Origin of the sequence: Vibrio sp. 10N.286.48.B8 (assembly GCF_003050085.1) — a bacterium.
Taxonomy (GTDB): domain Bacteria; phylum Pseudomonadota; class Gammaproteobacteria; order Enterobacterales; family Vibrionaceae; genus Vibrio; species Vibrio crassostreae.
In genome coordinates this window covers 1-57,671 of record NZ_PIGD01000011.1, presented here as the reverse complement: position 1 = coordinate 57,671, position 57,671 = coordinate 1, and the positions used below count along the sequence as shown (strand labels likewise).

At 43.8% G+C, this 57,671-nt stretch carries 50 protein-coding genes, 1 tRNA gene and 1 riboswitch (1 of these 52 running past the window's edge); of the genes, 22 read left to right on the top strand and 29 right to left on the bottom strand.

Going from position 1 to position 57,671, the window contains the following annotated elements; translation table 11 throughout:
- Positions 1–1,228, top strand: the 3' portion of a protein-coding gene (locus CWO08_RS13915) for a SulP family inorganic anion transporter (RefSeq protein WP_060982310.1). It extends 320 nt beyond the left edge of the window; 1,228 of the gene's 1,548 nt are visible here — the last part of the coding sequence; its start codon lies beyond the left edge, outside the window; the stop codon is at positions 1,226–1,228.
- Positions 1,229–1,342: 114 nt separating this feature from the next.
- Here the strand turns inward: CWO08_RS13915 and CWO08_RS13910 are convergent, their stop codons facing one another.
- Positions 1,343–1,792: a low molecular weight protein-tyrosine-phosphatase gene (locus CWO08_RS13910; protein WP_102432558.1), complete on the bottom strand. Its 450-nt coding sequence runs from the start codon at positions 1,790–1,792 to the stop codon at positions 1,343–1,345.
- 84 nt (positions 1,793–1,876) lie between these two features.
- Between CWO08_RS13910 and cobO the strand changes: the two genes are divergently transcribed.
- Positions 1,877–2,482, top strand: coding sequence for a cob(I)yrinic acid a,c-diamide adenosyltransferase (cobO, locus tag CWO08_RS13905; protein WP_048659722.1), 606 nt, complete (start codon positions 1,877–1,879; stop codon positions 2,480–2,482).
- A 221-nt stretch (positions 2,483–2,703) separates the two neighbouring features.
- Here the strand turns inward: cobO and CWO08_RS13900 are convergent, their stop codons facing one another.
- The 3 genes from CWO08_RS13900 to apbC form a co-directional block, all read right to left on the bottom strand.
- The gene (locus CWO08_RS13900) at positions 2,704–4,830 is read right to left on the bottom strand and encodes an AsmA family protein (protein WP_102479579.1); all 2,127 of its coding nucleotides are present in this window, start codon (positions 4,828–4,830) and stop codon (positions 2,704–2,706) included.
- Positions 4,831–4,936: 106 nt separating this feature from the next.
- Positions 4,937–5,578 (bottom strand): uridine kinase, encoded by a 642-nt coding sequence (udk, locus tag CWO08_RS13895; RefSeq protein ID WP_004734002.1) that lies wholly within the window; start codon positions 5,576–5,578, stop codon positions 4,937–4,939.
- Positions 5,579–5,835: 257 nt separating this feature from the next.
- Positions 5,836–6,912 (bottom strand): iron-sulfur cluster carrier protein ApbC, encoded by a 1,077-nt coding sequence (apbC, locus tag CWO08_RS13890; RefSeq protein ID WP_048659724.1) that lies wholly within the window; start codon positions 6,910–6,912, stop codon positions 5,836–5,838.
- A 158-nt stretch (positions 6,913–7,070) separates the two neighbouring features.
- On the opposite strand from apbC, the gene metG reads away from it, so the two are divergent.
- Complete coding sequence (metG, locus tag CWO08_RS13885; RefSeq protein ID WP_060982307.1) at positions 7,071–9,131, top strand: methionine--tRNA ligase; 2,061 nt, start codon at positions 7,071–7,073, stop codon at positions 9,129–9,131.
- Positions 9,132–9,351: 220 nt separating this feature from the next.
- Positions 9,352–9,831 carry a DUF1456 family protein gene (locus tag CWO08_RS13880; protein ID WP_010437231.1) on the top strand — a complete coding sequence of 160 codons (480 nt, stop codon included), beginning with the start codon at positions 9,352–9,354 and terminating at the stop codon, positions 9,829–9,831.
- A 187-nt stretch (positions 9,832–10,018) separates the two neighbouring features.
- On the opposite strand, the gene fadR is transcribed toward CWO08_RS13880, so the two are convergent.
- The gene (gene fadR, locus CWO08_RS13875) at positions 10,019–10,858 is read right to left on the bottom strand and encodes a fatty acid metabolism transcriptional regulator FadR (protein WP_017062161.1); all 840 of its coding nucleotides are present in this window, start codon (positions 10,856–10,858) and stop codon (positions 10,019–10,021) included.
- A 640-nt stretch (positions 10,859–11,498) separates the two neighbouring features.
- On the opposite strand from fadR, the gene nhaB reads away from it, so the two are divergent.
- A complete protein-coding gene (gene nhaB, locus CWO08_RS13870; protein WP_108020645.1) occupies positions 11,499–13,091 on the top strand; it encodes a Na(+)/H(+) antiporter NhaB in 1,593 nt (530 codons plus the stop codon).
- Positions 13,092–13,223: 132 nt separating this feature from the next.
- Positions 13,224–13,748 carry a disulfide bond formation protein DsbB gene (gene dsbB, locus CWO08_RS13865; RefSeq protein WP_230682264.1) on the top strand — a complete coding sequence of 175 codons (525 nt, stop codon included), beginning with the start codon at positions 13,224–13,226 and terminating at the stop codon, positions 13,746–13,748.
- 107 nt (positions 13,749–13,855) lie between these two features.
- Here the strand turns inward: dsbB and CWO08_RS13860 are convergent, their stop codons facing one another.
- The gene (locus tag CWO08_RS13860) at positions 13,856–14,476 is read right to left on the bottom strand and encodes a YecA family protein (protein WP_108020644.1); all 621 of its coding nucleotides are present in this window, start codon (positions 14,474–14,476) and stop codon (positions 13,856–13,858) included.
- Between the two features lie 177 nt (positions 14,477–14,653).
- Here CWO08_RS13860 and dusC point away from each other — a divergent pair, with 177 nt between their 5' ends.
- Positions 14,654–15,610, top strand: coding sequence for a tRNA dihydrouridine(16) synthase DusC (gene dusC, locus CWO08_RS13855; RefSeq protein ID WP_048659728.1), 957 nt, complete (start codon positions 14,654–14,656; stop codon positions 15,608–15,610).
- 30 nt (positions 15,611–15,640) lie between these two features.
- Here dusC and CWO08_RS13850 read toward each other — a convergent pair whose 3' ends face one another.
- The 3 genes from CWO08_RS13850 to yfbV form a co-directional block, all read right to left on the bottom strand.
- Complete coding sequence (locus CWO08_RS13850; RefSeq protein ID WP_108020643.1) at positions 15,641–17,107, bottom strand: sensor domain-containing diguanylate cyclase; 1,467 nt, start codon at positions 17,105–17,107, stop codon at positions 15,641–15,643.
- A 253-nt stretch (positions 17,108–17,360) separates the two neighbouring features.
- Positions 17,361–18,326, bottom strand: a complete 966-nt coding sequence (locus CWO08_RS13845) for an ABC transporter substrate binding protein (protein ID WP_048659730.1) — start codon at positions 18,324–18,326, stop codon at positions 17,361–17,363.
- Between the two features lie 317 nt (positions 18,327–18,643).
- The gene (gene yfbV, locus CWO08_RS13840) at positions 18,644–19,096 is read right to left on the bottom strand and encodes a terminus macrodomain insulation protein YfbV (RefSeq protein WP_048662069.1); all 453 of its coding nucleotides are present in this window, start codon (positions 19,094–19,096) and stop codon (positions 18,644–18,646) included.
- Positions 19,097–19,439: 343 nt separating this feature from the next.
- Between yfbV and CWO08_RS13835 the strand changes: the two genes are divergently transcribed.
- Entirely contained in the window at positions 19,440–20,636 is a 1,197-nt protein-coding gene (locus tag CWO08_RS13835; protein ID WP_017107306.1) for an acetate kinase, read from the top strand.
- A 147-nt stretch (positions 20,637–20,783) separates the two neighbouring features.
- Positions 20,784–22,949, top strand: coding sequence for a phosphate acetyltransferase (gene pta / locus CWO08_RS13830; RefSeq protein ID WP_048659731.1), 2,166 nt, complete (start codon positions 20,784–20,786; stop codon positions 22,947–22,949).
- Positions 22,950–23,052: 103 nt separating this feature from the next.
- On the opposite strand, the gene CWO08_RS13825 is transcribed toward pta, so the two are convergent.
- The 11 genes from CWO08_RS13825 to moaA all read right to left on the bottom strand — a co-directional run bounded on the left by CWO08_RS13825 (position 23,053) and on the right by moaA (position 33,494).
- Complete coding sequence (locus CWO08_RS13825) at positions 23,053–24,000, bottom strand: glutathione S-transferase family protein (protein ID WP_108020642.1); 948 nt, start codon at positions 23,998–24,000, stop codon at positions 23,053–23,055.
- 205 nt (positions 24,001–24,205) lie between these two features.
- Positions 24,206–25,198: a murein tripeptide/oligopeptide ABC transporter ATP binding protein OppF gene (gene oppF, locus CWO08_RS13820; RefSeq protein WP_017632507.1), complete on the bottom strand. Its 993-nt coding sequence runs from the start codon at positions 25,196–25,198 to the stop codon at positions 24,206–24,208.
- A complete protein-coding gene (locus tag CWO08_RS13815) occupies positions 25,195–26,166 on the bottom strand; it encodes an ABC transporter ATP-binding protein (protein ID WP_048659733.1) in 972 nt (323 codons plus the stop codon). The genes oppF and CWO08_RS13815 overlap by 4 nt, the downstream gene beginning before the upstream one ends.
- 42 nt (positions 26,167–26,208) lie before the next feature.
- Positions 26,209–27,111, bottom strand: coding sequence for an oligopeptide ABC transporter permease OppC (gene oppC / locus CWO08_RS13810; RefSeq protein WP_108020641.1), 903 nt, complete (start codon positions 27,109–27,111; stop codon positions 26,209–26,211).
- A gap of 13 nt (positions 27,112–27,124) precedes the next feature.
- Positions 27,125–28,045 (bottom strand): oligopeptide ABC transporter permease OppB, encoded by a 921-nt coding sequence (oppB, locus tag CWO08_RS13805; RefSeq protein WP_108020640.1) that lies wholly within the window; start codon positions 28,043–28,045, stop codon positions 27,125–27,127.
- Positions 28,046–28,161: 116 nt separating this feature from the next.
- The gene (locus tag CWO08_RS13800) at positions 28,162–29,793 is read right to left on the bottom strand and encodes an ABC transporter substrate-binding protein (RefSeq protein ID WP_108020639.1); all 1,632 of its coding nucleotides are present in this window, start codon (positions 29,791–29,793) and stop codon (positions 28,162–28,164) included.
- Positions 29,794–30,449: 656 nt separating this feature from the next.
- Positions 30,450–30,899, bottom strand: a complete 450-nt coding sequence (gene moaE / locus CWO08_RS13795; protein ID WP_108020638.1) for a molybdopterin synthase catalytic subunit MoaE — start codon at positions 30,897–30,899, stop codon at positions 30,450–30,452.
- Positions 30,900–30,901: 2 nt separating this feature from the next.
- Positions 30,902–31,147: a molybdopterin synthase sulfur carrier subunit gene (moaD, locus tag CWO08_RS13790; RefSeq protein ID WP_108020637.1), complete on the bottom strand. Its 246-nt coding sequence runs from the start codon at positions 31,145–31,147 to the stop codon at positions 30,902–30,904.
- Positions 31,144–31,623, bottom strand: coding sequence for a cyclic pyranopterin monophosphate synthase MoaC (gene moaC / locus CWO08_RS13785; protein WP_108020636.1), 480 nt, complete (start codon positions 31,621–31,623; stop codon positions 31,144–31,146). Before moaC ends, moaD begins: the two co-directional genes overlap by 4 nt.
- Before the next feature lie 12 nt (positions 31,624–31,635).
- A complete protein-coding gene (gene moaB, locus CWO08_RS13780) occupies positions 31,636–32,148 on the bottom strand; it encodes a molybdenum cofactor biosynthesis protein B (protein WP_004734027.1) in 513 nt (170 codons plus the stop codon).
- A 356-nt stretch (positions 32,149–32,504) separates the two neighbouring features.
- Entirely contained in the window at positions 32,505–33,494 is a 990-nt protein-coding gene (gene moaA, locus CWO08_RS13770) for a GTP 3',8-cyclase MoaA (RefSeq protein ID WP_017632500.1), read from the bottom strand.
- Positions 33,483–33,635: riboswitch (molybdenum cofactor riboswitch) on the bottom strand. (Overlaps the previous gene by 12 nt.)
- A gap of 194 nt (positions 33,636–33,829) precedes the next feature.
- On the opposite strand from moaA, the gene CWO08_RS13765 reads away from it, so the two are divergent.
- Positions 33,830–34,717, top strand: coding sequence for a YvcK family protein (locus CWO08_RS13765; protein WP_102433498.1), 888 nt, complete (start codon positions 33,830–33,832; stop codon positions 34,715–34,717).
- Between the two features lie 118 nt (positions 34,718–34,835).
- Here CWO08_RS13765 and luxU read toward each other — a convergent pair whose 3' ends face one another.
- The 3 genes from luxU to uvrB form a co-directional block, all read right to left on the bottom strand.
- Positions 34,836–35,180 (bottom strand): quorum-sensing phosphorelay protein LuxU, encoded by a 345-nt coding sequence (gene luxU, locus CWO08_RS13760; RefSeq protein WP_048659738.1) that lies wholly within the window; start codon positions 35,178–35,180, stop codon positions 34,836–34,838.
- Between the two features lie 24 nt (positions 35,181–35,204).
- Complete coding sequence (gene luxO / locus CWO08_RS13755) at positions 35,205–36,593, bottom strand: quorum-sensing sigma-54 dependent transcriptional regulator LuxO (protein ID WP_108020635.1); 1,389 nt, start codon at positions 36,591–36,593, stop codon at positions 35,205–35,207.
- A gap of 302 nt (positions 36,594–36,895) precedes the next feature.
- Positions 36,896–38,926, bottom strand: coding sequence for an excinuclease ABC subunit UvrB (gene uvrB, locus CWO08_RS13750; protein WP_108020634.1), 2,031 nt, complete (start codon positions 38,924–38,926; stop codon positions 36,896–36,898).
- Between the two features lie 509 nt (positions 38,927–39,435).
- Between uvrB and CWO08_RS13745 the strand changes: the two genes are divergently transcribed.
- Positions 39,436–39,511, top strand: a tRNA-Asn gene (locus CWO08_RS13745).
- A gap of 205 nt (positions 39,512–39,716) precedes the next feature.
- Here CWO08_RS13745 and CWO08_RS13740 read toward each other — a convergent pair.
- From CWO08_RS13740 to CWO08_RS13715, 5 genes are all read right to left on the bottom strand, one after another.
- Complete coding sequence (locus tag CWO08_RS13740; RefSeq protein WP_102286074.1) at positions 39,717–40,157, bottom strand: hypothetical protein; 441 nt, start codon at positions 40,155–40,157, stop codon at positions 39,717–39,719.
- Positions 40,158–40,176: 19 nt separating this feature from the next.
- Positions 40,177–41,508: an excinuclease ABC subunit B gene (locus CWO08_RS13735; RefSeq protein WP_102530173.1), complete on the bottom strand. Its 1,332-nt coding sequence runs from the start codon at positions 41,506–41,508 to the stop codon at positions 40,177–40,179.
- A gap of 678 nt (positions 41,509–42,186) precedes the next feature.
- A complete protein-coding gene (sph, locus tag CWO08_RS13725; protein ID WP_258185352.1) occupies positions 42,187–43,674 on the bottom strand; it encodes a sphingomyelin phosphodiesterase in 1,488 nt (495 codons plus the stop codon).
- 102 nt (positions 43,675–43,776) lie between these two features.
- Complete coding sequence (locus tag CWO08_RS13720; protein WP_258185351.1) at positions 43,777–44,178, bottom strand: hypothetical protein; 402 nt, start codon at positions 44,176–44,178, stop codon at positions 43,777–43,779.
- A gap of 109 nt (positions 44,179–44,287) precedes the next feature.
- On the bottom strand, positions 44,288–45,055 hold the full coding sequence (locus tag CWO08_RS13715; RefSeq protein WP_240699189.1) for a winged helix-turn-helix domain-containing protein: 768 nt from the start codon (positions 45,053–45,055) through the stop codon (positions 44,288–44,290).
- Positions 45,056–45,929: 874 nt separating this feature from the next.
- Here CWO08_RS13715 and rsxA point away from each other — a divergent pair.
- The 9 genes from rsxA (at position 45,930) to CWO08_RS13670 (ending at position 54,246) form a co-directional block, all read left to right on the top strand.
- Positions 45,930–46,508, top strand: coding sequence for an electron transport complex subunit RsxA (gene rsxA / locus CWO08_RS13710; protein WP_004734039.1), 579 nt, complete (start codon positions 45,930–45,932; stop codon positions 46,506–46,508).
- Between the two features lie 2 nt (positions 46,509–46,510).
- Positions 46,511–47,104, top strand: coding sequence for an electron transport complex subunit RsxB (rsxB, locus tag CWO08_RS13705; protein WP_017103577.1), 594 nt, complete (start codon positions 46,511–46,513; stop codon positions 47,102–47,104).
- A gap of 7 nt (positions 47,105–47,111) precedes the next feature.
- Positions 47,112–49,886 carry an electron transport complex subunit RsxC gene (rsxC, locus tag CWO08_RS13700; RefSeq protein WP_102530170.1) on the top strand — a complete coding sequence of 925 codons (2,775 nt, stop codon included), beginning with the start codon at positions 47,112–47,114 and terminating at the stop codon, positions 49,884–49,886.
- Entirely contained in the window at positions 49,886–50,932 is a 1,047-nt protein-coding gene (gene rsxD / locus CWO08_RS13695; protein WP_102530169.1) for an electron transport complex subunit RsxD, read from the top strand. The genes rsxC and rsxD overlap by 1 nt, the downstream gene beginning before the upstream one ends.
- A gap of 12 nt (positions 50,933–50,944) precedes the next feature.
- The gene (rsxG, locus tag CWO08_RS13690) at positions 50,945–51,574 is read left to right on the top strand and encodes an electron transport complex subunit RsxG (RefSeq protein WP_048662060.1); all 630 of its coding nucleotides are present in this window, start codon (positions 50,945–50,947) and stop codon (positions 51,572–51,574) included.
- The gene (locus tag CWO08_RS13685; RefSeq protein ID WP_012603531.1) at positions 51,574–52,266 is read left to right on the top strand and encodes an electron transport complex subunit E; all 693 of its coding nucleotides are present in this window, start codon (positions 51,574–51,576) and stop codon (positions 52,264–52,266) included. The genes rsxG and CWO08_RS13685 overlap by 1 nt, the downstream gene beginning before the upstream one ends.
- A gap of 164 nt (positions 52,267–52,430) precedes the next feature.
- Positions 52,431–53,066: an endonuclease III gene (nth, locus tag CWO08_RS13680; protein ID WP_010437137.1), complete on the top strand. Its 636-nt coding sequence runs from the start codon at positions 52,431–52,433 to the stop codon at positions 53,064–53,066.
- 127 nt (positions 53,067–53,193) lie between these two features.
- Positions 53,194–53,610 (top strand): lactoylglutathione lyase, encoded by a 417-nt coding sequence (gene gloA, locus CWO08_RS13675; protein WP_004734046.1) that lies wholly within the window; start codon positions 53,194–53,196, stop codon positions 53,608–53,610.
- A 201-nt stretch (positions 53,611–53,811) separates the two neighbouring features.
- On the top strand, positions 53,812–54,246 hold the full coding sequence (locus CWO08_RS13670; protein WP_004734047.1) for a DUF2753 domain-containing protein: 435 nt from the start codon (positions 53,812–53,814) through the stop codon (positions 54,244–54,246).
- 95 nt (positions 54,247–54,341) lie between these two features.
- On the opposite strand, the gene CWO08_RS13665 is transcribed toward CWO08_RS13670, so the two are convergent.
- Positions 54,342–55,223, bottom strand: a complete 882-nt coding sequence (locus tag CWO08_RS13665; RefSeq protein WP_004734048.1) for an OmpA family protein — start codon at positions 55,221–55,223, stop codon at positions 54,342–54,344.
- Positions 55,224–55,411: 188 nt separating this feature from the next.
- On the opposite strand from CWO08_RS13665, the gene rnt reads away from it, so the two are divergent.
- Positions 55,412–56,056: a ribonuclease T gene (gene rnt, locus CWO08_RS13660; protein ID WP_017061178.1), complete on the top strand. Its 645-nt coding sequence runs from the start codon at positions 55,412–55,414 to the stop codon at positions 56,054–56,056.
- A gap of 65 nt (positions 56,057–56,121) precedes the next feature.
- A complete protein-coding gene (locus tag CWO08_RS13655) occupies positions 56,122–57,447 on the top strand; it encodes a Na+/H+ antiporter family protein (protein WP_048659751.1) in 1,326 nt (441 codons plus the stop codon).
- The last annotated feature ends 224 nt before the right edge of the window (positions 57,448–57,671 follow it).

The following is a 57,671-nucleotide window of genomic DNA, read 5'->3' as shown; positions in this document are numbered from 1 at the left end:
GGGTAAATTTATCCGTATCGTTCCACACCCAGTAATGATTGGTTTCGTGAACGGTTTGGCAATTGTTATCTTCCTAGCTCAGCTTGGTCAGTTTAAAGCGCCAGACGTAACAGGTGCATTAACTTGGCTACCAAGCGGTCAAATGACACTCATGCTGGGTTTAGTAGCCCTTACAATGGCTATCATCCACTTCCTACCTAAGCTAACAACAGCGGTACCATCTTCACTGGTTGCTATTGTTACAGTAACGGCTTTGGTTGTCGGTCTTGACCTTGAAACTCGAACTGTTGTCGACTTCCTACGTACAATGTCTGGTGACGAAGCTGCAACGCTAGCGGGTTCTCTACCAACGTTCTCTATTCCTGCTGTTCCGTTTTCTTTTGAGACACTACAGATCATCCTACCGTACGCAATTATCCTTGCGGCTATCGGCCTGATCGAGTCTCTACTGACACTGACAGTACTAGATGAAATGACAAACACTCGTGGTCAATCTAACCGTGAATGTGTTGGTCAAGGTATGGCTAACGTAACGTGTTCAGTATTTGGCGCGATGGGTGGTTGTGCGATGATCGGTCAATCGATGATCAACGTAAACTCAGGCGGTCGTGGTCGCCTTTCAGGTATTGTAGCGGCAGTTGCACTACTGATGTTCATCCTGTTCGGTTCTGCACTGATTGAAATGATTCCTCTAGCAGCACTTGTGGGCGTAATGTTCATGGTTGTTATCGGTACATTTGAGTGGGCAACCTTCAAGCTTGCACGTCGCGTTCCTAAGCAAGACTTCTTCGTTATCGTTCTTGTTACCGTAGTAACAGTACTGACTGACCTTGCTGTAGCAGTGGGCGTTGGTGTTGTAGCTTCAGCGCTGATGTTTGCGTGGCAACATGCTAAACACATCTACGCCGACACGTCTGTAAACGCTGAAGGCTCTAAAGAGTACAAAGTTAACGGTCCAATCTTCTTTGGTTCAACGGCTAACTTCCTAGAGTTGTTTGACGCATACAACGATCCACAAGATGTGGTCGTTGATTTCGCAAACTCACGCGTTACCGACCACTCTGCAATTGAAGCGATCGATACGATTGCTGAACGTTACGCGGCATTAGGTAAAACACTTCACCTTCGCCACCTAAGCCAAGACTGTGTTGCTATGCTGCACAAAGCAGGTAGCTTAGTTGAAGCGAACGTTGCAGAAGACCCAATCTACAAAGTAATGTCTAAGTAATCTTAGCTGTAGCTTTAAGTTAGATTTAGAAAGGCCGACATTCAATGTCGGCCTTTTTTATACCTGTCGCTCAGCCCTTAGACTTATAACCCAACGACGTACATTGTTTCCACACTACACTGAACGTAATATCGCTTCGCTAGACTCTTCGATTAAGTCCAACACCAATTCAAAACCATTTCCCTCACCATAATATGGATCGGGGATCTCTTGATATTGTGACTCTCCAAAGCTTAAAAATAACGCTAGCTTGTATTGGAGGTGGGCGGGGCACTGGCTCATTAAGTCGTCTAAATTGTCCCTATCTGCCGCAAGTATCAGGTCAAATTCTTCGAAGTCATGACCAACCACTTTACGAGAAGTAATCCCCTTAAAGCTGTAGCCTCGCTTCTCTCCTGCAGATTTCGAACGCGAGTCTGGCGGGTTGCCTTGATGAAAACCAATCGTCCCTGCAGAGTCAACCACAACGTCAATATCCAGCTGTTGCGCTTTCTTCCTTAGCACCGCTTCACCTGTTGGCGAACGGCAAATATTCCCCATACAAACTACGAGTATCTTTTTCATCCCTAATCACCTGTTCTTCCGATGGTTTTTGCTATCGTTAAGTTAGGCTATGATAGGCGCAATCACAACTTAAAAGGATTTGTTATGTCGACTGAAGACAACAAAGAACAACGCCACAAAGCAAGACAACAGAAAGTAAAAGAACAAGTCGATGCACGTGTGGCTGCTGCCCAAGAAGTCAAAGGCCTATTGTTGGTCATCACGGGTAACGGTAAAGGTAAATCAACATCCGGTTTTGGTACGATTACACGTGCAGTCGGTCATGGTAAAAAGTGTGCCGTCGCTCAGTTTGTTAAAGGCACTTGGGATAACGGCGAAAAGAACGTTCTCCAAAAGCTCGACGTAGAGTTCCAAGTGATGGGTACCGGCTTTACTTGGGAAACTCAAAACAAGGCTCAAGATATCGAAGCCGCACAGCGCGTGTGGAAAGAGTGTCAGCGCATGCTAGCCGATGAGTCGATTGATGTAATTCTGTTTGATGAGCTGACTTACATGGTGAGTTATGGCTACATTGAACTGGATGAAGTGGTACAAGCTCTAAACAACCGTCCGAAAATGCAATCAGTAATCATTACTGGCCGTGGAGCGCACCGCACTTTAACGGACATGGCCGATACCGTGTCTGAAGTTCGTAATGTGAAGCACGCATTCGAATCTGGTGTTAAAGCGCTTCAAGGCGTTGACTGGTAATCACATGCAACCAGAGATCCCCGACTCGGCCACTCTTCCCTCTCGAGGATGACGACCACTAGACTGGCACGCCCTTAAACAAAGGACGAGTACCTGTCGTCATTCCCTAGAACGAGGGCCGAGTGTCATAGGGAATCTCTCGAAAGTATTATAAGCATCCAAAAAAAAGCGCCATTCCTACAACAGGAATGGCGCTTCTTTTATATACGAGTTAGAAACGTTTAGTTAAAGAAACCTTTCAATAAACCATCGACTGCTTCTTTAGTTTTCTCGTCTTTGATCTTGTCCGTTAGCTTGTTCACACCACGGTCAATTTCTTTCTGTGCTTTCTGTTTCAACACATCATCAAAAACAAGTGCGAATTTCGGGTCAGCCCACTGGCCAGTTACCTTAATTGGGATGGTCACATCTTTCAGGTCGTCAATGCTCTTACCGCCCTGACCTTCAAGTGAACCCACAATTGATGTACGTACAAGGAAGTCGACCGTCTCATTGATGAAGTTTGCTTTACCTTGACCTGTCACGCGTAACAGTGGCGACTGTGCTGATAAGTCGTTTGTTGAAACCCAACCTTTGTTGACCTTCAGCGTCGCTTTCATTGCACTGAAGTCCGTTTTTTGAGCTTCATTTGTGCTTTCAACTTTTTCGCCTTTGATCTTCGCGTAATTCTCACGAATCAGTTGAGCTACGTTGATGCCGTTAACTGCACCATCTTCAAAGTTAATCGCGATAGTACCGACTAGGTTTTTCTTGATACCCGTCGGAGTCAGACTCTTACCTTTCACGTTGACATCGATATTACCGGTACCTTCCAGCATATCGTTATCTGCAACATCAACCAGTAACGGCTGAACTTTCACACCTTTGATTTTCTTCTTAGCTGTGTAAGTCGCTGGTGTTTTACGTGCGTCTAACTTAGCTGTCGCAGAAATAGAGCCTTGGTAAAGGTTCGATGTGAATGAGGTAAGCTCTGCGATACCACGGTTAACCGAGAATGCTGTTTTAACATTCTGCATTTTCGCATTGTTCGCCTTAAACTTATCAATCGTGATGTCACCTTTCACATCTAATGTTTTCAGTGCCGACAGATCAGGTTCTACTTCTTTCGCAGGTGCAGAGCTGCCTGAGTTTGACGTTGAACCACCAGCAGACTCAGAGGGAGCCGTGCTCGCCGTTTCTGTTGTATTACCTAAGCCTAAGAACTCATCAAGGTCGATGTTCGGACTATGAAGAGAGAAACGCACCTTTGGTATTTCAGATAGGGTTACGTCTGCTTTACCGTCTAATGCAATAGCGTTAGCTTGTAGCTTCTCTAACACAAAGCTCAGGTGGCTCTTGTTAAGATCAAAGCTTAAGTCAGACAGCATGTCGACTTTCATTGGAGACTGAGGAAGCGTGTCGCCTTTGAATGTTGAGTCTAACGTCAATTTGTTCAACGTTACTTTTGAGATCGCGCTATCAACCGTAAGTTCACCGCCACCTTTAAGATCAAGGTCAAGACCCGCTGCATTACCGATTACAGCGTAAGTCAGTTGGTTGACCTTATCGAACTCAAACGTATTCAAGCCAATTTTTGCTGACTCAATCGACGTCGCTGGATCATTGAACTTAGCGTTTAAATCAATGTTACGAAGTGCGTAACTTGCAAAGCCTTCAGCTAATTTGAATTCGGCACTGCCCTCCGCTAAGAACTTCTGTTGGTTGTTTTCACCAGAAGCCGCAAATGTCGCGGTTGTCCATGTATCAACGGCAAACTCAGAAAGGTTCAAAGACACATCGTATAGCTTAGTGAATGAACCCGCTTGCTTGTCGTCCATTTCAAACAATGCGTTTGAGACAGTTACACCTGCAAGGTTGATCGTCCAAGCAGATGCGTCTGTAGCACTTTGCTCTTGAGGTGCAGGTGTTGATTCAGAACTTGCGCCAGCGACAGGCTCAGACTCTTGAGGCGCTGACGCTTGCGTTAGCGCATCAATGTTCTTACGACCATCTTTAAGCGTTTCTAAGTAAAATTCTGCACCATCTAGAGTAATGTTGCCTATCTCTAGTTGGTTGCTAAATAGCGGAGTAACCGAAACATCAACGCCAACGGTATCAACCTTAAATAGGTTTGGTTGGGTGAACCCTTCAGGGTTACGTAATTCAGTTTGACCAAGTTCGAAGCCAATAGATGGGAAGAATTGCCAGCTGATATCCCCTTCAATCACAAGCTCTAGGCCTGTGTGTTTTTGAGCTTGTTCGACAATTAATGGCTTAAATTGATTGGGATTCACTAACAGCACTAGTGCCAGAATTGCTGCAACGACAACAAACACTGGTACAGCTATGAAAATGAGTAGTTTCTTCATCCGTATATTCCTTGCTTAGATTCCAAAAGAAAGTGGCACTATAAAAGTGCCACTGATTCGGTAAAAAATAAAGCTAAGTGAGTCACTTAGGCAAAATTTTATTCGATTAAGACTTCAACAACTTCGCAATGTGCGCTTTTAGTACATCAATCGCAATACGGTTTTTACCACCACGAGGAACGATGATGTCTGCATGTTGTTTTGAAGGCTCGATAAACTGCATGAACATTGGACGTACTGTTTCTTGGTATTGCTTAAGTACAGTGTCCATTGTACGACCACGCTCTTCTACATCACGCTTAACACGACGTAGTAGACAGATGTCTAATGGTGTATCCATAAACACACTTGCGTGCATTAGTTTACGAAGACGCGGGTCTGTTAGAAGCAGAATACCCTCTAAAATGATCACTTTCTTTGGAGTAAGTGTAGTCGTTTCAGAAGTACGTGTGTGCTCTGTGTAGCTGTATTCAGGAACTTCTACGGCGTTGCCACTCATTAGCTGCTGTAGATGTTCACATAAAAGATCATGATCTAGTGCATTTGGGTGATCGTAGTTAGTTTTAACACGCTCTTCCATACTCAAGTGGCTTTGGTCGCTGTAATAGCAATCTTCCGTGATAACACCAATTTGATGGTCGCCTACTTTTTCGCGCAATTCATTATAAATTGTACTAGCAATCAGACTTTTTCCTGAAGCTGAAGCGCCAGCGATACCTACGATGACACATTGATTATTATCAGACATTAATTTTGCACCCGATATGGTTTGGTGGTGGGAAGAGATAAACCGCCTGATTATAGGGGCTAAAGCACATAGATTCTAGTCGCGATTTTAGCTAATTGCAGTCAAATTGATGATCTCAATACATTTACTTAAAACAATCGTTTGCTTTCAAATAACTTGCCTACAACTATTTGCACAAGCCCAATGGCTATCTGCCCAATCCAACCGTTGTTTATCTAATCCAAACTGTATTTAAACGACCCAGTAATTAACTTGCGCTATTCAACCATAGAGAAGTTAATCGCTTCTGGCCTTGCTTTCCCTGTCCAGAACATTTTCGCAGCCACATTTTCTGCGAGCTCTAGGTAGTGACGTGTATGTTCACTATCAGGACGACGAATCACCGTCGGGCAACCAGCATCGATATCTTCTCGCACGTCAATATGAAGAGGGATTTGGGCCAAGATATCGAGGTAAAACTCTTCTGACATCGCTTCTGCACCACCAGCACCAAAGATATGCTCTTTCTCACCACAGTGACTACAAATATGATAGCTCATGTTTTCAACTAAGCCTGCGACTGGCACACTCACCTTATCAAACATCGCTACGCCTTTACGCGCATCCGCTAATGCCAAATCTTGAGGGGTGGTCACCACTACTGCGCCCGTCACTGGGATCTGTTGCGACAACGTCAGCTGAATATCACCGGTGCCCGGTGGCATGTCGATAACAAGGTAATCCAACTCTGGCCATACAGTTTCATTAACTAGCTGCCCCAAAGCCTTCGCTGCCATAGGGCCACGCCAGATTGCCGCATCGTCTTTCGACACAAGATAGCCAATAGAGTGAGTGAAAATGCCATGAGCCTCGATTGGCATCATCCATTTATTGTTCTGTACTTCTGGTTTTGCGTCTAATTGGCCGAGCATCATAGGCACTGATGGACCATAGATATCTGCATCCAATAAGCCCACTTTTGAACCAGACTTAGATAAAGCAAGCGCAAGGTTTACAGAGGTTGTGGATTTACCTACCCCACCCTTTGCCGACGTCACGGCGATAATGTTCTTAACGCCCTTCAAAGGTGTCGCGACGGTTGTTTCTAACGCAGATGGCTTCACCTTCACTTCAAATTGGAAAGCACTCACAAGCTTTTGCTCAATCTGGGCATTAATCCAATCTTCAAGATCAACAGCAAGCTGATTGGCAGCAAAAGGCAAGGTAATAACAAATGATCCACGCGGATCAACCGATACAATATTTTGGTGTAGCGCCCACTCTGGTATGAGGATTGGTGACTCGAACTCATTCAACCATGAACAGAAATCTTGCTTAGAAGTAAAGTTACGCATTGAGGCTCCTTTTTTTATTTATGCTATCACCCACGAGATGAAGACTGAACCCCTAAAAAACTAGGGGAATCCTTTGTCTGATACCTTGGCGTATCACACGTTATAAAGTAGTATTACCTCTCAAAATTTATACCTATCAAAAAAGCGAATTATTAAGTATGGCAACTGATCCAAGACAACTTTTGGTAACTTGTGCGCTTCCGTACGCTAACGGCTCTATTCACCTTGGCCATATGCTTGAGCATATCCAAGCTGATATCTGGGTTCGATACCAGCGTCTACGTGGCAACACTGTAAACTTCATCTGTGCTGACGATGCTCACGGCACGCCAATTATGCTTAAAGCTCAACAGATGGGTATCACACCAGAAGAGATGATCGCTGCTGTTAGTGAAGAGCACCAAAAAGACTTCGCTGGCTTTGATATCAGCTTTGATAACTACCACAGCACACACAGCGAAGAGAACCGTGAACTGGCTTCTCACATCTACCTAGAACTTAAAAAGAACGGCTTCATTTCTAGCCGTACTATTTCTCAGCTTTTCGACCCTGAGAAAGAGATGTTCCTACCAGACCGCTTCGTAAAAGGTACTTGCCCTAAGTGTAAGTCAGAAGACCAGTATGGTGATAACTGTGATAACTGTGGTGAGACATACAGCCCAACTGAACTGATTAACCCTAAATCGGCGGTTTCTGGCGCAACTCCAGTAATGAAAGACTCTGAGCACTTCTTCTTCGACCTACCTCAGTTCGAAAGCATGCTGAAAGAGTGGACTCGTTCTGGCTCTCTACAGAATGAAACTGCAAACAAAATGCAGGAATGGTTTGAGTCTGGCCTGCAACAGTGGGATATCTCACGTGATGCACCTTACTTTGGCTTTGAAATCCCAGGCGAAAAAGACAAGTTCTTCTACGTATGGCTAGACGCACCTGTTGGCTACATGGCTTCTTTCAAGAACCTATGTGACAAGCGTGACGATCTAAACTTCGACGAATACTGGAAGAAAGACAGCACAACTGAGCTTTACCACTTCATCGGTAAAGACATCGTTTACTTCCACAGCCTATTCTGGCCAGCAATGCTAGACGGCGCAGGTTTCCGCAAGCCAAACAACGTATTCGTACACGGTTACGTGACTGTAAACGGCGCGAAAATGTCTAAGTCAAAAGGTACATTCATCAAAGCAAGCACGTACCTAAACCACCTAGACCCAGAGTGTCTACGTTACTACTACGCAGCTAAGCTAAACAGCCGTATCGATGATTTAGACCTTAACCTTGAAGACTTCACTCAACGTGTAAACGCTGACGTAGTAAACAAGATTGTTAACCTAGCTTCGCGTAACGCTGGCTTCATCACTAAGCGTTTTGAAGGCAAGCTTTCTGCTGAATTTGCCGAACCAGAACTTTACAACGAATTCGTTGCTGCTGCTGAGCGTATCGGTGAGCTATACGAAACTCGAGAGTTCAGCCGCGCTATCCGTGAAATTACTGCACTAGCAGACAAAGCTAACCAGTACATCGATGAGAAAGCACCTTGGGTTCTTGCAAAAGAAGAAGGTAAAGAGAAAGAGCTTCAAGAAGTTTCTTCTGTTGGTATCAACCTATTCCGCGTACTAATGGCTTACCTGAAACCTGTGATGCCTGAGCTTGCGGCTCGCACTGAAGCTTTCCTAAACGAAGAGCTAACGTGGGAAGCGATTGCTACTCCGCTAACTGATCACGAGATCACTAAGTTCAAAGCGCTATTCAGCCGTATTGATCCTAAGAAAGTGGAAGCAATGGTTGAGTCTTCTAAAGAAGATGCAGCCGCTGAAGCAGCAGCGAAAGAAAAAGCAGAAGCTGAAAAAGAGCAAGCAAGCCAAACTGAGTTAGACAAAGAGCCAATCGCAGACGAGATTGAGTTCGATGCCTTTGCTGCAGTAGACATGCGTATTGCTCGTATCATCTCTTGTGAAGAAGTACCAAAAGCGAACAAACTACTGAAGTTCCAACTGGACATCGGTGGTGAGACTCGCCAAGTATTCTCTGGTATCAAATCAGCATACAAACCTGAAGAGCTAGAAGGTAAGCTAACTGTAATGGTAGCAAACCTAAAACCTCGTAAGATGAAGTTTGGTATGTCTGAAGGCATGATCCTAGCCGCGGGCCCTGGCGGCAGCGACCTATGGATCCTTGAGCCACACGAAGGTGCACAACCTGGTATGCGTGTAATGTAATTCTGATTTCAGTCAGATAACAAGCACTCATCGCTAAATCCCTAATGCACTTTTAACTTGAAAGAGTTAATAAGCATTGGGGATTTTTTATATCTACCGAAAATTTACGTTCTCTGTTAGAGTCGCCGTCAACTATGCTATGTAGAGTAGAAATTGGTTTGTCGACGATAATGGACTAACCAACACCTCTTTACTCTAAAACCCTTTTTAGGAATCCCCAGTGACTAACAACGAAATCTTGCGTCGTATTCAACACGCACTAAACCTTAAAAATGCACAAATCATCAAAGCTATCGAACAAGCTGATGTGACCGTTGCTCATGACCAAGTGATTAACTGGCTAAAAGACGACAACGACAAGTCATGCTCTAAGATGAAAGACAAAGAGTTAGCGGTATTCCTAAATGGTTTCATCAACCTTAAGCGTGGCAAAAAAGAGGGCGAGCAACCTAAACCTGAAGTTGCACTGACGAACAACATGATCTTCATGAAGCTTCGTATCGCATTAAACATGAAAGCAGAAGATGTTTTGGATGTACTAGAAGTGGTTGGCATTAGCTTGAGCAAGTACGAAATCGGCGCTTACTTCCGCAAGCCAGAAAACAAAAACTACAAAGTGTGCGAAGACCAACTACTTTGCGATTTTCTAAACGGTGTGCAATTTACCAACCGTCCAGACTCAGAAGAGTTTGCGGGTTAAGTCGCTACTCATAGATAAATTACTCGTCATAGGTAAGTAACTACTCGTAGGTAAATTAATGCCCCACGGGTAATTTTCTAGCAACGACAGATAAATAAAAAGCGGCGAGATAATTGAATTATCTCGCCGCTTTTTCGTTTTCTTTACGTCACTGACTAAACAGGAGCAACAATAGTAAACCTATAGCTTAGCTGTCGTCTTCAGTGAAGTTCGTTGGCAATGTCGTTTTCATTTCATTCCAAACTTGTGCACTTGCAATACCGTAGTTACGAATCACTAATGGCAAAGTTTCGCGCTCACCACTTTCACAGATAATGAACAACTCTTTATAAAAGTCCATCGCTAAACGTCGTGCTTCTGGGTTAGAGAAGTAGTAGCTACCGATACGGTCATACAGTTTACGCACACCGTTAAAGATTAGGCCGTAAATCTGGTTGCCTGAGTGGAATGCCAAACGTTGGAAAAGCATATAATCATAGAAGTTGAAAGTCTTCGCGATTAAGATCGTCTGACGTTTCGCTTCATCTTTTTCTGAATCTTCTTTTACCGCTTGCTTGATCTTGTCAGCGTATGGCGACGATTCTAAGAACTCATCCCAAGTCGGTGCCGCAAGTAGCGCTTCACAAGATTCAATCACGTTGCTGATAGTACGCTCTGAAGCTTCTTTGTTTGCTTTAAATGCATAACGCATAAAGATCGGGCTGATATTAGTACGGGCAGCAAGTAGGTCTTCTACCATTTTGCTTGCGTTATCAACGTCCAACGTCATTAGCGTATCAAGGATATGAAGACCTGAGGTTTCCATAAACTGGTTAACTTTAGTGGGTTTGCCGTGCTGGATTGTCAACCAACCATCACGAGCAAGACGTTGTAGTACTTCACGAAGCGTAGTACGTGTAACACCAATCAGCTCAGAAAGCTCACGCTCTGCGGGCAAGATAGAACCTGGAGGGAAACGGCCATTCCAAATACTTTCAATGATATACTTTTCTGCAAATCCTGCCGGGCTCTTCGCCTTAATGACCATCTACACTTCAATCCAATTTAATTATTCTGTTCTAATTTACTCATCATACCACTAGTTCACACCTAGCGGAAACACCCGCAAAAATTTCACTCCCCCAAAACACAGTAGAGCTAAAGCTCTAAAGTTAGACTCATGTTTCCGCCTAAGGTTTGCAAAGCAAGTCTACATAAATTAGCATTTCAACAAATAATTAACACAATAAATTTTATTTAAAATCAACGACATTAGTCATATTTTCAAAGTTATCAAATTACAAAATTAAGTTGTAATAATCATATATAAACCGTCATTATTCTGTAAATTTCAATCATTTCGCTGAAATATTGATTCTAGTCGGTTTTTATCACATTTTAAGTGGTATGCTTCCGCTACTTTGATCGCGTTTCTCACACAAAAAAGAGCTATTTTAGGTGCTACAGGGCTTTTCCTGTTGACTAAATGTTATCGAAGAGTAGAGTTGCGCTCAAAAATAAGCAGTGCTTGAGTTTCTAAGGGAGTGACTTGGCAAGACCACAGAACATTACATGGAATGTAGTTTTTCTAAGTCACTGTTAGTTATAGTTTTTAACAATTTCTATAGCTCGATTCTCAAAATGTTGTATTGCTTGTCTATTCATAATCAACATAAAAGAGTATTAACATGCCGATGTCTCTCGGAAACGCTTTTATCAAGAACTTCCTTGGTAAAGCTCCTGATTGGTATAAACTTGCCATCATTTCCTTTTTAATCATCAACCCGTTTGTTTTCTTCCTAGTTGACCCATTTGTTGCGGGCTGGCTATTGGTGGTTGAGTTTATTTTCACCCTAGCTATGGCTCTAAAATGCTACCCTCTTCAACCGGGTGGCTTATTGGCAATTCAAGCCGTCGCCATTGGCATGACCAAACCAGAAATGGTTTATCACGAGCTACAAGCAAACCTTCCAGTATTACTCTTACTTGTATTCATGGTTGCTGGTATCTACTTCATGAAAGAACTACTTCTGTTCATTTTCACGAAGATCCTGCTCGGCATCCAATCAAAAATCTTACTCTCTGTCGCTTTCTGTGTCGCTGCAGCGTTTTTGTCTGCCTTCCTAGATGCGCTGACAGTAATCGCTGTAGTTATTAGCGTTGCGGTAGGCTTCTACTCTATCTACCACAAGGTTGCATCGGGCAAAGGCACAACGTCTGCACACGATCATACTCATGATGAAGAGATCTCTGAACTAACTCGTGATGACCTAGAAAACTACCGTGCTTTCCTACGCTCACTGCTTATGCACGCCGGTGTTGGTACTGCACTAGGTGGCGTAATGACCATGGTAGGTGAACCACAAAACTTAGTAATTGCTAAGCAAGCGGGTTGGGAGTTCGGTGAATTTATCATCCGTATGCTGCCAGTAACACTGCCTGTTTTCTTCTGCGGCATTCTAACTTGTGCACTTGTAGAGAGATTCAAAGTGTTTGGTTACGGCGCAGAGCTACCAACGAATGTTCGCCAAATCTTGGTTGAATTTGACAACAAAGAACGTGCAAACCGTACAAAGCAAGACATAGCAAAGCTATGGGTTCAAAGTGCAATCGCAGTTTGGCTGATTGTTGGCCTTGCACTTCACGTTGCTGAAGTAGGTTTAATTGGTCTTTCTGTAATCATCTTAGCAACTGCATTTACAGGTGTTATTGAAGAGCACTCTATGGGTAAAGCCTTTGAAGAAGCTCTGCCATTTACTGCACTTCTTGCCGTTTTCTTCGCGGTTGTTGCTGTAATCATCGACCAAGCTTTATTTAAGCCAGTAATCGATGCAGTACTTCACGTTGAAGATAAAGGTGCACAACTCGCTCTCTTCTATGTTGCCAACGGTATTCTATCGATGGTTTCAGATAACGTATTCGTCGGTACGGTTTACATCAACGAAGTGAAAACTGCATTAGTAGAAGGCATCATCACTCGTGACCAGTTCGACCTACTTGCTGTTGCTATCAACACAGGTACTAACCTACCTTCTGTTGCTACGCCAAACGGCCAGGCTGCATTCCTATTCCTATTAACATCAGCACTTGCTCCGTTAATTCGACTGTCTTACGGCCGCATGGTTATCATGGCACTGCCATACACCATCGTATTAGCACTGGTTGGCCTTGCAGGTATCGTGTTCTTCGTAGAGCCAATGACAGCATGGTTCTACGACGCAGGTTGGATCATTCAACGCACTGGTGAAGTCGTTGCTCCAGTTATCTCTGGTGGTCACTAAGCTAAACACTGTGTCGCAAACCAAAATAACTATAACTAACTAATCAAAAATATTAGTTGATTAGGAAACTTATCCAAGATAAAAAGCTCTGAGTAATCAGGGCTTTTTTATTTTATAGACGGGATTAAATTCGTGAACTTTTTAGCAATGATCAAAGACTTCTCTAAGGGACGTTTATCTTGGCTTTTACTGCTGGCTTTTATTGTCTTTTTTGAGGCATGTGCTCTCTTCTTTCAACACGTGATGATGCTTGGCCCTTGCGTAATGTGCATCTATGAGCGTGTTGCGATGCTTGCTATCGGTGTTGCAGCCATGATTGGTGCTATTTCCCCGAATAACCCAATATCACGTTGGTTAGGCCTTGCTGGCTGGGGATTTGGCGCATACAAAGGTTTGACGTTGGCTTTAGAGCACGTTGACTACCAGTTTAATCCGTCTCCTTTTGCTACTTGTGACCTGTTCGTGACCTTCCCAAGTTGGGCACCTTTAAACCAATGGGCTCCGTGGATGTTTGAAGCTTACGGCGACTGTAGCAAGGTTGTGTGGCAGTTCTTAGAACTTTCGATGCCACAATGGCTTGTGATTATCTTCGCGGGTAACTTAGTTGCTTTCGGTTTTGTAGCGCTTTCTCAATTCGTTAAATCAAAAAATGACTAACAATTAGCTCATCATCTTCAGAAACAAAAAAGTCGACCCAAAGGTCGACTTTTTATTACTTAAACTTTTTATCACTTAAAGAAAGTCTGTTACTCAACAAGCCGTGATTAGCTGTTTTTACCACAGCATTGTTTAAACTTCTTGCCGCTTTCACAAGGACAAAGGTCGTTTCGACCAATATCTTTAAACGGGTTCACGCTCTGGGACTTATTGCCCAACATAGCTTCATCCGCTGCCATTGCCACTTCTGAGATCATCAGATCGACCTGGCCCACTAAATCAGCAAGCGATGGTGGGTTTTGAAGGCCAGCCGCAACCATTTGTTGTTGAGTTTGCTCTTCATCAATCGCGAGCATTAATGTAGTCAGCAGAGCTTGCAACATGCGCAGAGTGCCGTCCGCAACCGTAATGCTTTGCCACTGCTCTTCCACTGTCGGCCAAACCATCATAAAACCTTCCGAAAAATCTGCGAACTGCTCATTGAAGTCGCCTTCTGCAAACACATCAGTCAGTAAGTATTCACTACGCTGAATCAGATTGTGCTGGCGGTTAATCTGTTCCGTCACTAATGTTACAAGCTCTTTGCCCGCTTCAGGTGCTACGATAGCAATCCATTCTTCAGGATCGAGTGGCTTGGTCGCTAAGTTAGACGCAAGGATTGCACCTTCAATAAACTGCGGCGTAATGTCTGAAATAGATTCTGGTAGGCTTAATAATTGGTATGTCATGAAAGCTCTGGATATTTGTGCATTTTCGATATTATAACGCCATACACCCCAAGATGTCGCTATTAAGAGACGAAACCATCATTAGGGTAGGCATACCACACTCATAGTGACAATCCTGTAAGCAAACCGTACAATCACGCCTCGATTTTTCGGTTCACTCAGTTTAGGTAAAGCAACATGCGCGTAATACTTGGCCCTATGGAGGGCGTTCTAGACCACCTAATGCGTGAAATTCTCACAGAGATAAATGATTACGATCTCTGTGTGACAGAGTTTGTTCGCGTCGTGGATCAACTTCTTCCTCCGCATGTGTTCCACCGTATTTGCCCAGAGCTGCACCAAGGTTCTCAGACCATGGCTGGTGTGCCAATCCATCTTCAACTTCTAGGTCAACACCCAAATTGGATGGCCGAGAATGCTTTTCAAGCTGCTAGCTTAGGCGCTAAAGGCATCGATCTTAATTTTGGTTGCCCAGCAAAGGCGGTAAACAAAAGTAATGGTGGCGCTTCATTGCTAAAAGAACCAGAACTCATCTATCAAGTGGTGAAATCTTGTCGAGAAGCGGTACCTGCACACATTCCTGTATCCGCAAAGATCCGATTAGGTTGGGAGCATCCGGAAGAGTGCTTTGAAATTGTCGACGCCATCGAACAAGCTAAAGCTGACGAACTCACCGTGCACGCAAGAACCAAAGTTGGCGGCTATAAAGCCAGCGAAATTAAATGGGATTACATCAATCAAATAAGAGAGAAAACATCTCTACCATTGATTGCTAATGGGGAAATCTGGAACTATCAAGATGGTCAAGATTGCATAGAAGCAACAGGCGTCGATTCATTGATGGTCTGCCGTGGTGCTTTCAATATTCCAAACCTTGGTAACGTCGTTAAGCACAACCACCAGAAAATGCCGTGGGATAAAGTCATTGAACTTTTGCTGCGCTATTCAGAGTTTCAAATTAAAGGGGACAAAGGTATGTACTACCCCAATAGAGTGAAGCAGTGGTTTGTTTATTTAAGTAAAGGCTACCCTGAAGCGAACGAACTATTTAAAGAAATTCGCACTTTCAAGAAGGCGCCGCCGATTGTAGAACGTCTTCAACGTTATCAAGAAGAACGCCGTCAACCTGTTTAAGACGAAGCACTTAATGATTTAACAACGTGGCTAAAATTCGAGACGATCTTTACCCGTCGTCTTAGCCACGTACAGCTTTTCATCGGCGTACTTAAATATCTCATCGAAGTTAAGCTTACTTTGCTCAGTTTCAACAATGCAGACACCGCCAGATACCGTAAATCCATTTGGAATAATGTCGGCTGAAGTGGAACAAATCGCATTCTTCACCCGCTCTAAAGTTCTCATCAAAGTTTCACGATCTTCGCCTTTCATATAAACGACAAACTCTTCACCGCCAAATCGTGCTGCTACGTCACTGCTTCGTACACTGTTACCTATCTGACGTGACATATAACGAATCACATCATCACCCTTGTCGTGGCCGTAGGTGTCGTTAATTGACTTAAAATCATCGATATCAAATACAGTTAAGGCAAACAATTGATCGTGCTCTACGCTGCGCCAGAATGCTTCTAAGCCGCGACGATTCAATAAACCTGTCATTGGGTCTTTGGCCGCGAGATCTTTGAAGTAACCACGTTCAATATTGGAATTGACGTAGAAAAAGATAGTTACAGAGAACAGATAGACAATGATGGCAACAATAAGACTGTCTTTCTCATAAACGAAAAAGTGCTCAACCTCTTTCTCGATGTCTAACTCGTAATACATCGCATGGTGAGACGCGACACCATCTAGTTTGATCTCATGGTAGAAAGCTGCAGAATCTATCGGGGTAGCTAAAGTGGTGTCAATAATATCGATCCGACCTGCTAGATGTTGGTTCGAATTAGCAAGCAGCCTGCCAACATTAATATCCACCGACAGCATCCCTTGGTGAACGCCTTTATGGAATACAGGGATCGTCATACTAATTATACGGTCAAGGGAATCAAAACGATAACCAGGGCCTGAAAGGGTGAGTTGGTCAGGGTTGTTGGCTGTTTTCTGCCAGTAAGGACGACTCTTTATAGTCGAGAGCAGCTCTTTGCTCAGCCCTTTGGCAAAATCTTCTGGTGAAGAGATCACATAGCCGCTCGTATCAATAAAGTGCACGCCGTCATGGTATTCATCAAGCTGGGATAAAAATGAAAGAATAGGAGCTAACGCTATTTTTTCTGACGCGCTCTTATAACTATCACTGCTTTCAGAACAAAGAGACTCTTGACCGATTAGCATATAGTCGATATCGACAGAAGGAATGTCTGAAGTTTTACCATCTGCGAGGAGTAACACATCAATAGGCCAGATTTGGCAAAGCCCATCCACAACTTGTTTGTTGTGATCGAGAAAGAGAGGGTTTCCAGATTTGTAGTAGTTGGAGAAGCTGTAGTCTAGGGCAGTCACCACTTTTGTGGTTCTTTTGAACACATCTTCAATACGATGAAACTCACTACTGATATCTTTTTCTACCGCGTCAAAATGATTCTTTCCTATTAGGCCAAGTAACATCGCGGCGATCACTGCGGGAAACCCGAAGACAAAGGTAAGGCTAAAGTGCCTATTTACTTTCATATAGTGTGCTCTTAGCGTTCAGCTATTTTCATTTGCCCCATTAATATTATTACATTAATCGGCAATTCGCTCGACGTAAAATAATGTAAATTGATATTAACAACGCACCTGACGGTAAAATAACCGCTTACAAATGAATAAAATAGAGAAGCGCGAACATATAGAGCAGGTTAGTTCTTTTTATCTGAGCCCATTCCTATGCTGTTAATAATATGACTTATGACCTATTAGTTCACCTAACACCAAACTCAATTCACCGGCTAACGATTGCACGATCAATCACAGACTGAGGCACTGTCACGCCAAGCTCACGAGCAGCTTCTAAATTCACCACCAACTGAGAACTCTGCGCAGTTTTGACACTTAGCTTCCCGGGCTTCTGTCCGTTCAGAATGGCAGCCACATAGTCTGCGGTTTGTACACCAACGTCATAGTAATCTAAGCCTAAACCTGCAATCGCGCCCTTTCCGACATAAGATGTGGCACCTGCGACGACGGGTGTATCCGTTTGGTTAGCCGCGTTGATAAGACCTTCCATGCCGCTCGCAACAGTATTGTCCGTTAAGGCGTAGATAACATCCGATTTCTTTGCCACTGACTCTGCTTTTGATTCCACATCATCAATGGTGAGTGCTCTTTCTGTGTAAAGAGTAAAACCAAAGTCTCGCGTCGCTTTCTTTAACAGCCCAACCAAGGCAACTGCATTTGCCTCTGCAGGGTTGTACACCACACCAATTGAATTAGCTTCAGGAAGCAGTTCTTTGATTAATGACACATGTTGAGTGATCGGAGATAAATCAGAAAGTCCCGTAACATTGCGCCCCGGCTTTTCCAGTTGTTTGACTAGCCTAGCGCCGATAGGATCGGTAACCGCAGTAAACACGATAGGAATAGAGCGAGTCGCTGAAACTAGGGCTTGTGAAGTCGGTGTTGCAATACCAACCAATACATGAGGATTTTCACTGACAAGCTCTCTGGCAATTTTGGCGGCTTGCGCTGGATTTCCGTCCGCCATTTCATAAGAAAACTCTAAGTTCTTACCGGGTTCATAACCTTTAGCTCTTAATCCTTCAAGAAGCCCTAGACGTGTTGCATTCAAATCTGGATGGTCTACGACCTGTGACACCGATACCTTGGCAATATTTGCTACCGCACTACTAGCCCACAACAACAGACAACCACTCAACGCCGTCGTTAATACTTTTCTTACAAAACCCATCAATACTTCCTTCATCAAGCGCTCATTGTTATTGCTCGCTCTAGAGAGAAAACAACATTAAACTCACTATTGACATTATTACCAGTAAGCTTTGATGACTTGAAGTGATATTTAACAAAAACACAACAAAGCTCGAATTATGCGTCAAAAGGCTAGTTGGGTTGAATCCGCAGGTAAGAAACGAAGTGAATAACAAGAGGTAATTGAAACGATCAACAAAGAGTAAGATGAACCAACAGGATCAAGAGGAACTAATCTGAGAACATGCCATCACAATGTACAGCTGTTCTCAGAAGATAGGGAGAAGTGAGGTTTTCTTAGAACCAGCGTTCCATTGAAGATTTGTCTAACTGACGAAATGCACGATTCAGAATGATCGCCAATTCCTTATAACGAGGGCGTGGCTTCATTGGCTCTAACGCAAATCCCGTTTCAGTGATCTTCTCGTGCAGTTCGCGATACCAGGATACTAACGCTGGCGGAAGTTGTGTATTTGAGCGGTTACCTAACCACCACATGCCTTGAAGCGGCAAACTAATAGCAAACAAAGCCATAACCACAGCTTGTGGCATCGCTTGATAATTATTAAAGGCCATTTGCGTAAGAACGCTGATAGCAGCTATCGCGGGCATCACCTTAACACCAAAGCGCGTCGCTTTAATGATGCGTTGCTCAGGGAAAATAGCGTTTAACTCTTTTCGAACAGGCCAGAGATCCATGTACTTTTGGCCATCTTTTAAACTGCTCGCTAAACCAACTCTATTGCTCATATGAGTCTCCCATTAAAAAAAAGTTGAAACCATCAACTAAAAACACAAAAATTTGACGAAAAATAATATTCTTTCAAATTTTTTTGTTATATTTGCACAATATCGCTATTATTTGCAGACCTCAATCTCATTGTTGCCCTTATTTACAATTTAAGCAACTTTGAGAAGACTTCTGCAAGGAATGCACAAGCCTCTTTTTTTGAAAAAGTGCGCTTTCACTTTATACGGAAATTAACGTTTTTTTGACCAAGGTTAGTACGCAAGCTACCGTGCTTCGTCTATTCTTGAGATTAATTTTCATCCTTAACTGATTTCGATCAGAAAAATTAACAGGTAGTCATTAATGTCTAAGCTAGTTTTAGTTTTAAACTGTGGTAGTTCTTCTCTTAAATTCGCTGTGGTTGATGCAGAAACAGGTGCTGAGCACCTAACTGGTCTTGCTGAGTGTCTGGGTCTTCCAGAAGCTCGTATGAAGTGGAAACTTGATGGCAAGCATGAAGCACAACTAGGCGCGGGCGCAGCTCACGTAGAAGCACTATCTTTCATGGTAGAAACTATTCTTGCTTCTAAGCCTGAGCTTAAAGCTAACCTTGGCGCTATCGGTCACCGTATCGTACACGGCGGCGAGCAGTTCACTTCTTCTGCACTTATCACTGATGAAGTACTTAAGGGTATTCAAGACGCTGCGACTTTCGCACCTCTTCACAACCCAGCTCACCTTATCGGTATCGAAGCGGCTCAACAGAACTTCCCTGGTCTACAAAACGTTGCTGTATTTGACACTGCGTTCCACCAAACAATGCCTTCTGAGTCTTACCTATACGCTCTACCGTACAACCTGTACAAAGAGCACGGCATCCGTCGTTACGGCATGCACGGTACTTCTCACCTATTCATCACTCGTGAAGTTGCAGGTCTACTAAACAAGCCAGTTGAAGAAGTTAACATCATCAACTGTCACCTAGGTAACGGCGCTTCTGTATGTGCTATCAAGAACGGTCAATCTGTAGATACTTCTATGGGTCTTACTCCTCTTGAAGGTCTTGTAATGGGTACTCGTTGTGGTGACCTAGATCCTGCGATCATCTTCCACCTACACGACGCTCTTGGTTACTCTGTTGAAGAAATCAACAACATGCTAACTAAAGAGTCTGGTCTTGCTGGTCTAACTGAAGTGACTTCTGACTGTCGTTTCGTTGAAGACAACTACGGTGAGAAAGAAGAAGCAACTCGTGCAATGGACGTGTTCTGTCACCGTCTAGCTAAGTACGTTGCTGGTTACACTGCAACTCTAGAAGGTCGTCTAGACGCAATCACTTTCACTGGCGGCATCGGCGAGAACTCTGGCCCAATCCGTGAAATGGTTCTTAACCGCCTAGGCATCTTCGGCATCGAAGTTGACGGTGAAGCTAACCTTAAAGCTCGTTTCGGCGGCGAAGGTACTATCACTACAGCTAACAGCCGTATCCCTGCAATGGTTATCTCTACTAACGAAGAGCTAGTAATTGCTGAAGACACTGCGAAACTAGCAGGTCTTTAATTGATTTTCCTGACTAGCTTCACTCGAAGCTAGTCAGTTTTTCATATCAAGAAAATGGGGCTCAACTTCTATTCCTACCCCAATTTAAATATCGGTGGGAATAGCAGTTGAGCTTTTTTTATTTCCAATAGTCAAAGGTGTTCGTCAATGTCACGTACTATTATGCTTATCCCTACAAGCGCTGGTGTTGGTCTTACTAGTGTTAGCATGGGTGTTCTTCGCGCTATGGAGCGTAAGGGCGTAAGTGTTTCTTTCTACAAGCCAATCGCTCAGCCTCGCAGCGGTGGTAACCAGCCAGATCTAACGTCTACTATCATCAGCGCAAACAGCGACATTAAGATTGGTGAGCCAATCGCAATGACTAAAGCTGAAGCTTTGATCGGTAGCGAAAAAATGGACGAACTTCTTGAGTCTGTTGTTGAGCAATACAACAAGATCAACAAAGACGCAGAAGTAACGCTAATCGAAGGTCTAGTACCTACTCGTAAGCACCCATTTGCTAACCAAGTGAACGCGGAAATCGCGAAAACACTTGGCGCGGAGATCGTATTCGTTGCGACTCCTGGTACTGACAACCCTACGCAACTTAAAGAGCGTATCGAAGTAGCATGTTCTAACTTCGGCGGTACGAAGAACAAGAACATCAAAGGCGTAATCATCAACAAGCTTAACGCTCCTGTTGATGAAGCTGGCCGTACTCGCCCTGACCTATCTGAAATCTTTGATGATGCAGACAGCGCTCAGCAAGCGAACCTTGAAGTAATGCAAATCTTCAACTCTAGCCCTATCCGTGTTCTTGGCTGCGTGCCATGGAGCATCGACCTAATCGCAACTCGTGCGGTTGATATGGCTAAGCACCTTAACGCTGAAATCATCAACGAAGGTGAAATCGCGACTCGTCGTATTAAGAGCATCACTTTCTGTGCACGTTCTCTACCGCACATGATTGAGCACTTTAAGCCAGGTTCACTGCTAGTAACTTCTGCAGACCGTCCTGACGTTATCGTTGCTGCGGCTCTTGCTGCGAAAAACGGTGTTGAGATTGGCGCAATCCTACTTACTGGCGGTTACGACATTCCAGAAAGCATTGCTAACCTTTGTGCACCGGCATTCGCTTCAGGTCTACCAATCTTCAAAGCTCAAGGTAACACTTGGCAGACGTCTCTAAACCTACAGAGCTTCAACCTAGAAGTTCCTGCAGACGATAAAGAGCGTATCGAGTTCGTTAACGATCACGTTGCAAGCCACATCGATGGCCCTTGGATTGATTCTCTATCTGAAGGTACTCAAGGCATTCGTCGTCTAAGTCCACCAGCATTCCGTTACCAGCTAACTGAATTTGCTCGTAAAGCGGCTAAGCGTATCGTTCTTCCTGAAGGTGACGAGCCACGTACAGTTAAAGCTGCGGCTATCTGTGCTGAGCGCGGTATCGCGACTTGTGTACTTCTAGGTAACCCAGAAGAAATTCGTCGTGTTGCTGCACAGCAAGGTGTTGAGCTTGGCGCTGGCGTTGAAATCATCGATTCTGCATCAGTTCGCGAAAACTACGTAGCTCGTCTAGTAGAACTTCGTGGCGCTAAAGGTATGACTGAAGTTGTAGCTCGTGAGAAGCTAGAAGATTCAGTATTCCTAGGTACTATGATGCTTGAAGCTGGTGAGGTTGACGGCCTAGTTTCTGGTGCTGTTCACACAACGGCGAACACTATCGTTCCTCCGTTCCAGATCATCAAGACTGCTCCTGATGCTTCTATTGTATCTTCAATCTTCTTCATGCTTCTGCCTGACCAAGTTCTTGTATACGGTGACTGTGCGATCAACCCAGACCCAACAGCTGAACAGCTTGCTGAAATCGCTATCCAATCTGCAGATTCTGCTGCGGCATTCGGTATCGACCCACGTGTTGCTATGATCTCTTACTCTACTGGTGAATCTGGTAAGGGTGCAGACGTAGATAAAGTACGTGAAGCAACCAAACTTGCTCAAGAGAAACGTCCTGATCTAGTGATCGACGGTCCTCTACAGTACGATGCAGCAATCATGGAAAACGTAGCCGCTTCTAAAGCGCCTAACTCTCCAGTTGCAGGTAAAGCGACAGTATTCGTATTCCCAGACCTAAACACGGGTAACACGACTTACAAAGCGGTACAGCGTTCAGCAGATCTAGTATCTATCGGTCCAATGCTTCAAGGTATGCGCAAGCCAGTAAATGACTTGTCTCGTGGCGCTCTAGTAGACGATATCGTTTACACAGTAGCTCTAACAGCTATCCAAGCAGACCAAGCTGCACAAGCTGAAGAAAAAGTAATTAACTAATTTTTCTTTTGTAGAAAGCAAAAACCCTAGATTTTTATCTAGGGTTTTTTTATGTCTGACAGATATGTTTTTTTTGATTTACGGCGGTTTGGTCATCGGGAAATTAGTCCAATTTTTCTCGACCGTGCGCTGATTCAAGGTCTAACTCCGGTCCTTTGGGTACAACTTGAGTAGGATTAATACCTGTGTGGCTATAGTAATAGTGACGCTTGATATGGTAAAAATCGGTCGTCTCTTTAATACCTTCGATCTGATACAACTCTTTTAGGTAACCCTGGATATTTGCATAGTCCGCAATTCGCTGCTTGTTACACTTGAAGTGACCCACATACACAGCATCGAATCTAACCAAAGTCGTAAACAACCGCCAATCCGCTTCTGTAATCTCGTTACCCGCCAGATAACGGTGTTCACTAAGATGGGCATCCACTTTGTCTAACGCTTCAAATAACGCGTCATACGCTTCTTCGTAGGCCTCTTGTGTGGTCGCAAAGCCGGTACGATAAACGCCGTTATTGATGTTCGGATAGATGTAGTCGTTCCATTCATCAATCTTGCTCGCCAATTCCCATGGGTAGTAATCATCAGTGTTGCCCGTTAGCTCATTAAACTCTGAGTTGAACATGCGGATGATTTCAGACGACTCGTTACTCACAATGGTATTGGTTTTCTTATCCCATAAAACAGGAACCGTGACTCGACCTGAATAGTCCGGTTTGGCTTGGGTGTAGATTTGGTGCATTCGAGTGTGACCGAACAGAGGCTCAGGCAAGCCCATTTGCCAACCTTCACTCATCATGTCGGGGCAAACTACTGTCACATCAATATGATCGGTTAGGTCTTTCAGTTCACGGAAGATCAGCGTGCGATGCGCCCACGGACAAGCTAACGATACGTATAAGTGGTAACGACCACTTTCTGGCTCAAATTGCGCACCGGCTTTATTTTCAACCCAGCTGCGAAAGCCCGCATCTTCACGAACGAACTTGCCACCGCTTTCTTTGGTGTCGTACCACACATCGTGCCAAACACCTTCAACTAACTTACCCATAGCCAAACCTCTGTGATGCTAACTTTTCTCTAGTATAAAAAAAGCCAACTTTTTCAAAACTAGAAGAAGTTGGCTTAGTTGTTCGAATTATTTGATGAAGCTGTTGAGAAAAATATAGGAACTAGGTCTGCAGTACAAAAAAAGCGCGACTCTAAAAACTAGTCGCGCTTAAGCCTGTCACAGGCTGAACCGTTTTAAATAGGCTCTAGACTTGTACGTGCAAGCAAGATACTGCGTGAACGTCATCGCCTTGAATCGTTGGCTTAGTTTGCGCACACGCCTCTGTTGCTTGTGGGCAACGAGTGCGGAACACACAACCTGATGGCGGATTGATTGGTGACGGTAAATCACCTTCCAACATCTGAATAGTTTTGCTGCGCTCTAAGCGTGGGTCTGGGATCGGAACTGCAGACATCAACGCCTTTGTGTACGGGTGCTTAGGATCAGAGAACAAGGCATCTGATTCGCCAAGTTCTACCGCGTTGCCTAAGTACATCACCAACACGCGGTCAGAAATGTGTTTAACAACCGACAAATCGTGCGCGATGAATACCAAAGACAAACCTAACTCTTTTTGTAGCTCCTTCAGAAGGTTAACTACTTGAGCTTGGATAGATACATCCAATGCCGAAACAGGTTCGTCACAGATGATCATCTTAGGCTTTAAGATAAGTGCACGTGCGATACCGATACGCTGACACTGACCACCAGAGAACTCATGCGGGTAACGGTTGATGACGTTTGGTAGTAGACCAACCTTTGCCATCATCTCTTTAACTCGGTCCTTCACTTCCTGTTTAGAAAGTTCTGGGTAAAAAGTCTCTAGAGGCTCAGCAATGATGTCACCAACAGACATCCGCGGGTTAAGCGATGCTAGTGGGTCTTGGAAGATCATCTGAATCTCTTTACGAGTTTCACGACGCTGCACTTCCTGCATTTTAGTTAGGTCTTGACCTAACCACATAACTTCGCCGTCTGTCGCTTCAACCAAACCAATGATTGCGCGAGCAAATGTCGATTTACCACAACCAGACTCACCTACTACACCCAGCGTCTCCCCTTCGTAAAGGTGAATATCAACGCCATCAACAGCTTTCAGGTTTGACGGTTTTGCCCAAGGCCACGCTGATTTAGCTGCGATGCTAAAGTGAACTTTCAGGTCTTTAATATCTAATAATAACTGCTTATCTACACTCATTTTGTCCAAGTCTCCCAGTCAGAAAAACAAGCACGCTGACGGTCATTACCAAATGGCGTCAAAATAGGTGCTTCTTGCTTACAACGGTCCATTACACGGTGACAACGGTCTTGGTAAGGACAGCCTGTTGGCAGGCGAAGTAAGTTTGGTGGATTACCTGGAATCGTCGGTAGAATTTCACCTTCTGTATCCAAACGAGGAATCGCTTTCAGTAGGCCTTCTGCATATGGGTGGCTTGGCTCGTAAAAGATTTCATCAACCGTGCCGTACTCCATTGTACGACCAGCGTACATCACAAGTACCTTGTCACATGAACCTGCAACTACACCCAAATCGTGGGTGATCATGATGATTGCCGTGTTGAACTCATCTTTCAATTCGTTCAGCAATTCCATGATTTGCGCTTGAATAGTTACATCCAAAGCGGTTGTTGGTTCATCAGCGATAAGCAGTTTAGGACGACACAATAGTGCCATTGCGATCATCACACGCTGACGCATACCACCAGAAAACTCGTGTGGGTACATGGTGATACGCTTGCGTGCTTCAGGGATTTTCACCGCTTCCAGCATGCGTACTGATTCTTCAAACGCCTCTGCTTTACCCATGCCTTTGTGCAGCATAAGTACTTCCATCAACTGATCACTTACTTTCATGTAAGGGTTCAGTGATGTCATCGGATCTTGGAAGATCATCGCGATCTGTTCAGCACGAACTTTGTTCAGTTCTTTCTCTGGAAGGTTAAGAATCTCTTTACCTTCAAACTTTGCGCTACCCGAGATGATGCCGTTCTTAGCCAGCAGACCCATGATAGAGAATACAGTTTGTGATTTACCTGAACCTGACTCACCCACGATACCCAGCGTTTCGCCTTGGTTGAGTGAGAAGTTCAGATCGTTTACTGCGGTTACGATACCATCTTGCGTGGTAAATTCGACGCGCAGATCTTTGACATCTAATAAGCTCATTATTGCTTCCTTAATCTTTTATAGCTTTTAATTGCTATTTCTTTATCTGTCTTTTGGATCAAGCGCGTCGCGCAGACCATCACCTACGTAGTTAAAGCAGAACAGCGTAACTACCATGAATGCCGCTGGGAATGCCAGTTGCCAAATAGCAACTTCCATTGTTTGCGAACCTTCTTGAAGCAATGCGCCCCAGCTTGTCATAGGCTCTTGAACACCAAGACCAAGGAAAGATAAGAATGATTCTGTAAGGATCATGCTCGGGATAAGTAGCGTTGAGTAAACCGCAACAATACCCAATACGTTCGGTACGATATGACGTGTAATGATTTTCCATTTGCTAACACCACATACGTGCGCAGCTTCAATGAATTCTTTATTACGTAAACTCAACGTTTGGCCACGTACGATACGCGCCATATCGAGCCAAGCAATCGCACCGATAGCAACGAAGATTAGAATGATATTACGACCAAAGAAGGTCACCAGTACGATCACTAGGAACATGAATGGTACTGCGTACAAAATCTCTAGAATACGCATCATCACTCGGTCAGTACGGCCGCCAATGAAGCCTGAAGCTGCACCGTAAAGCGTACCAATCAGGACCGCTACAAATGCGCCCATCACACCAACCATCAATGAGATACGACCACCAATAAGAGTACGAACGTACAAATCACGGCCTAAGCTATCAGTACCAAACCAGTGATCCGCATTCGGACCTACGTGCATGGCGTACCAGTCAGTATCATCGTAAGCATGTTGCGCCAACATAGGTAAGAAGATTACCGAAAGCACCATGATAATTAGAATGAACAGACTGATCATTGCCGCTTTGTTGCGCATAAAACGAATACGCGCATCCTGCCACAAACTGCGACCTTCAATCTCTAAATTCTCAGAGAATTTTTCGATCGCTTCTAAATTTTCTTTTTTATTCAACATAACCAGTCCCTGTCTAGTAGCGAATTTTCGGGTCTATGACCGCTAACAAAATATCAACAATCGCGTTGAATAAAATGAATAGGAAACCAATCAAGATGGTGACTCCCATAACGAGCGAGTAGTCGCGGTTGAACGCAGCGTTAACAAACAACTTGCCGATACCGGGTAGGCCGAAAATGGTTTCAACAACAACGGAGCCTGTAATGATACCGACGAAAGCAGGCCCCATATAGGAAACAACCGGGAGTAATGCTGGTTTAAGCGCGTGTTTAATGACGATGTAACGGTAGCTTAACCCCTTCGCGCGAGCGGTACGGATAAAGTTACTGTTCAACGTTTCAATCATCGAACCACGCGTAATACGAGCAAAGGTTGCAACGTAGAGGAACGACATCGCAAGGACAGGCAACACAAGATATTTTGCCGAACCATCTAACCAGCCACCAGCCGGGAAAAGGTTGAAATGTAATGAAAATACGTAGATCAAAGCGGGGGCAAGTACAAACGAAGGCATAACAACCCCGAGCATGGCTGTCGACATGATGGTGTAATCAATCCAAGTATTGTGTTTTAACGCAGCGATGGTACCAACGGTGACCCCCATGATGACCGTAAAGATAAAGGCGATGAAACCGACTTTGGCCGATACTGGTAGCGCAGCAGAAATCAGTTCATTAACCGAGTAATCCAAATACTTAAACGAAGGGCCAAAATCACCTTGCAGGATATTCGTCAGGTACGTGGTGTACTGCTCAAAAACTGGTTTATCTAGGCCATATTTAGCTTCAATATTTGCCATAACTTCTGGCGGTAGAGCACGTTCGCTTGAGAAAGGGTTACCCGGTGCGAAACGCATGAGACAAAAAGAGATAGTGATCAGCACCAACATGGTTGGAATTGCTTCAAATATTCTTTTCATAATGAATTTAAGCATAAACTCACTCTTTTAGACTGTGACAATGAAAATGAAGGAAGCGCTACATGCGCAATCTGCGCATGTAGTGCCAATATCGTTATAGTTATGTTAACTTTTAAGGGTAGAAATGGTGATTATTGCGCCTTGATATACAGGTCTTTTGAATAAATCATTTCTTGTGCGTTATTCGCAGGGAAGCCACCGACATGCGGGTTCAGTAGACGAGTCTTCACATATTGATAGATAGGGACAATCGGCATTTCTTGGGCCATAAGCTTTTCAGCCTCTAAGTACAAAGCTTTACGCTCTTGCTCTGATGTAGAGTGAATGGCATTGTCGATTATAGTGTCGTATTGCTTGCTGCCCCAATGTTGACCGCCGCTGGTGTTTTCACTTGTCATGAGCGTGAGGAACGTCGATGCTTCATTGTAGTCACCACACCAGCCAGCTCGAGCCACTTCAAAGTTACCCGTATCTTTAGAAGACAGGTAAGTCTTCCACTCTTGGTTCTCAAGCGTAACTTTTAAACCCAGCGTTTTTTTCCACATAGAACCAAGCGCTACAGCTACTTTTTTATGGTTTTCATTCGTGTTGTAGAGAAGAGTAAACTCCAAAGGATTATCTTTGGTGTAACCCGCTTCTGCTAGCAAGCGTGCGGCCTCTGCGTTGCGCTCTTTTTGCGACATTTTCCCGTATTGTGGCAATTCAGGGTTGAAACCGGCTGTAATTTCAGGCGTTAAAAAGTACGCAGGTTTCTGACCTTGTCCCATAATGGCATTCGAGACGATATCGCGGTCAACCGCATAAGAAATAGCCTTACGCACACGAACATCATCAAAAGGCTTTACCTTGGTGTTAAAGTTGTAGTAATAGCTGCAAAGGTTGCCCACAACGGAGAGATCCTCAGGGTGTTCTTTCTGCATGCGCTTGAAATGCTCAATGGGCATATCATAAGAAATGTCAACTTCACCCGAGAGGAAACGATTCATTTCCGCTACTTGGTTTTCGATTGGTAGAAAAGTCACTTTATTTAGAACAGTCTTATCGTTATCCCAATACTGCTCATTACGTTTTAAGGTCATGCGCTCGTTAACGACCCACTTATCAAGATCGTAAGCGCCATTACCAACAAAATGTTCTGGCTTAGTCCATTGGTCACCGTACTTTTCTACTGTTGCCTTATGGACTGGCTTGGTCGAAGTGTGCCCCATCATCATCACAAAATAAGGCACTGGAGTTTCAAGCTCAACCACTAATGTGTGCGCATCTATTGCTTTTACGCCGAGTTCGCTTTTGTCTTTTTTACCCTCAATAATTTCTTTGGCATTCACCATCTTAGTAAATTCCATATACCAAGAATAAGGAGAGGCTGTCGCTGGGTCGACAAAGCGCTGCCAGCTGTAAACGAAATCTTGAGCGGTTACCGGATCGCCGTTAGACCATTTTGCGTCTTTGCGTAAATGAAAAGTAAAGGTTTGGTTGTCTGTCGTTTCCCAGCTTTCTGCTACACCAGGAATAGTATTACCATCACTGTCTTGGTTGACAAGGCCTTCTAGAAGATCGCGAATCACGTGAGACTCAGGTACACCTGATGACTTATGAGGGTCAATAGTCGCAACTTCAGTACCATTACCACGAACGATTTCTTGTTTTTCAGCTAGCTTGGTACCAGCAGGTACTTCAGCAGCGATAGAAAGAGTAGAAGTGGCAGCCACTGCCAAACCAGCACCTAGAAGAAGGGCCTGAGTGATTTTATTCTTGTACATTTAATAAACTCCAAGTTTTACGTATTGCATCCATGACTTCTTTGCTAAGTTCACTGAACGGCAGTGATTTAGATTTATTTAGCTCAAAATTTAAGCATAAAAATCTAAAACCTTACAAAGATTGAGGCACACACTATCAACCATTGAAGTAATTTGCCATAAACAAGTCGCAAAAAATCAGATAATTCTCCGATTTACTTAAGGTAACAGTGTAAATCTCTAATAAAAACCTAATGAATAGTTAATTACACATAGGGATTTATTAAAAAACAGCCTTTAGTGTTGATGTATCTAAATTGATACTTTTATTTAGCATCTTATGCTAGAACACTGCCGGCAAATTAACATTAATGCCACATGAAATCTAATTGCACATCACATATCCCCTAAATAGACTCCACTATTTGTGAGGATTATCACTTTATACAAAACAGCATAATGCACTGCACCAAAACCGATTTAGAAATGTACCAAGACAGACAAGATTACGCATCGAATTTATATGCAACTTGAATGAGTAATCATTTATTAATACACCGCTTATTTATAAATAGCTTTATAGCACGCACAAAAAAGCCGACCTTAATAGTCGGCTTTTTACTGTCTCAATCAACAGAACAAACTTTTGAAGCAACATCATATTGCGAGAATTATTTCTACCAACGCTCCGCAGCTTTGGTATCTGAATCGCGAGAATCAACCCAGCGAGTTGTTTCAGTGGTACGTTCTTTTTTCCAAAACGGCGCTTTGGTTTTCAGAAAGTCCATAACAAACTCACACGCTTCGAAGGCAGCGCCACGATGTGCACTTGATACACCAACGTAAACAATCTGGTCACCGATATCTAGGTCACCCACGCGATGAATCACTCGCATCTTCTGGATAGGCCAGCGCGCTTCAGCTTGATCACAGATCTCGCTCAGCGACTTCTCTGTCATACCCGGATAGTGCTCTAGAGACAAACCAATCACGTTGTCGCCAAGGTTCATGTCGCGAACTTTACCAACAAACGTCACTACCGCTCCTGCAGCTGTGCCTTGAGCTAGATAATCGTATTCGTCACCCACAGAAAAGTCTTCTGCAGTAACTACTACTCTTGAGTCCATGACTAGCCTCCAGTCACTGGTGGGAAGAAAGCCACTTCATCGCCGTCTTTCACTTCAGTCGTCAAAGGTACGATTGATTGGTTAAGCGCAGCCAAAAGCTTGCCCTCTTCCAATGCGATATCCCATTTGCCTTCTTGTGTTACAAGGTGGCTGCGAATCGCTGCAATCGTCTTGAACTGTGCATCAACTTCAACGCTGTCCACACTAACAAGTTCACGAGTTTGAGCAAAGAAAAGAACTGTAATCATGATTCCACCTTAAAGTGACCAGACTTACCACCCGTCTTCTCTAACAGACGTACATTCTCGATAACAATATCTTTCTGAACAGCTTTACACATATCGTAAATCGTTAACGCAGCAACAGAAGCAGCCGTTAGCGCTTCCATTTCTACGCCTGTCTTACCCGCAAGCTTACAAACAGATTCGATGCGAACCTTGTTTTCAGACTCGATAGCTTCAAGCTGCACTTCTACTTTGGTTAATAGCAGAGGGTGACACAGTGGAATCAGATCCCACGTCTTCTTAGCCGCTTGAATACCCGCAATGCGTGCCGTTGCGAAAACATCGCCTTTATGGTGGCTACCAGAAACAATCAGCTCTAGCGTTTCAGCAGACATTTTTACGAAAGCTTCCGCTCTCGCTTCACGTACTGTCTCAGCTTTTTCCGATACATCGACCATGTTTGCTTCGCCAGACGCGTTAATGTGTGTAAATTGGCTCATACTCAAACCGCCTTATACAGAAAGGTGTGGCATGAAGTTACAAGGGCGGTGACTAGCATCCATTTGTTGCTTGATGATCTTAGTCCAACCTGTGCGACAAGCACCTGTAGAACCTGGCATCGCAAAGATAACTGTGTGGTTAGCAAAGCCCGCAATCGCACGAGATTGAATTGTCGATGTACCGATCTCTTCATAAGATACTTGACGGAATAGCTCACCGAAGCCTTCTACTTCTTTGTCAAATAGTGGCTTAAGCGCTTCAGGCGTGCTGTCACGAGAAGTAAAACCAGTACCGCCAGTGATCATGATCGCTTGTACGCTTTCATCAGCGATCCACTTGGATACGATCGCACGGATCTTGTACATGTCATCGATAACAATTTGCTTATCAACCACGTTGTGGCCTGCTTCTTTAGCATGCTCAGCTAGGTAACCACCGGACGTGTCATTTTCTTCTGTACGAGTATCTGAAACGGTTAGTACTGCGATGTTTGCTGCTTGGAATTTGCTTTCTGCGTGACCCATTTGTTCACCTATATAAATTTTTCAATTATGAGGGCGTGTTGACCTTTCGTGATTAAATTTTGTTCGAGATAAAAGCGTTTTAATCGCGGCGAGGGGGAAGTAGCCTAGTCATTCTAAGCAAATCTCCCTCAACAAAGAGTAAAACGCTTTTAGCCGAACCCTTCGGGCAGCGTTTGCTGGTCATTTCTACTACGTTATCGGCTTCTCATGTAGGCTAGCTACACATCAAAGCCTCTGCCTTGTATAAATACCCAGCAACTCGCTGCAAAAATCAGCTCGAAAGAGCAACACGCCCTAGACTGATTCGCCCAGCCTAAAGAAGCTGAGCGATAAAATGCTTTAGAGTATATAGCGGGTTAACCGCCGATTGACGCCAAGTTTGGAGTCATGCCGCTGTTGCCATCATGTAAGAAGTGGCTAACAGACTTGGTTTGAAGCTGAGCCTGAATTCGATCAATGAGCTCTTGCTCTTGTTGATCTTCTTGAATCAGATCTCGCAGTTCAACACCGTGGTCGCCAAACAGACATAGGTGAAGTTTACCAGTCGCAGAAACACGCAGTCGGTTACAACTCTCACAGAAGTCTTTCTCGTAAGGCATGATCAAACCAATTTCACCCTTGTAGTCTGGGTGGACAAACACTTGTGCTGGACCATCGTTAACCGCTTTGACTTTTAACAGCCAACCGTTAGCAATAAGCTGATTGCGAATCGCAACGCCAGAGACATGGTGTTTATCGAACAACTCGTCCATCTCGCCGGTTTTCATCAGCTCGATAAAACGTAATTGAATAGGTTTGTCTTTGATCCAATTAAGGAAGGCTGGTAATTCCTGACTGTTGAGGTCTTTCATCAATACAACGTTGACTTTGACTTGTTCATAGCCAACCTCAAACGCTTTATCAATGCCTCGCATAACCTCAGTAAACTTATTCTCACCAGTGATCTGATGGAACATACGTGAATCTAAACTATCCACGCTAACGTTTATATGGGTTAAACCAGCATCGCGCCATTGCCCTACTTGTTTCTCCATGCGGTAGCCATTCGTTGTCGTGGCCACTTTTTCGATGCCTGGAGTAGAAGCAACGGTATGTATGATTTCAGGAAAGTCTTTACGCAGACTCGGCTCTCCGCCTGTAATGCGGATCTTTGAGGTACCACAATCTGCAAACGCTTTTACAACGCGTTTGATCTCGGGAACACTTAAAAAAGACGAGTTTTTTTGCCCTGACGGTTTGTAACCATCCGGCAAGCAGTAAGTACATTTAAAGTTACAGACGTCTGTAACCGACAAGCGCAAGTAATAAAACTTGCGATGGAATCTATCTTCGAATTGTTGCGCCACGGAACACCTTTCCAAACACGGGAGGCATAATCATTTCCAATTAAGCCCTTGTGACAACATGTCACTGGCTCTTGATGCGTATCGGTACAGCAAATACCACTGTGCGACTTAGCATGCGAGAGCTCGGAGTTATGGCAACCGCACGTCATATTCATACGTGCAGTAGCTGAGTAATAAAATACTTAATATTTGTACGTGAATCTAGCTCTGATGGTAAAAAACGGGTCACATCGGCAAAAAAAACGTGTCAAACGCTCAAAATAACTCTTGTTGAGTATATAGCGAGAAGCATTTAACCTAAATTATAGTTGGTAATAACCTAACAAGAACAAAAAATGAATATTTACGCTTCAAAGAAGGTCGTAGCAATCGGTGGAGGCCATGGCTTAGGTCGTATGCTTGCTGCACTAAAAGACTTTGGTAACAACGCAACTGGCATTGTTGCAACAACGGATAATGGCGGCTCAACCGGACGAATTAGAGACTGCCAAGGTGGTATCGCTTGGGGAGATACTCGTAACTGTATCAACCAATTGATCACTGAACCTTCAATCAGCTCGATGATGTTTGAATACCGCTTTCGCGGCCAAGGTGAACTCGACGGTCATAACTTGGGTAACCTGATGCTCACGGCATTAGACAACCTCTCGGTTCGCCCACTAGAAGCGATTAACCTAATTCGAAATATGCTCAAGGTCGACGTCAATATCGTGCCGATGACCGAGCACCCTTCTGACCTCACAGCCCTATCAATGGACGGACGTTGGGTAACCGGCGAAACCAACGTTGATGACATGACAGAAAAACTACGCATGATGGATCTGTCTCCAGAAGTGCCCGCAACCAAAGAAGCCGTTGCAGCCGTCGAACAAGCCGACTGTATCGTTCTTGGCCCTGGCAGCTTTCTGACCAGTGTTATGCCCCCACTTCTTCTGCCAGAAATTGGCAAAGCTATCGCTGAGAACACCAAGGCTAAGGTTATTTTCATCGAAAACCTTTCGCCAGAACACGGTCCTGCAGGAAAAATGACGCTTCAAGAACAGCTTGAATGGTGTGAACGTACCTGCAAAGCGAGAAAAATTGATGTTGTGCTGGGCAATGCGCCGCACCCTGAACTTGAAGGGCTTTGGAACTGCGTGACCACCGATCTTGCCTCTCCTAATCGAGATTGGCGACATGACCGTTTAAAACTTCAACAAGCGATTCGGGCTCAACTGGCTTAGTGGCTTAGTGGCTTAGTGGCTTAAGCTAAACACCAGAAGCCGGTAAAAACGAAAAAGGAGCATCATGCTCCTTTTTTAGTCTCTGTATCTCTACCTGTATATTTAGCGATTAACCGCTTTAGAGATCAGTCATCAACTGCTGATATTCAGTATAAGTCGATAGCAGAAGTTCCTGCATATCTTGAAAATCAATATCTGTCACAGGCAATGCTTGCTTCACTTTTGCGTCTAAGCTAATAGCAAAACTACACAAAGAATCGGCACCAAAACTCGCAGCACTGCTCTTCAACGCATGGCTGATATCGGCCAAATACTTAGACGTATCGGTATCTTTGTTTAGTTCTAGGTGCTCGTAGTAGCCTTTCAACTCACCTAAAAAGATTTCCAGTAAAACCGGGACATTCTCTTGCCCTATTTCACCGGCAAGCTCATCAACTTTTTGCTGATTTAATACTTTCGTCATTATTATTTTCTTATTGTTTGATGATTACTGCTTCGCATTCCACGTTTGCAACTTACGGTATATCGTCGATGGACTGACATCTAAGAAGCCAGCTGCTCGGGGGATGTTGCCATCACACGCTTTAATGGCCTGTTCGATTGCCGTTTTCTCAGTGATCCACAATGGGAAAATATCTTTTACCGTGATGTCTTCATTCTGCTTTTCTTTCAATCGCAGGCTGTTTTCAATCGGTTGGTTCAATGGTGGTGGAAGCATGCTGAGAGTAATCTCTTTGCCGTTATTCAAAACCACCACGTTTCGCAACACGTTTTGTAGCTGACGAACGTTACCCGGCCACTCATATTGATTAAAGCGATCAAGTACTTCTTGAGCAAAACGCACAAACGCCTTCCCCTCCTCGACCGACATATAGCCTAGTAACGAGTACGCAATCTCGATGACATCTTCATCACGCTCGCGCAGTGGCGGCAAGTGCAGCGGAATCACGTATAAACGATAGTATAAATCTTCTCTAAAGCGACCTTCTTGTACTTCTTTCCAAGGGTCACGGTTGGTCGCACACACAAAACGAACGTCCACACTCTTCATCTTCGAAGAGCCGACTTTTTGAAAAGTACCGGTTTGAATAAAACGCAGAAGCTTGGTTTGCAGTTCAAGGTCCATCTCACACAACTCATCGAGGAACAGTGTTCCACCGTCAGCCAATTCAGCAGCACCTTGGCGATCCGTTGCCGCGCCAGTAAAGGCACCTTTTACGTGGCCAAACAGCTCACTTTCAATCAAGTCTTTAGGAATTGCCGCACAGTTGATGGCGATGAAAGGCTTATCACCACGCTTACTCGCCGCGTGAATCGCTTCTGCACATACCTCTTTACCCGTACCACTTTCACCGGTAATGAAAATACTCGCTTTACTCGATGCGGCGGAATCGATAGTTCGGTAAACCTGCTGCATAGTTTGGCTACTGCCAATAAAACCTTGATAGTTCTGGTTTCCCGGATGTTCCGAACTGTTCTTAAGCTTGGTAGCCTTACGGATTGCGTTGTTCACCGTAATACGAAGTCGGTCGGCTTCACATGGCTTGATAAGGAAATCTTGAGAACCATGACGCATTGCTTCTACGGCGGTATCGATAGAGCCGTGCGCTGTCATGAAGATAACGGGCACTTCAGGGTACTTTTGTTTTACAGCAAAGAGCACATCCATACCCGTCATATCAGGCAGACGTAGATCTAATAAAATAAGGTCAGGGATTCGATGATTCAAACTCTCAATTGCATCGCGGCCAGTGCCGACAATGTTGATATCAATTTCGAGCGGTGTAAGATACGAGCGATATAACGCTGCGACTGAAGCCGTATCCTCCACCATCAACAAATACTTTGATTTGTTATCTAACGTTTTTGATTGCATATCCTAGCCATTTATAATTTGCATTTCTTATTATAGTCGCATTCCGCTTTGCATTATGCAAATTAGCCACAATATTTGTGATGTATTTTTTTACTTACTTCAAACAATCAATGTTTTATCTATCTGGCACGAACGATGCAGTAATATAAATGACCTTCGGGTCACCTAGCCAACTGACGTTGTTAGTGAACCGAGTGTTCACAAACGTAAGCCAGTAGAACAATTACTACTGGCTGTTTTTTTGTCTGAACCACTCTCAATTCTTATCTTGAGGGTATGAACTTCTTGAGTAAGAAGTGAGACTAGCTGTTGGTAATGAATTGCTTTCTCATCTGTTCAATCTCATCACGCTTTTGCGCCGCCAACTCAAACTCCAGATTCTGAGCATGCTGATACATCGCAGCTTCTAGCTTACTGATCTCTTTATCAAGCTGCTGTGGCGTAAGCACTGCATAACTTTCAGATGGCTCAGCCACCTTAGATAGTGGAACTTGCTTAGATTGACGCTGCTGTTTCGACTTGGTGATGTCACCCAGCTCCATAATATCTTTGATATTACGTTTCAGCGCTTGTGGTGTAATACCTTGCTCTTCGTTGTAGGCCTGTTGTTTCTCACGACGACGATCGGTTTCATCAATCGCTTTTCTCATCGACTTAGTAATCGAGTCACCATATAAGATCGCCTTACCTTCGAGGTTACGCGCGGCACGACCAATGGTTTGGATCAGAGAACGCTCAGAACGTAAGAAGCCCTCTTTGTCTGCATCAAGAATCGCCACCAACGATACTTCCGGCATATCCAAACCTTCACGAAGTAAGTTAATACCCACTAACACGTCAAACTCGCCCAAACGTAAGTCTCGGATGATCTCGACACGCTCAACGGTATCGATATCAGAGTGCAAGTAACGCACTTTAACGCCATGCTCACTTAAGTGTTCGGTTAAGTCTTCCGCCATTCTCTTAGTTAATGTTGTGACCAACACGCGCTCTTCTTTCACTGAACGGATTCTGATTTCAGACAACAAGTCATCCACCTGAGTCGCGACCGGACGTACCTCAATAATAGGATCAAGCAAGCCAGTCGGACGCACCACTTGATCAGCAATCTCGCCATCTGATTTTTCAATCTCGTAATTACCCGGCGTTGCTGAAACGAATATCGTCTGCGGAGCGATCGATTCAAACTCTTCAAACTTCATCGGACGGTTATCCAAAGCAGAAGGTAGTCTAAAGCCAAACTCAACCAAGGTTTCTTTACGCGAGCGGTCACCTTTATACATCGCCCCTATCTGGGGAACCGTCACGTGTGACTCATCGATAATCAACAGGCCGTCATTTGGCAGGTAATCAAATAAGGTTGGAGGTGCTTCACCTTCATTACGCCCACTCAAATAACGAGAGTAGTTTTCGATACCGGAACAAAAACCCAGCTCCGTCATCATCTCGATATCAAACTGAGTTCTTTGAGAGATACGCTGTTCTTCAAGAAGCTTGTTGTTGTCTTTTAAATATTGCGCCCTATCGCGCAACTCATCCTTAATCTTCTCAATCGCCTCGAGGATTTTTTCTCTTGGGGTTACATAGTGAGTTTTTGGATAAACGGTAAAGCGCGGTAAGTCTCTTTGCTTAATCGCACCAGTCAGTGGATCAAAGATACTAATGCAATCGACTTCGTCATCGAACATCTCAATTCGAACCGCATCTTGGTCAGATTCAGCCGGAAAGATATCGATCACTTCACCACGAACTCGAAACTGACCACGTTCAAAAGCGACGTCGTTTCTTGAATATTGCAGTTCAGCCAAGCGGCGCAAAATATCACGCTGATCCATCACCTCACCACGACTCAAGTGAAGCATCATCTTCAAATACGACTTAGGGTCACCAAGACCGTAGATCGCCGACACAGAAGCCACAATGATGGCGTCTTTTCGTTCTAGTAAGGCTTTGGTTGCCGAGAGCCTCATCTGTTCAATATGAGCGTTCACAGACGCATCTTTCTCGATGAACGTGTCCGTGGTTGGAACGTAGGCTTCAGGTTGGTAGTAATCATAGTAAGAAACGAAATACTCAACGGCATTGTTTGGAAAGAAAGATTTCATCTCACCGTAAAGTTGAGCCGCCAATGTCTTGTTAGGCGCTAATAGGATCGCAGGTCTTTGCGATTGGGAAATGACATTGGCAAGAGTAAAGGTTTTACCTGAGCCCGTTACCCCTAATAGAGTTTGATGTGCCAAACCAGAATCTAGTCCATCTAATAATTTGGTTATCGCCGTCGGCTGGTCACCGGACGGGCTGTAGTCCGATACCAAGTCAAAGAGTTTGCTCATAGGTCGCCATTTCCATACTGTTTTTTTAATCAGGTCATTGTCACTCTAGGTGGAGTGTCGTTGCAACTATTATCTAGAGAAATGCATCTTAAGATCAGATATCAGTTATAGCTTTTATTTTTAGAACTTGGTATTATCCGTGCCCCTGCAAGATCTCTTCAGCTAAATTACTCGATTTTTAATCCACTACTTTTCCCCAAAAAATCTAAAAATACCGCTTGTTTTACTGTTCGGTTTATAATCTACAAAAGTTATACAATCGCGATATTTTGATATAAATCTTTTAAATACATTGAGTTAGATAAGATTTTTACATTTTTCGATTTATCCCAATGATTGTTGTTAAAGTTTCACACACACACTTATCCACAATTTTGGTGGATAACTAAAGCAAAGCTAAATCCAATAAGGTGTTCAAGAAAGTAAAGTTTTTTATCTTACTTTTTTCTGATATTTTTTATTGACAGAAATTCGGACAATTATTAGAATTCGCGTCGCTAACAAGCAATTCCCCTTTAGTTCAGTTGGTAGAACGGCGGACTGTTAATCCGTATGTCGCAAGTTCAAGTCTTGCAAGGGGAGCCAAATTCAGGAAAAAGCCCAATCTTTCGATTGGGCTTTTTTCGTATGTAACTGCGACTAACTTGTTCCAAGTTAATGTCACAAACTTAGCCGCTCACGTTCATCGTTGATCAAAAAAGCCACGAACTAATCCGTGGCTCACTTAACTTTTGAGACTACAAACTACCCGAGAAGTAATGGGTATCTCGTAGAATCCATTTATATTGCATTATAGGTGACGAGCGATCGTGTCCGTCAAAACCGCAGCTACCTTATCATCGCCAGCTTGATCGCCTTTACTGTAGGTATTGATCTGACGCTTCGATGAATCGTGGATATTAGTGATGGCTACCACTTCTCTCTCAATACCAAATCCAACCAACTTAATCATCAATTCTTTATTTTTGAATGAGTCGCCAACGATCACGATAGAGTTAAAATCTTTCAGTAGCTCTTTAGTCAGATCTTCAACTTGAACATCATTACTATTAATAAAAAAGATATCCGCAGATTTCGCAGAGCTTCGCTCTCCAGCAGACTTCAGTTGGATTTGCTGCATCTCATTGAACACACCATTATCTTGCGTTCCAATGGTAGATAGGCTCGCAGCATTAGAAGCCAAAGACAATAGCAGTGTACTAGCAAAAACAGTACTTTTAACAAAATTCATTCTCTTTACCCTCTAATAACTAAAGAATTGTTTCTTTCATGATGCGGAACGTTTGACCTTTATCGTCAATATCGCAATCGGTATCGATCGTAATGCCGTAGTTAGAATCTCTTTGGTATAAAGTTGACTCATTCTCATTAATTGACCAACTACTGCCATACATATTGAGATAGGCGCGCGAAACCGTCACCGCATTGCCGAATACCAGTTTTTGGTCAACACAAGTATTCCAATCAGCAGTGTAGTTTTCTTGCCACGTCTCATAGCTCTTTAGGTCGTAAACTCGGTACAGGTCTTCACCCCAAATTTCAGCAGCGTTCTTTACATGCCAAAATTCTGCAGATGGAGCATCTCTGTAATACCCAGCTTCTCCCACAGCTTTTGTATTAATAGTCTGGACAACCGAGTGGCCGATATCATTGCCTTCATCAACCGAGGTGTAATTCAACATATTGTGTGTCTGACTCGATTCTTTAGTTTGGCTAAAACCAAAGCCAACACCCAGACCAGCAGACGGACCATCTGATTTGCTCGCTTCAAAAGAGCCAGTAATATCGAAACTAAAAGACGTACTCTCAGCTAACGAAATCTCTTTGTTCAAATTACTCGAACTTGGAAAGCTTTGCTGGTTCACAAACAGATTTCCATGTCGTCTTTGAGGGAGACAGTAATCGTTGTTTTTATCGTTTTCACACTCTTCAGACAAGTACTTCCAAGTCAGCCTTGATTGCTCTTTCGCATTATTAGGAGCCTCATCAACGGCTTTCTTGTGAGCCCAATTGTAGGCATTGTCACCTGACATGAAATTAAATTGAGAATTACCATGGAAGATCTGACCTAAGTATCCTTCTGGGTAATAAAAGTGTGGCGCAACTTTCTCATCTTCCCACTCGAAAAAATAGCCTCCGTCGGCAAGGGTTTGACGCGTGACATTCATGCTACCGTCAACCGCCATAATATAGTTAGTCTTATTTGACTGAGAAAACATCAACAAATCGATGGTACGTGCGACATCAACCTGTTCATGAATTTTGTACTTCTCCTTACCATAGCTATAAGCACCATTCTGAGAAGTGATAATAAATTGCTCTTCAATTTGACCATCTTCTATTCTGGCATGCTGACAGAGGTTCGCAATTTTTCCAGGTAAACCCTGCTGCTCTAGGTGATTGTTAATGTATTCTACTTTGGCATTAAAGATATCACAGGCTGTCGCAGGATCATCGTACGCAACATACTCATCAGCCCCTTTGAAGTAGGCATCATCAATCCCAGGGATAGGAGATGCATTAACATAGCCAGATAACATAGAGACTGTTATCAAGCTTAAACTGAAGTGTTTTAATTTCATCACTCGTTCCTTTTAACTGCATTTGCACCAATATCGATGCCTTTTAAAATTAGCGAGTAAAAAAAATATATTCACAATAAAGTTGTAATAAAAAAATCTATTTATCGTTGAATATACCTGAAAATACCAAATTGGACATTTTATATATCGCAGGAGAAGTTAAGACCGTTCATTTTAGATTCTTCGTCCTTAAACCTCCGATAACAATGGGAAATAAGCCGACCTTGTTCTACACGATACGAGAGGCCTGAATGTCCTATGTTAATTCTCTTCCGCCATATTAGTAGGTCTTCAAGTGAATCTACCTTCTCTATTTGAATTTGTATTTTTTCAAAGTATCCATCAAAGTTCATAATTCAACATCTTACCAAAGCCAAAAACCATACCAACTAGTTTTTATAATTAAGGTACTTATAAAAACCAAATTTCAAAAATTCGGTTAGCCAATCACTAACCAACCGATAATTGAGAGAATTATTTTTTTATAATGTAAAAAGCCACACTAAAGTGGCTTTTTATTTAACGATGGTGACCTCTGGGCTGCATTGATGGCTAATCAACCCCACCGCTTACTATCACCAAACACACTCTAATGTTTCACTATTTACAATAAACCAAATGAGTCAAGTAGTACTGAAAATCAAGTAATTTCAAGAAAAATCAACATTTAGAATATGTTCATTTATAAGTTAGACTCAATTCCCAGTCAGAGAATTCAAAGTTATCCATCTCAATAATGAACAGCCCATTTTCGCTAACTGGCAGCTCCTTAGTCGCTTTGATGTACGTATTTATAGGCTCAAGATATTTGTCCGCTGATGTCCACAAATGATGCGCATGATCATAAATATATACGACATCACCATTCTGGATGCAGCTTTCGGATTCTGTTGGGCGGCTGATCTTCATGAAGTCAGAAGAGTCGTGATCTTCGGTATAATACGTATTACTACTATAGGTCCAGTAGTAATCTTTATAATCATCTTTCCTTGAGATCTGAACATAGTCATTGTCGTGAATACAAGTACCATTATATGGATGCCAGTTATCTAACTTAAACTTAGCGTTGGATTGCTCTCCATCGCGACCGTAGGTAAGCCAGCCATTAGGCACATTTGGATCCGCGTAAACATATTCACCAGTCGATCGATGCTTTAGCCTGATTGAGTTATATGGCTTATTGATTGGACGCACACTATGAATTGGCGTGCTTTCATCTGCATACTCAAACGCAGCGACAGGGAAATGGTCTGAATACTCATAAAAGTAATACGGCTCCTGTGTGCCAGGTAAAGCAACTCTATCCGATGCGATATCTAACACTTGGTTGTGCCAGTTCTTGGGTTGCTTGTGACTACGCTCGACCAGAACATAGTCAAGTAATTGCCCTTTTAGATCAGAATAGTTTGCGTTTGCTAAACCATTTACTGCAGGGTCCCATGAGTAAGGCGCACCGGCGTAATTGGTCGGTTCTGCTACATTTAAGGTCTCGAGCATTGAAGAAAACTCTTGTGACTCTTTTGCTACATTTAGATCACCAGCAATAAAAAACATTTCGTCAGCTGAGCGATTTGCCCCGAAAATATAATTCTCTATTTGTGCAAACTGGTCTTGTCTAACCACAGAGGGAGGAGTTTTGCAGGTATCATCATCAGCTTGAACGTGAGTGCCGATAATATTGTATCTCTCTCCACCTTTATTAATGACGGTATGTATAAAACCTTTTTGAGATGCCCAGTCTGCACCGCACCCATCTCTGAAGATCACTTGTGACTTGTACTCAATCGGATATTTACTGAATACAATCACGCCGCCATCATCAAGAGATGTCGATCGCCAACCTTCAGTGTGATCCCAGCCATTTTTTGTACGGCCTAAGACAGGAGTTAAATATCCAAACTTCTGAGCGAGTGCATCGATAAGTATTTGGCTCGCTTGGTTGTCGAACACTTCGTTAAATATAACCACGTCAGTATCATCAAAAACCGAAGAGTTCGCCAATAACTGTGCTCGTTTATTTGGATTAGTCCCACCAACGAAAACGCCGAGACGATGATCCAGCATATAAACGTTATAATTCATTATCTTGGGGGGTGAGCTGATCTCCTCAGCTAGCGAATTAAGACTGATCAGTATGAGCAAGACTGATATTAGATATTTAGTCATGGTTAGTGCATCTCCTATTAAACTGAGATGCATCCTCCCATAATGACACAATTGATAATAATGAAATAGACCTAAAAAAAATATCAAACCATAGTTAAAATATTAATAGTCATCATAAAAACCTTCAATTGGTAAATCCTCAACTTTTACAGCAACCATTTTCTTTACAGGGCTATTTGAAATGATAAGCATATATTGGTTCGGCAACTCTTCAACAACTTGAACCGATTTAAAAAACGATAGCTTTTTTCGCGCTTCAATATATTTATCATAAACGAGCATGTCGTCATCATGTTCAAAATCAATGTCTCCATGATCAACGCGTTCTTCACGCAAGCTTACATTAAATAGCCCATTACTCTTGCGAATAAATTTTCCTTTTGTGTAAATATCTAAGGTGTTATTGAGTCCAGCTTCTTTTATAATCGTAACCGCCTCAAAATTTTCATCACTGATCACGACGTCCATGTGCTCCGTGGCCATATAGTCACCATCTATTGTCATATAAAGGGTCGTAGAGTTGACCAAGACATTATTTTTCGAACGTAGACTATATGCAATGGAAACCAGCATTAAACAAAGACAACACAGAAGAAAGTAAACACTTTTATTTTTAGTGAACATAGCGACTAAGCTCCGCTTTAACCATACCAACCAGATCATCCGTTGATTGAGGAGATTCAAACAAAACCACTAAATTGACAGGCGGTGCCAGTGGCTTGAGTATTACAATAGATAAACTTTCTTGAGAATGAGCAAGGATCAATCGGCTTAACCTACCTTGTTTAACTTCTTGAGAAACCAAAAGCTTAACGCCTTTTGCAACCAATTTGGCCTCTTCTTCATTATCACAATAGACAGTTAAAGCTTCGCTAGAAAACATTTTAGTCAGTGGAAGCCAGCTCGTTAACTTAGGGGCTTTTGCAGTGAACACCAACGGAAACAATGCCGCAATCGCTATGAATAAGCAGCCTAGAACAATATAGATTTGATTACGTCCGAATGTGAATCGTGTGTTTTTTTCGGAACTCTCTTCAAAGCTCTCAGTCTTACAACTTGGGTCTCCAGCTAATAAGTTGTCTTGGTTATCTGATTTATCATCATCGTCTTCTAGCCACAACACCGCCTCACTTTCGAGTTTATAACCAACCTTAGCGACCGTTTTTAGATACTTTTGTTGCTTCCCATTATCCTCAAGCAAAGTACGTATCGCGCTGATCGATTGTGTCAGTGAGCCTTCAGAGACATGTTTTCCTGGCCAAGCTCTTTTCAACAAATCTTCTTTAGTATTAATTTTTCCAGCGTTTTCACACAACATTAGAATCACAAGATGATCGTGATAGCCGATGCGCTTTTCTTCATTTTTGAGTAAATCAGTCACTAACGGGTGGTCTAAGTGGATTAACCAATCATTTACTTTGTACATAAATTAGCCTTGAAAAATGAATAACCATAATATTTATACAAATATATTTTCCATGGATAAATATTGGGGTTATTTAAAATAATTTTTATATGTCACTTGATTCATTCAACCATTTACCACTAACCGAACGTTAACAGGATTAATTAAATGGTTATTTAAAAAGGCAAAATAAGTAACTTTTTTGTAAACGCAACTATATATAAAAAAAACACCGTCATGAAACAAAAAAAACTAAAATACAGATATTTAAAAATTGATAACTAATTCATAAAAAAATAACAGATAATTACATTGGATTATTAAGAAATATTTAAACTTAGTTCAAAAATTGACTAACAATGACAAGAAATGTCTTTTAATTTTTTTTCTTACTTATAAGCACATCCGGTTATCTACGTTCACTAAAGGTTTCACTTACAACAAATTAATGTTTACAGATTAAGTTTTTGCGCACGTTAGGCTCATTTTAGGCTGACTATATTGGCTATCACCACCATCTCTATCGTGAAACCGATTTCTTAAAAGCTGATGCGTATAAGTCCTAAATCAAAGTAAAACTCCTAGCTTTAAACAAGAAAGATTGACAACATACTCGTTAAAATTGTTAATTTCATGCTCAAGAAAACCATACCCAACAGCCGTTGTACTTCCATGCCGCGAGCGTTTGTCGTAGGTTTTAGCCCAACCGATTTGTTGCGATTACATCTGCTATCCTCTTATTAAGCGTATAAATTTCCATCAGACATACAAAACCACACCGTTCACTGGTTGTTATTAGGTGAGCAAAGCAGGATAATATCGGGATCGGAATCTCAAGAATTAATCCATTATGACCGAATACCTTTTGTTGTTGGTTGGCACAGTGCTGGTCAATAACTTTGTGCTAGTGAAGTTTTTAGGGCTATGTCCTTTCATGGGAGTCTCCAAGAAACTGGAGACTGCGATTGGCATGGGCCTCGCGACGACTTTCGTTCTGACGTTAGCGTCGGTCTCTGCATACCTAGTAGAAACCTACATCCTTACCCCTCTGGGTATTGAATACCTGCGTACCATGAGCTTCATCTTGGTTATCGCGGTGGTTGTTCAATTTACGGAAATGGTGGTTCACAAAACCAGCCCGACTCTTTATCGCCTATTGGGTATCTTCCTACCTCTTATCACTACCAACTGCGCGGTGTTAGGTGTGGCACTTTTGAACATCAATGAAAACCACAACTTCATTCAGTCGATCATCTATGGTTTCGGCGCAGCGGTGGGTTTCTCTCTTGTTCTGATCCTGTTTGCTGCGATGCGTGAGCGTATTGCGGTTGCTGATGTTCCAATGCCATTCAAAGGTGCTTCGATTGCGATGATCACAGCAGGCCTAATGTCTCTGGCATTTATGGGCTTTACTGGGTTGGTGAAATAAGCATGAGTACCATTTTAATTGCGATCATTGCGCTAGCCGTTTTAGCCGCTATTTTTGGCGCTATTTTAGGCTTTGCTTCTATCCGTTTTAAAGTAGAAGCCGATCCTATCGTTGATCAAATCGATACCATTTTACCGCAAACTCAATGTGGCCAATGTGGCTACCCAGGTTGTCGCCCATACGCAGAGGCGATCGCTAACGGAGACAAGATCAACAAATGTCCTCCTGGCGGCCAAGCAACCATTGAGAAGCTAGCAGACTTAATGGGCGTAGAAGTTGAAGATTCCGCTCACGACTTAGATAACAAAGTAAAAACTGTTGCTTTCATTCATGAAGACATGTGTATCGGTTGTACTAAGTGTATTCAAGCTTGCCCTGTCGACGCTATTGTTGGCGGTACCAAGGCTCTGCACACAGTAATCAAAGACGAATGTACAGGTTGTGACTTATGTGTCGCACCGTGCCCTACTGACTGTATCGAAATGATTCCAGTGGCAACAACGACTGAAAATTGGAAATGGCAGATGAACATCATTCCTGTTACTGACATCACTAACCAAGCGACTGATGCGACTGCGTCAGAGCCTAAGGCATAGGGTTAGTATGATCTCTTTAATTGAACAAATTCGCACGGGCTCTATTTGGAACTTTCCGGGCGGCGTGCACCCTGCTGAAAACAAGAAACAGTCCAATACCACTGACATCGTTCATGCCAGACTTCCCGAGGAAATCGTTCTTCCTGTAAAACAACACATCGGTAAGCCAGGTAACTTATTGGTTGCTGCGGGTGACACCGTGCTAAAAGGCCAACAACTTACTGCCTTAGATACTGGTTTTACGTTACCTGTACACGCACCAACGTCAGGTGTGATTACCGCTATCGAACCAAGAACTACCGCTCACCCTTCAGGCTTGAGCGAAATGTGCGTAGTTATTAAACCTGATGGCTTAGACACTTGGATTGAAAAAAATCCAGTTGAAGATTTCTCGACAAAGACTTCTGACGAACTGCTTGATGTGATTCGCCAAGCCGGTATTTCAGGCATGGGCGGCGCAGGCTTCCCTACGGCTAAGAAGCTTCAATCAGGCCTTGGTCGTACCGACATTTTGATCGTCAACGCTGCGGAATGTGAACCTTACATCACCTCTGATGACAAGTTGCTTCAAGAACATGCCGACGAAGTATTAAAAGGCATCGAAGTCGTTGAACACATCCTTCAGCCAAAGCTGACGGTTATCGGTATTGAAGACAACAAGCCAAACGCGATAAAAGCGCTTGAGATTGCAGCGAAAGACAAAGATATCGTCATTCGTGTTATCCCAACTAAGTATCCTTCTGGTGGTGAGAAACAGCTGATCAAGATCCTCACCAACAAAGAGGTTCCGGCTGGCGGCATTCCTGCAGACATTGGTGTTTTGGTTCAAAACGTCGGCTCGCTTTACTCAATTAAGAGAGCGGTAATCGACGGTGAACCAGTGGTCAACCGCGTGGTGACTTTAACCGGTAAAACCTTTAAGCAACCTCGTAACGTGTGGGCACTATTAGGTACACCAGTACACGAGTTACTAGAAGAGTTTGGCTACAAAGCGGATAAAAAACTGCCACGTTTGATTTTGGGCGGCCCGATGATGGGCTTTACCTTGCCGCATGCCAATGTGCCAATCACTAAAACGTCGAACTGTATTTTAGCGCCAACGCGTCGTGAGATCTCACCAAGCACTTACGAGATGGAATGTATTCGTTGCAGCGCGTGTGCTGAAGCTTGTCCTGCGTCTCTACTTCCTCAGCAACTGCAATGGCATGCCAAAGCCAACGAGTTGGATAAGTGTGAAGAGCTGAATATTAAAGACTGTATTGAATGTGGTGCTTGTGCGTTTGTCTGCCCAAGTGAAATCCCTCTTGTTCAGTACTATCGCCAAGCGAAAGCCGAAATCAAAACTCGAAAAGATGAAGCCGCTGCTGCAGAGCGCGCCAAGATTCGTTTCGAAGAGAAAAACGCTCGTATGGAGCGTGACAAAGCAGAACGTGAAAACCGCTTCAAGAAAGCTGCTGACAACCGTCGTAAAGATATGAAGTCTGCGGATGGGGATGATGCGATTGCAGCTGCAATTGCTCGCGTTAAAGCGCAAAAAGCTGCGGCAGACCAAGCTCCTAATACGGAATCCGCAGTGAAACCTGCGGTAGCCGCTGCAATTGCGAAGGCAAAAGCGAAACAAGCTGCGGCTCAGAAAGCGGATAGCACTGAACCTGACAATTCTGAAATGTCAAAACTGCGCGAAGAGCGTAAACGACAAGCTAGAGAACGCAAAGCACAACAAGCTTCAGCTGAGACTCAAGCCGAAAACTCTGGTGATGGCAAGAAAGATGCCGTTGCTGCGGCCATTGCTCGTGCTAAAGCCAAGAAAGCACAACAAGCGGAATCTGCTGCTGACGCTCCGGTTGAAAGCTCTGGCGATGCCAAGAAAGATGCGGTCGCTGCCGCTATTGCGCGCGCCAAAGCGAAGAAAGCTCAACAAGCGGAATCTGCTGCTGATGCTACAGCTGAAAGTTCTGGCGACGCCAAGAAAGACGCAGTCGCTGCCGCAATAGCTCGCGCTAAAGCGAAGAAAGCTCAGCAAGCGGAATCAGCTTCTGACGCTCCTGCTGAAAACTCTGGCGATGCCAAGAAAGATGCGGTCGCTGCCGCTATTGCGCGCGCCAAGGCGAAGAAAGCTCAACAAGCTGAATCGGCTGTTGACGCTCCAGCTGAAAGCTCTGGCGATGCTAAGAAAGACGCAGTTGCTGCGGCCATTGCTCGTGCTAAAGCCAGGAAAGCTCAACAAGCGGAGTCAGCTTCTGATGCTCCGGCTGAAAGTACTGGCGATGCCAAGAAAGATGCAGTTGCTGCCACTATCGCTCGCGCTAAAGCGAAGAAAGCGCAACAAGCTGAAGCCGTTACTCAAACAGAAAGTGAAACTCCGGTTGAAAGCTCTGGCGACGCTAAGAAAGACGCCGTTGCTGCAGCTATCGCTCGTGCCAAAGCGAAGAAGGCGCAGCAAGCGAAACAGGCTGAGACAGTAGAAACTCCTAAGCCAGTACTCGAAGTGGTAGCTGAAACTCAACCAGAAGCTGTCGATCCTAAGAAAGCTGCTGTTGCTGCCGCTATCGCACGCGCTAAAGCGAAGAAAGCACAGCAAGCTAAGCAGGTCGAAGCTCAAGAAGTCGCTCCCGAACCTGTGGCTGAACCTTTAGTTGAAAAAGAGACTGTGGTTGAAGCTGAGGCTCAATCAGAACCCGCCGACCCTAAGAAAGCAGCCATTGCTGCCGCAATTGCTCGTGCTAAAGCAAGAAAAGCGCAGCAAGAGCAAGATAAAAAGAACAATGAGGAGAAAGAGTAGTGGCCTTCTTTATCGCCAGCTCACCGCACGCACACAATCGTAGAAGCACCCCAGATCTCATGAAATGGGTGGCTATTTGTGCATTGCCAGGTCTACTAGCTCAAACCTACTTCTTTGGATGGGGTACGCTCATCCAGTTAGTATTTGCTATCGCACTTGCTGTTACCTTTGAAGCAGCCGTAATGCTGTTGAGAAAACGTCCACCAGTAATGGCGCTACGTGATTACAGTGCTGTTGTTACTGCTTGGCTACTCAGTGTCGCTATTCCTCCACACTCACCGTGGTGGGTTCTAGTGATAGGTATGTTCTTCGCAATTATCATCGCTAAGCACCTATATGGCGGCCTTGGGCAAAATCCATTTAACCCAGCGATGGTCGCTTACGTTGTTTTGTTGATCTCATTCCCTGTTCAAATGACCAGTTGGAATGCACCGAGCAGTTTAACAGCTGAAGCAACAAGTTTTGTTGACTCATTTTTGATGATCTTTACAGGCTTCAACAATGAGGGGCTGTCTCTACAGCAAGCTCGTTTAGGTATAGATGGCACCACAATGGCGACGCCGCTTGATGCATTTAAAACCGCATTAACGGCAGGCAACACCGCTTCTGAAGCTCTGTCTCAACCGCAATTCAGCTGGCTAGCTGGCGTGGGTTGGGAGTGGGTGAACCTTGCCTACCTAATTGGTGGCTTGGTACTTATTAAGCAACGCGTGATTCAATGGCATATTCCTGTGGCTTTCATCGGCAGCCTTGCGCTGTTTAGCCTAGTGTTCTTAATCTTAACTCCAGGTGAAACTGCTTCTCCAACCATTCATCTATTGTCTGGTGCGACTATGCTAGGCGCATTTTTCATTGCGACCGACCCAGTTTCAGCATCAACAACAGTGAAAGGTCGCTTAGTGTTTGGCGCTCTGATCGGCGGTTTGGTATTTATCATCCGCAGTTGGGGTGGTTTCCCTGATGGCGTGGCGTTTGCTGTATTGTTAGCCAACATGTGTGTTCCACTGATTGACTACTACACCAAACCTCGTACATACGGTCACTAAGGAGCGGATGCCATGCTAAATGCAATTAAGAAAAACGGCCTTGTACTCGCGATTTTTGCGTGTGCATCGACAGGTTTAGTGGCGGTAACCCACTACCTAACAAAAGATCAGATCAAACAGCAAGAACAAGCTCAGTTACTGTCTGTTCTTAACCAAGTGATCCCGCACGATCTTCACGACAACGAACTGTTTTCGTCTTGTACTTTAGTACAAGCAGAAGAGCTTGGTACTGAGCAAGCGATGCCAGCTTACATCGCTAAACTTAACGGTGAGCCAAGCGCGATTGCGATCGAAGCGATTGCACCAGACGGCTACAATGGCGCGATTAAAGTCATTGTTGGAATGAAGATCGACGGTACTATTTTAGGTACTCGTGTGCTTTCTCACCAAGAAACTCCAGGTTTGGGTGATAAGATTGATTTGCGTGTAAGTGATTGGATTCTTTCGTTTGCAGGCAAACAAGTAACAGATTCTAATCTTGACCGTTGGAAGGTTCGTAAAGACGGTGGTGACTTTGACCAGTTTACTGGCGCGACCATTACTCCTAGAGCGGTCGTGAAATCTGTCAAACAAGCGGTTCAGTACGTTAACCAAAACAACCAAGCATTGCTTGCTCAACCTCTAAATTGTGGTGGTGAATAATGAGTGACCATAAAACACTGATCAAAAATGGCATGTGGGCCAATAACCCCGCCCTAGTGCAACTTCTTGGGTTATGTCCACTGCTGGCTGTATCGTCAACAGTCACTAACGCGCTTGGGCTCGGCATTGCTACCTTACTTGTACTGGTCGGCTCAAACGTTTCTGTTTCTTTGGTTCGTAACCATGTACCAAAAGAAGTGCGTATCCCAGTATTCGTAATGATCATTGCATCGCTAGTAACGTGTGTTCAACTACTGATGAACGCATACGCCTATGGGCTTTACCTATCTTTGGGTATATTTATCCCGCTGATCGTAACCAACTGTATAATCATCGGTCGTGCAGAGGCCTTCGCTTCAAAAAATGAAGTGCTACCAGCGGCTCAAGATGGTTTTTGGATGGGTCTAGGCATGACATCAGTATTGGTCGTGTTAGGTGCGATGCGTGAGATTATTGGTAACGGGACCCTATTTGATGGCGCAGACCTGCTGCTTGGTGACTGGGCTTCTGTGTTACGAATCCAGATATTCCAATTTGATAACAGCTTCTTGTTAGCCCTGCTTCCACCGGGTGCCTTTATTGGTGTTGGTTTCTTAATTGCTTTGAAAAACATCATCGATAACCAAGCAAAATCTAGACAACCAAAACAAGAGAAACCAGTCATTGAACGCGCTCGCGTTACCAATGCCTAATAAGTTAAATTAGCTTAAACTCCGCTGATCTAGCTCAATCACTCAGCGGGGAAAATCAGATCTAAACATTATATATAATAATGACGCTCATAAGAGCGCGTAACCGATGATAAAGAAGAAGCAATCCAAGCTTCATGCCCTAACTATTTGAAAGTAATGTCGCTATGAACAATGTAAAACGAGTAGAAATACTTGAGCGTTTAAGAGAAAACAACCCAAAACCAGAAACCGAGCTTAACTGGAACAGCCCTTTCGAGTTGCTGATCGCTGTGCTGTTATCTGCGCAAGCAACCGATGTCAGCGTCAACAAAGCCACGGATAAGCTTTACCCTGTGGCTAATACTCCACAAGCAATTTTCGACTTAGGTGTTGATGGCTTAAAAGAGTACATCAAAACTATCGGCTTATTTAACTCAAAAGCAGAAAACACTATCAAAACGTGTCGTATGCTGCTTGACCTACACAATGGTGAAGTACCGGAAGATCGCGCTGCATTAGAAGCCCTTCCAGGCGTTGGTCGTAAAACAGCAAACGTAGTATTGAACACAGCCTTTGGTTGGCCAACCATTGCCGTTGATACACACATCTATCGTGTATCAAACCGCACTAAGTTAGCGATGGGTAAAACCGTCGACGATGTCGAGGCAAAGCTGCTCAAAGTTATTCCCAAAGAATTCAAACTGGATGTCCACCATTGGCTCATTCTTCATGGTCGTTACACCTGTGTCGCGCGTAAACCACGCTGTGGCAGCTGTATCATTGAAGACTTGTGTGAGTTCAAAGAGAAAACGGACGTCTAGGCTCATAAGCTGTTAGCCCTAAGCGAAAGAAGCTAACAAGCCTATTGGCCAAAAAAGCACCGCGTTTATCCTGCGGCATAAAACAGAATTACAAAAACGTATACATAATTAAAGCTAGGAGCAAATCATGTCAAACGGTCGTATTTTACACACCATGCTACGCGTTGGTGATCTAGACAAGTCTATCGAGTTCTACACCAATGTAATGGGCATGCAGCTATTACGTAAGAACGAAAACAAAGAGTACGAATACACACTGGCTTTCGTTGGCTTTGGTGACGAATCTCAAGGTGCTGTGATTGAGCTGACTTACAACTGGGGCACGACTGAATATGACCTTGGCTCAGCTTTTGGTCACGTTGCTATCGGTGTTGATGACATCTACACAACGTGTGATGCGATTAAAGCAGCAGGCGGTAATGTGACACGTGAAGCTGGCCCGGTTAAAGGCGGCTCTACTCACATCGCATTCGTTAAAGATCCTGACGGTTACATGATTGAGCTTATTCAGAACAAACAAGCAAGTGCCGGTCTAGAAGGTTAATTCCTCAACCTCTTTGCGAATTTGGGCTTGAACGCCTGATGAAATGAAAAAAAGAAGTGAGCACTGTGCTCGCTTCTTTTTTATGTTTCCACGCACGAACAATACCCTTCACCAATTATTATTAACAATCTCACCAATGAAACTTTACATGATAATGATTATCATTTAAATTAAACACCTATTGATTAGTGAGGTAACACAATGATTAGCGAATGGGAAAAACACACGTTACTTGCCGATACTGCATTGCAGCTCGACGATCCTGTACGAAGTATTCTCCACTATCAGCAAGCATTGAACTTGAGCGAAGAAATCACTGAGCGTACCGATATTCAGGCTGACGAACGCCTACTGATCTCTGTGATCTCTTGCCACAATCTCGCGCAATTCTGGCGATGGGCTGGTGATACCGAATACGAGCTCAAGTATCTTCAATTGGCTTCAGAAAAAGTGCTGACACTGATCCCGCAGTGCCCAAACACTCAATGTTCCAGCTTTATCGATTCTATTGGTTGCTGTAAGAAAGCGCTGATCGATTTCATGAAACGCCATCCCAATCCTAAAATTGCTTCTATGGTAGAAAAGATCGATACCGCGACCAACTGTGAAATGATCGCTCGTTTCCGCTTGAACTAAACGAGTTGCGTTTAGACAATGGCTCCAAATTTTAAAGACAAAAAAGCCCGTCATTACGACGGGCTATCTGATTTCAAAACAAGCAATTATTCTGCTTAAACCTGCGTACGACCTAAAGAGATAACAACGCGTCGGTTCTTGTCTTTACCAATTGGCGAATTGTTGTCTGCAATCGGGCGACGTTTACCATAGCCCTGAACTTGGATACGATCTTCTGGCAAGCCTAAAGATTTGAAGTACTCTCTTAACGATTCCGCTCTGCGCTCTGAAAGGTTTTGGCTAATACCTTTGCTGTCGACAGAATCGGTGTACGTTGCCACCAGCACAAGATCGATGTCTTGGTTATAGCGAACGTAATCGGCGATCTGGCTCAGCCTTTTGCGCGACGACTTGTTCAGCTGATCACTGTTACGGTCATAGTGCAAAATAGTGAAAGAGATATCTTCAAAGCTGTAAGGCAGCAGGTTAGCAACACAGTCACTGAACACATTGTATTTTTCTTGGAATAACACCGATGACAGCGACACTTCGATTCGCTGGTCGCGGCTCTGCCACTCTTGGTAACTGAATGTCGGGTAGCGCCCTTTCTCCAACTCACTCAAGATTCCCCACGCCGTTTGACCGCCAACGTAGCCATCAAATTGTTGGAAGAACTTAATGGTTGTCATGCGATCAGCACTTTCACCCGGACGCCAAGGTGGCGGCATCGAAATCAAGCTGACATTACGCGTAGCACCCATCGGGCGACGCATTTTAAGCTCAAAGTCCAAAATGATTTTTTTACTCGCGCGAGATGAGAACTCAGCATCACCAAAATTTGGGATAGGGTGAACCAAGCGGCATTCGAGTGGCGTGTTGGCCACCATCTCCCACGTTGACTGTTGAGGAGATGCTCCGTAACGCTTTTCTTGTGCCATTACTGGTGACGACATAAGTAGCGAAAATAGCATTGAACCTGTTATGAGTTGTTTCTTCATAAAGTGGAGTATCTCTTAAGCAATTCGTTTAACAATGCAGCCAATTGCCGCATTTTTCTCTCACGTTTAAATATGCAATTATCAAGCCGCAATGGATTAGGTAATTTATGATTTATTGCCCTTCCCTAGTTTTTATCACTGCTATTATCTGCAATAATGCAGCCTTAATCACACTTATTTGGGCTAACATGACTGTAGAAAACGAAGCTCTGACCCTAAAAAAACGCTTTCGTGGCTATTTTCCAGTGGTCATCGACGTGGAAACCGCAGGGTTTAACGCTGAAACCGATGCATTATTAGAAATCTGTGCCATTACGTTAAAAATGGATGAGAACGGAGATCTGCACCCTGCATCAACGCTTCATTTTCACATTGAGCCTTTTGAAGGCGCAAATATAGAGCAGGCAGCATTAGACTTTAACGGAATTAAAGACCCATTTAGCCCATTACGTGGTGCTGTGTCGGAACAAGAAGCCCTTAAAGAAATCTACAAGCTAGTGAGAAAAGAACAAAAAGCTTCAGATTGCAGTCGCGCAATCATGGTTGCTCACAACGCTACATTCGATTTGAACTTCGTTAATGCGGCAAGTGAGCGCTGTAAGCTTAAACGCGTCCCTTTCCATCCATTTGCTACTTTTGACACTGCAGCTCTTAGTGGTCTTGCCTACGGTCAAACCGTTTTGGCTAAAGCTTGCCGCACTGCAGGGATGGAATTTGACAACAAAGAAGCACACTCTGCTTTGTATGATACGCAAAAAACCACAGAGTTATTTTGCGGCATTGTAAACAAATGGAAAGCCCTTGGTGGTTGGCCTCTTGTTGACGAAGAATAAAAAATAGAGTCGGTAAACGTTCACTCGTATTGCCTTCATAAAAAACACAACATCCCGAGAATAATATGAATCCTGTTGTAATTTCAGTTTGCATCATGCTTGTTTTAGCTTTGATGCGCGTAAACGTAGTCGTTGCTCTCACGTTCAGCGCAATTATCGGTGGCGTAGCCTCTGGTATGGGCTTGAACGACGCAGTCGCGGCTTTCGAAAGTGGATTAGGTGGCGGTGCAACTATCGCACTTAGCTACGCTATGCTTGGTACATTCGCTGTTGCTATCTCACGTTCTGGTATCACAGATCTCCTTGCTCAAAGTGTTATCAAACGCATTCACGGTAAAGAGAACAGTGCAGCATCGACTGGTCTTAAATACGGCATCCTTGCGTCGTTGATCTTAGTGACCATGTCTTCACAAAACGTGATTCCTGTACATATCGCCTTCATCCCAATCTTAATCCCACCTCTACTAGGCGTATTCGCAAAAATGAACCTAGACCGTCGTCTAGTTGCGTGTGTGCTTACTTTTGGTCTGATTACGCCTTACATGGTGTTACCGATTGGTTTTGGCGGCATCTTCCTAAACAACATCCTGCTTAAAAACCTTCACGACAATGGTCTTGAAAACGTTGTAGCGAGCCAAGTACCTATGGCAATGTTGTTACCAGCAGCAGGCATGATCTTCGGCCTTCTTACCGCAGTATTCTTTACTTACCGTAAGCCTCGCCAATACAAAGAAACCTCTCACACTGTTGTTTCAACAGAAGTGAAAGAGATCAACAAGAAGCACATCCTAGTTGCAGCGGCTGGTATCGTAGCAGCGCTAACAGTTCAACTGTCGACGGGTTCTATGATCATCGGTGCTCTAGCGGGCTTCATGGTATTTACCTTCGGTGGCGTCATTGCTTGGAAAGAGACACAAGATGTTTTCACCAAGGGCGTTCATATGATGGCAATGATCGGTTTCATCATGATTGCAGCGGCAGGTTTCGCGGCAGTTATGAAGCAAACGGGTGGCGTTGAATCTCTGGTTGAAGCTCTTTCAACTAGCATCGGTGACAATAAACCACTAGCAGCGCTACTTATGCTAGTGGTTGGTCTACTGGTAACAATGGGCATTGGTTCTTCGTTCTCTACGATTCCAATCCTTGCAACTATCTACGTTCCACTAGCAGCAGCATTTGGTTTCTCACCAATGGCAACGATCGCTCTAGTAGGTACAGCAGCAGCACTTGGTGATGCAGGTTCTCCGGCTTCTGACTCAACATTAGGTCCAACGTCTGGTCTAAATGCTGATGGTCAACATGAGCACGTATGGGAAACCGTAGTACCGACGTTCTTGCACTACAACATCCCACTGATCGTATTCGGTTGGATTGCAGCCATGGTTCTGTAATTAGGTTCTGTAGTTACAGAGTCCTTACGCTATCTTTTATAAAGACCGCCTCGTGCGTAATGCCGATCAGTTAAGAAATTTGTGAGATCATTTGACCGATCCTCAAAAGGCTTCAAAATCCGATATTAGGAAACTAATATCGGATTTTTTTATGTCTTTAGAAAGCCAACTTGCCAATACTTTTCGGTCATGTAATACCTTCCACCACTTTGATAAATACTCTG

Bases quoted from the DNA above. Each gene is read 5' to 3' on its own strand.
- CWO08_RS13910 (WP_102432558.1), bottom strand. From the start codon at position 1,792: ATGAAAAAGATACTCGTAGTTTGTATGGGGAATATTTGCCGTTCGCCA.
- cobO (WP_048659722.1), top strand. From the start codon at position 1,877: ATGTCGACTGAAGACAACAAAGAACAACGCCACAAAGCAAGACAACAG.
- CWO08_RS13900 (WP_102479579.1), bottom strand. From the start codon at position 4,830: ATGAAGAAACTACTCATTTTCATAGCTGTACCAGTGTTTGTTGTCGTT.
- udk (WP_004734002.1), bottom strand. From the start codon at position 5,578: ATGTCTGATAATAATCAATGTGTCATCGTAGGTATCGCTGGCGCTTCA.
- apbC (WP_048659724.1), bottom strand. From the start codon at position 6,912: ATGCGTAACTTTACTTCTAAGCAAGATTTCTGTTCATGGTTGAATGAG.
- metG (WP_060982307.1), top strand. From the start codon at position 7,071: ATGGCAACTGATCCAAGACAACTTTTGGTAACTTGTGCGCTTCCGTAC.
- fadR (WP_017062161.1), bottom strand. From the start codon at position 10,858: ATGGTCATTAAGGCGAAGAGCCCGGCAGGATTTGCAGAAAAGTATATC.
- nhaB (WP_108020645.1), top strand. From the start codon at position 11,499: ATGCCGATGTCTCTCGGAAACGCTTTTATCAAGAACTTCCTTGGTAAA.
- CWO08_RS13860 (WP_108020644.1), bottom strand. From the start codon at position 14,476: ATGACATACCAATTATTAAGCCTACCAGAATCTATTTCAGACATTACG.
- dusC (WP_048659728.1), top strand. From the start codon at position 14,654: ATGCGCGTAATACTTGGCCCTATGGAGGGCGTTCTAGACCACCTAATG.
- CWO08_RS13850 (WP_108020643.1), bottom strand. From the start codon at position 17,107: ATGAAAGTAAATAGGCACTTTAGCCTTACCTTTGTCTTCGGGTTTCCC.
- CWO08_RS13845 (WP_048659730.1), bottom strand. From the start codon at position 18,326: ATGGGTTTTGTAAGAAAAGTATTAACGACGGCGTTGAGTGGTTGTCTG.
- yfbV (WP_048662069.1), bottom strand. From the start codon at position 19,096: ATGAGCAATAGAGTTGGTTTAGCGAGCAGTTTAAAAGATGGCCAAAAG.
- CWO08_RS13835 (WP_017107306.1), top strand. From the start codon at position 19,440: ATGTCTAAGCTAGTTTTAGTTTTAAACTGTGGTAGTTCTTCTCTTAAA.
- pta (WP_048659731.1), top strand. From the start codon at position 20,784: ATGTCACGTACTATTATGCTTATCCCTACAAGCGCTGGTGTTGGTCTT.
- CWO08_RS13825 (WP_108020642.1), bottom strand. From the start codon at position 24,000: ATGGGTAAGTTAGTTGAAGGTGTTTGGCACGATGTGTGGTACGACACC.
- oppF (WP_017632507.1), bottom strand. From the start codon at position 25,198: ATGAGTGTAGATAAGCAGTTATTATTAGATATTAAAGACCTGAAAGTT.
- CWO08_RS13815 (WP_048659733.1), bottom strand. From the start codon at position 26,166: ATGAGCTTATTAGATGTCAAAGATCTGCGCGTCGAATTTACCACGCAA.
- oppC (WP_108020641.1), bottom strand. From the start codon at position 27,111: ATGTTGAATAAAAAAGAAAATTTAGAAGCGATCGAAAAATTCTCTGAG.
- oppB (WP_108020640.1), bottom strand. From the start codon at position 28,045: ATGCTTAAATTCATTATGAAAAGAATATTTGAAGCAATTCCAACCATG.
- CWO08_RS13800 (WP_108020639.1), bottom strand. From the start codon at position 29,793: ATGTACAAGAATAAAATCACTCAGGCCCTTCTTCTAGGTGCTGGTTTG.
- moaE (WP_108020638.1), bottom strand. From the start codon at position 30,899: ATGGACTCAAGAGTAGTAGTTACTGCAGAAGACTTTTCTGTGGGTGAC.
- moaD (WP_108020637.1), bottom strand. From the start codon at position 31,147: ATGATTACAGTTCTTTTCTTTGCTCAAACTCGTGAACTTGTTAGTGTG.
- moaC (WP_108020636.1), bottom strand. From the start codon at position 31,623: ATGAGCCAATTTACACACATTAACGCGTCTGGCGAAGCAAACATGGTC.
- moaB (WP_004734027.1), bottom strand. From the start codon at position 32,148: ATGGGTCACGCAGAAAGCAAATTCCAAGCAGCAAACATCGCAGTACTA.
- CWO08_RS13765 (WP_102433498.1), top strand. From the start codon at position 33,830: ATGAATATTTACGCTTCAAAGAAGGTCGTAGCAATCGGTGGAGGCCAT.
- luxU (WP_048659738.1), bottom strand. From the start codon at position 35,180: ATGACGAAAGTATTAAATCAGCAAAAAGTTGATGAGCTTGCCGGTGAA.
- luxO (WP_108020635.1), bottom strand. From the start codon at position 36,593: ATGCAATCAAAAACGTTAGATAACAAATCAAAGTATTTGTTGATGGTG.
- uvrB (WP_108020634.1), bottom strand. From the start codon at position 38,926: ATGAGCAAACTCTTTGACTTGGTATCGGACTACAGCCCGTCCGGTGAC.
- CWO08_RS13740 (WP_102286074.1), bottom strand. From the start codon at position 40,157: ATGAATTTTGTTAAAAGTACTGTTTTTGCTAGTACACTGCTATTGTCT.
- CWO08_RS13735 (WP_102530173.1), bottom strand. From the start codon at position 41,508: ATGAAATTAAAACACTTCAGTTTAAGCTTGATAACAGTCTCTATGTTA.
- sph (WP_258185352.1), bottom strand. From the start codon at position 43,674: ATGACTAAATATCTAATATCAGTCTTGCTCATACTGATCAGTCTTAAT.
- CWO08_RS13720 (WP_258185351.1), bottom strand. From the start codon at position 44,178: ATGACAATAGATGGTGACTATATGGCCACGGAGCACATGGACGTCGTG.
- rsxA (WP_004734039.1), top strand. From the start codon at position 45,930: ATGACCGAATACCTTTTGTTGTTGGTTGGCACAGTGCTGGTCAATAAC.
- rsxB (WP_017103577.1), top strand. From the start codon at position 46,511: ATGAGTACCATTTTAATTGCGATCATTGCGCTAGCCGTTTTAGCCGCT.
- rsxC (WP_102530170.1), top strand. From the start codon at position 47,112: ATGATCTCTTTAATTGAACAAATTCGCACGGGCTCTATTTGGAACTTT.
- rsxG (WP_048662060.1), top strand. From the start codon at position 50,945: ATGCTAAATGCAATTAAGAAAAACGGCCTTGTACTCGCGATTTTTGCG.
- CWO08_RS13685 (WP_012603531.1), top strand. From the start codon at position 51,574: ATGAGTGACCATAAAACACTGATCAAAAATGGCATGTGGGCCAATAAC.
- nth (WP_010437137.1), top strand. From the start codon at position 52,431: ATGAACAATGTAAAACGAGTAGAAATACTTGAGCGTTTAAGAGAAAAC.
- gloA (WP_004734046.1), top strand. From the start codon at position 53,194: ATGTCAAACGGTCGTATTTTACACACCATGCTACGCGTTGGTGATCTA.
- CWO08_RS13670 (WP_004734047.1), top strand. From the start codon at position 53,812: ATGATTAGCGAATGGGAAAAACACACGTTACTTGCCGATACTGCATTG.
- CWO08_RS13665 (WP_004734048.1), bottom strand. From the start codon at position 55,223: ATGAAGAAACAACTCATAACAGGTTCAATGCTATTTTCGCTACTTATG.
- rnt (WP_017061178.1), top strand. From the start codon at position 55,412: ATGACTGTAGAAAACGAAGCTCTGACCCTAAAAAAACGCTTTCGTGGC.
- CWO08_RS13655 (WP_048659751.1), top strand. From the start codon at position 56,122: ATGAATCCTGTTGTAATTTCAGTTTGCATCATGCTTGTTTTAGCTTTG.